General features: G+C 59.8%; 50 protein-coding genes, 1 tRNA gene and 1 pseudogene. 26 read left to right on the top strand and 26 right to left on the bottom strand.

All coding sequences use genetic code 11. The features are described 5' to 3' along the window. Positions 1-646 precede the first annotated feature (646 nt). A complete protein-coding gene (locus BVK86_RS27920; RefSeq protein WP_075949453.1) occupies positions 647-994 on the bottom strand; it encodes a DUF6124 family protein in 348 nt (115 codons plus the stop codon). A gap of 569 nt (positions 995-1,563) precedes the next feature. Here BVK86_RS27920 and BVK86_RS27915 point away from each other — a divergent pair. The 6 genes from BVK86_RS27915 to BVK86_RS29925 all read left to right on the top strand — a co-directional run bounded on the left by BVK86_RS27915 (position 1,564) and on the right by BVK86_RS29925 (position 7,463). Beyond that, positions 1,564-3,081 (top strand): CoA-acylating methylmalonate-semialdehyde dehydrogenase, encoded by a 1,518-nt coding sequence (locus tag BVK86_RS27915; RefSeq protein WP_075949452.1) that lies wholly within the window; start codon positions 1,564-1,566, stop codon positions 3,079-3,081. 109 nt (positions 3,082-3,190) lie between these two features. Then, on the top strand, positions 3,191-3,580 hold the full coding sequence (locus BVK86_RS27910) for a tautomerase family protein (protein WP_075949451.1): 390 nt from the start codon (positions 3,191-3,193) through the stop codon (positions 3,578-3,580). A gap of 36 nt (positions 3,581-3,616) precedes the next feature. Continuing rightward, entirely contained in the window at positions 3,617-4,663 is a 1,047-nt protein-coding gene (locus BVK86_RS27905) for an NAD(P)H-dependent flavin oxidoreductase (protein WP_075949450.1), read from the top strand. Between the two features lie 229 nt (positions 4,664-4,892). Next, the gene (locus BVK86_RS27900; RefSeq protein ID WP_075949449.1) at positions 4,893-6,275 is read left to right on the top strand and encodes an iron-containing redox enzyme family protein; all 1,383 of its coding nucleotides are present in this window, start codon (positions 4,893-4,895) and stop codon (positions 6,273-6,275) included. A 17-nt stretch (positions 6,276-6,292) separates the two neighbouring features. Continuing rightward, entirely contained in the window at positions 6,293-7,306 is a 1,014-nt protein-coding gene (locus tag BVK86_RS27895; protein ID WP_075949448.1) for a methyltransferase, read from the top strand. Then, positions 7,299-7,463: a hypothetical protein gene (locus BVK86_RS29925; protein ID WP_157720459.1), complete on the top strand. Its 165-nt coding sequence runs from the start codon at positions 7,299-7,301 to the stop codon at positions 7,461-7,463. Before BVK86_RS27895 ends, BVK86_RS29925 begins: the two co-directional genes overlap by 8 nt. Before the next feature lie 5 nt (positions 7,464-7,468). Here BVK86_RS29925 and BVK86_RS29920 read toward each other — a convergent pair whose 3' ends face one another. Continuing rightward, positions 7,469-7,609 carry a hypothetical protein gene (locus BVK86_RS29920; RefSeq protein WP_167371525.1) on the bottom strand — a complete coding sequence of 47 codons (141 nt, stop codon included), beginning with the start codon at positions 7,607-7,609 and terminating at the stop codon, positions 7,469-7,471. A gap of 90 nt (positions 7,610-7,699) precedes the next feature. Further along, complete coding sequence (locus BVK86_RS27890) at positions 7,700-8,917, bottom strand: MFS transporter (protein ID WP_075949447.1); 1,218 nt, start codon at positions 8,915-8,917, stop codon at positions 7,700-7,702. A gap of 150 nt (positions 8,918-9,067) precedes the next feature. Here BVK86_RS27890 and BVK86_RS27885 point away from each other — a divergent pair, with 150 nt between their 5' ends. Together BVK86_RS27885 and dapF are read left to right on the top strand one after the other, a co-directional pair. Beyond that, entirely contained in the window at positions 9,068-9,841 is a 774-nt protein-coding gene (locus BVK86_RS27885; protein ID WP_083659365.1) for an AraC family transcriptional regulator, read from the top strand. Positions 9,842-9,905: 64 nt separating this feature from the next. Next, positions 9,906-10,715, top strand: coding sequence for a diaminopimelate epimerase (gene dapF / locus BVK86_RS27880; protein WP_075949457.1), 810 nt, complete (start codon positions 9,906-9,908; stop codon positions 10,713-10,715). A 59-nt stretch (positions 10,716-10,774) separates the two neighbouring features. Here the strand turns inward: dapF and BVK86_RS27875 are convergent, their stop codons facing one another. The 17 genes from BVK86_RS27875 to BVK86_RS27795 form a co-directional block, all read right to left on the bottom strand. Then, positions 10,775-12,343, bottom strand: a complete 1,569-nt coding sequence (locus tag BVK86_RS27875; RefSeq protein ID WP_075949445.1) for an amino acid permease — start codon at positions 12,341-12,343, stop codon at positions 10,775-10,777. Between the two features lie 146 nt (positions 12,344-12,489). Beyond that, on the bottom strand, positions 12,490-13,650 hold the full coding sequence (locus BVK86_RS27870; RefSeq protein ID WP_075949444.1) for an iron-containing alcohol dehydrogenase: 1,161 nt from the start codon (positions 13,648-13,650) through the stop codon (positions 12,490-12,492). 3 nt (positions 13,651-13,653) lie between these two features. Then, positions 13,654-15,045 carry an aldehyde dehydrogenase family protein gene (locus BVK86_RS27865; protein WP_075949443.1) on the bottom strand — a complete coding sequence of 464 codons (1,392 nt, stop codon included), beginning with the start codon at positions 15,043-15,045 and terminating at the stop codon, positions 13,654-13,656. Between the two features lie 7 nt (positions 15,046-15,052). Next, entirely contained in the window at positions 15,053-16,426 is a 1,374-nt protein-coding gene (locus tag BVK86_RS27860) for a glutamine synthetase family protein (protein ID WP_075949442.1), read from the bottom strand. A 195-nt stretch (positions 16,427-16,621) separates the two neighbouring features. Then, the gene (locus BVK86_RS27855) at positions 16,622-17,794 is read right to left on the bottom strand and encodes a GGDEF domain-containing protein (RefSeq protein WP_173668856.1); all 1,173 of its coding nucleotides are present in this window, start codon (positions 17,792-17,794) and stop codon (positions 16,622-16,624) included. 74 nt (positions 17,795-17,868) lie between these two features. Continuing rightward, the gene (locus BVK86_RS27850; RefSeq protein WP_075949441.1) at positions 17,869-19,905 is read right to left on the bottom strand and encodes an LTA synthase family protein; all 2,037 of its coding nucleotides are present in this window, start codon (positions 19,903-19,905) and stop codon (positions 17,869-17,871) included. Between the two features lie 33 nt (positions 19,906-19,938). Continuing rightward, positions 19,939-20,556, bottom strand: a complete 618-nt coding sequence (locus BVK86_RS27845) for a hypothetical protein (RefSeq protein WP_075949440.1) — start codon at positions 20,554-20,556, stop codon at positions 19,939-19,941. Continuing rightward, entirely contained in the window at positions 20,553-21,851 is a 1,299-nt protein-coding gene (locus BVK86_RS27840) for a sialidase family protein (protein WP_075949439.1), read from the bottom strand. The genes BVK86_RS27845 and BVK86_RS27840 overlap by 4 nt, the downstream gene beginning before the upstream one ends. Before the next feature lie 130 nt (positions 21,852-21,981). After that, on the bottom strand, positions 21,982-22,422 hold the full coding sequence (gene tspO, locus BVK86_RS27835; protein ID WP_075949438.1) for a tryptophan-rich sensory protein TspO: 441 nt from the start codon (positions 22,420-22,422) through the stop codon (positions 21,982-21,984). 43 nt (positions 22,423-22,465) lie between these two features. After that, a complete protein-coding gene (locus tag BVK86_RS27830) occupies positions 22,466-23,353 on the bottom strand; it encodes a DUF2950 domain-containing protein (RefSeq protein ID WP_075949437.1) in 888 nt (295 codons plus the stop codon). A 26-nt stretch (positions 23,354-23,379) separates the two neighbouring features. After that, positions 23,380-24,849 (bottom strand): DUF3300 domain-containing protein, encoded by a 1,470-nt coding sequence (locus tag BVK86_RS27825; RefSeq protein WP_075949436.1) that lies wholly within the window; start codon positions 24,847-24,849, stop codon positions 23,380-23,382. Between the two features lie 354 nt (positions 24,850-25,203). After that, positions 25,204-26,943: a dipeptidase gene (locus tag BVK86_RS27820; RefSeq protein WP_075949435.1), complete on the bottom strand. Its 1,740-nt coding sequence runs from the start codon at positions 26,941-26,943 to the stop codon at positions 25,204-25,206. A gap of 159 nt (positions 26,944-27,102) precedes the next feature. Then, positions 27,103-27,402: a hypothetical protein gene (locus BVK86_RS27815; RefSeq protein WP_075949434.1), complete on the bottom strand. Its 300-nt coding sequence runs from the start codon at positions 27,400-27,402 to the stop codon at positions 27,103-27,105. A 132-nt stretch (positions 27,403-27,534) separates the two neighbouring features. After that, the gene (locus BVK86_RS27810; RefSeq protein WP_075949433.1) at positions 27,535-28,506 is read right to left on the bottom strand and encodes an MBL fold metallo-hydrolase; all 972 of its coding nucleotides are present in this window, start codon (positions 28,504-28,506) and stop codon (positions 27,535-27,537) included. 228 nt (positions 28,507-28,734) lie between these two features. Next, entirely contained in the window at positions 28,735-29,859 is a 1,125-nt protein-coding gene (locus BVK86_RS27805; protein WP_231977874.1) for a sensor histidine kinase, read from the bottom strand. 37 nt (positions 29,860-29,896) lie between these two features. Next, complete coding sequence (locus tag BVK86_RS27800; protein WP_092267338.1) at positions 29,897-30,715, bottom strand: alpha/beta fold hydrolase; 819 nt, start codon at positions 30,713-30,715, stop codon at positions 29,897-29,899. A gap of 378 nt (positions 30,716-31,093) precedes the next feature. Next, positions 31,094-32,500 (bottom strand): aldehyde dehydrogenase family protein, encoded by a 1,407-nt coding sequence (locus BVK86_RS27795; protein WP_075949431.1) that lies wholly within the window; start codon positions 32,498-32,500, stop codon positions 31,094-31,096. A gap of 403 nt (positions 32,501-32,903) precedes the next feature. Here BVK86_RS27795 and BVK86_RS27790 point away from each other — a divergent pair. Then, positions 32,904-32,978, top strand: a tRNA-Gln gene (locus tag BVK86_RS27790). 162 nt (positions 32,979-33,140) lie between these two features. Further along, the gene (locus BVK86_RS27785) at positions 33,141-33,539 is read left to right on the top strand and encodes a GFA family protein (protein ID WP_075949430.1); all 399 of its coding nucleotides are present in this window, start codon (positions 33,141-33,143) and stop codon (positions 33,537-33,539) included. A gap of 42 nt (positions 33,540-33,581) precedes the next feature. Here the strand turns inward: BVK86_RS27785 and BVK86_RS27780 are convergent, their stop codons facing one another. Then, positions 33,582-34,649 (bottom strand): alpha/beta fold hydrolase, encoded by a 1,068-nt coding sequence (locus tag BVK86_RS27780; protein WP_075949429.1) that lies wholly within the window; start codon positions 34,647-34,649, stop codon positions 33,582-33,584. 324 nt (positions 34,650-34,973) lie between these two features. Here BVK86_RS27780 and BVK86_RS27775 point away from each other — a divergent pair, with 324 nt between their 5' ends. The 4 genes from BVK86_RS27775 to BVK86_RS27765 all read left to right on the top strand — a co-directional run bounded on the left by BVK86_RS27775 (position 34,974) and on the right by BVK86_RS27765 (position 36,975). Beyond that, a complete protein-coding gene (locus tag BVK86_RS27775) occupies positions 34,974-35,900 on the top strand; it encodes a Gfo/Idh/MocA family protein (protein ID WP_075949428.1) in 927 nt (308 codons plus the stop codon). Positions 35,901-35,926: 26 nt separating this feature from the next. Further along, positions 35,927-36,103, top strand: coding sequence for a hypothetical protein (locus BVK86_RS29915; RefSeq protein WP_162279037.1), 177 nt, complete (start codon positions 35,927-35,929; stop codon positions 36,101-36,103). Then, the gene (locus BVK86_RS27770) at positions 36,021-36,194 is read left to right on the top strand and encodes a DUF2986 domain-containing protein (RefSeq protein ID WP_075949427.1); all 174 of its coding nucleotides are present in this window, start codon (positions 36,021-36,023) and stop codon (positions 36,192-36,194) included. Before BVK86_RS29915 ends, BVK86_RS27770 begins: the two co-directional genes overlap by 83 nt. 85 nt (positions 36,195-36,279) lie before the next feature. Next, a complete protein-coding gene (locus tag BVK86_RS27765) occupies positions 36,280-36,975 on the top strand; it encodes a tRNA (adenine(22)-N(1))-methyltransferase (RefSeq protein ID WP_075949426.1) in 696 nt (231 codons plus the stop codon). 130 nt (positions 36,976-37,105) lie between these two features. On the opposite strand, the gene BVK86_RS27760 is transcribed toward BVK86_RS27765, so the two are convergent. Both BVK86_RS27760 and BVK86_RS27755 read right to left on the bottom strand, forming a co-directional pair. Continuing rightward, positions 37,106-37,285: a DUF1289 domain-containing protein gene (locus BVK86_RS27760; RefSeq protein WP_075949425.1), complete on the bottom strand. Its 180-nt coding sequence runs from the start codon at positions 37,283-37,285 to the stop codon at positions 37,106-37,108. A 6-nt stretch (positions 37,286-37,291) separates the two neighbouring features. Then, complete coding sequence (locus BVK86_RS27755) at positions 37,292-37,642, bottom strand: hypothetical protein (RefSeq protein WP_075949424.1); 351 nt, start codon at positions 37,640-37,642, stop codon at positions 37,292-37,294. A 341-nt stretch (positions 37,643-37,983) separates the two neighbouring features. Between BVK86_RS27755 and BVK86_RS27750 the strand changes: the two genes are divergently transcribed. From BVK86_RS27750 to BVK86_RS27730, 5 genes are all read left to right on the top strand, one after another. Further along, positions 37,984-39,024: a helix-turn-helix domain-containing protein gene (locus tag BVK86_RS27750; protein WP_075949423.1), complete on the top strand. Its 1,041-nt coding sequence runs from the start codon at positions 37,984-37,986 to the stop codon at positions 39,022-39,024. Positions 39,025-39,100: 76 nt separating this feature from the next. Further along, complete coding sequence (gene ucpA, locus BVK86_RS27745) at positions 39,101-39,895, top strand: SDR family oxidoreductase UcpA (protein ID WP_075949422.1); 795 nt, start codon at positions 39,101-39,103, stop codon at positions 39,893-39,895. An 82-nt stretch (positions 39,896-39,977) separates the two neighbouring features. Further along, the gene (locus tag BVK86_RS27740) at positions 39,978-41,378 is read left to right on the top strand and encodes an APC family permease (RefSeq protein WP_075949421.1); all 1,401 of its coding nucleotides are present in this window, start codon (positions 39,978-39,980) and stop codon (positions 41,376-41,378) included. A 51-nt stretch (positions 41,379-41,429) separates the two neighbouring features. Then, on the top strand, positions 41,430-43,454 hold the full coding sequence (locus BVK86_RS27735) for a primary-amine oxidase (RefSeq protein WP_341865039.1): 2,025 nt from the start codon (positions 41,430-41,432) through the stop codon (positions 43,452-43,454). Positions 43,455-43,512: 58 nt separating this feature from the next. Beyond that, positions 43,513-44,253: a cytochrome c oxidase assembly protein gene (locus tag BVK86_RS27730; RefSeq protein ID WP_075949419.1), complete on the top strand. Its 741-nt coding sequence runs from the start codon at positions 43,513-43,515 to the stop codon at positions 44,251-44,253. A 26-nt stretch (positions 44,254-44,279) separates the two neighbouring features. Here BVK86_RS27730 and BVK86_RS27725 read toward each other — a convergent pair whose 3' ends face one another. After that, entirely contained in the window at positions 44,280-44,882 is a 603-nt protein-coding gene (locus BVK86_RS27725; RefSeq protein WP_075949418.1) for a TetR/AcrR family transcriptional regulator, read from the bottom strand. 161 nt (positions 44,883-45,043) lie between these two features. On the opposite strand from BVK86_RS27725, the gene BVK86_RS27720 reads away from it, so the two are divergent. From BVK86_RS27720 to BVK86_RS27705, 4 genes are all read left to right on the top strand, one after another. Beyond that, a complete protein-coding gene (locus BVK86_RS27720) occupies positions 45,044-46,210 on the top strand; it encodes an ATP-NAD kinase family protein (RefSeq protein ID WP_075949417.1) in 1,167 nt (388 codons plus the stop codon). Between the two features lie 35 nt (positions 46,211-46,245). Next, positions 46,246-47,649, top strand: coding sequence for an aminomethyl-transferring glycine dehydrogenase subunit GcvPA (gene gcvPA, locus BVK86_RS27715; protein WP_075949416.1), 1,404 nt, complete (start codon positions 46,246-46,248; stop codon positions 47,647-47,649). After that, positions 47,646-49,202 (top strand): aminomethyl-transferring glycine dehydrogenase subunit GcvPB, encoded by a 1,557-nt coding sequence (gene gcvPB / locus BVK86_RS27710; protein WP_075949415.1) that lies wholly within the window; start codon positions 47,646-47,648, stop codon positions 49,200-49,202. Before gcvPA ends, gcvPB begins: the two co-directional genes overlap by 4 nt. Before the next feature lie 133 nt (positions 49,203-49,335). Then, a complete protein-coding gene (locus BVK86_RS27705; protein WP_075949414.1) occupies positions 49,336-50,958 on the top strand; it encodes an acyl-CoA synthetase in 1,623 nt (540 codons plus the stop codon). A 70-nt stretch (positions 50,959-51,028) separates the two neighbouring features. Here BVK86_RS27705 and BVK86_RS27700 read toward each other — a convergent pair whose 3' ends face one another. After that, on the bottom strand, positions 51,029-51,466 hold the full coding sequence (locus tag BVK86_RS27700; RefSeq protein WP_075949413.1) for a nuclear transport factor 2 family protein: 438 nt from the start codon (positions 51,464-51,466) through the stop codon (positions 51,029-51,031). Positions 51,467-51,743: 277 nt separating this feature from the next. Between BVK86_RS27700 and BVK86_RS27695 the strand changes: the two genes are divergently transcribed. The 3 genes from BVK86_RS27695 to BVK86_RS27685 all read left to right on the top strand — a co-directional run bounded on the left by BVK86_RS27695 (position 51,744) and on the right by BVK86_RS27685 (position 55,804). Next, positions 51,744-52,265 carry a sigma-70 family RNA polymerase sigma factor gene (locus BVK86_RS27695; protein WP_075949412.1) on the top strand — a complete coding sequence of 174 codons (522 nt, stop codon included), beginning with the start codon at positions 51,744-51,746 and terminating at the stop codon, positions 52,263-52,265. Continuing rightward, positions 52,262-53,227, top strand: coding sequence for a FecR domain-containing protein (locus BVK86_RS27690; RefSeq protein WP_075949411.1), 966 nt, complete (start codon positions 52,262-52,264; stop codon positions 53,225-53,227). Before BVK86_RS27695 ends, BVK86_RS27690 begins: the two co-directional genes overlap by 4 nt. Before the next feature lie 96 nt (positions 53,228-53,323). Beyond that, a complete protein-coding gene (locus tag BVK86_RS27685; RefSeq protein WP_075949410.1) occupies positions 53,324-55,804 on the top strand; it encodes a TonB-dependent siderophore receptor in 2,481 nt (826 codons plus the stop codon). Positions 55,805-55,923: 119 nt separating this feature from the next. Here BVK86_RS27685 and BVK86_RS27680 read toward each other — a convergent pair. Then, positions 55,924-56,046, bottom strand: a pseudogene (locus BVK86_RS27680) (hydroxyisourate hydrolase); the annotation flags it as partial. Positions 56,047-56,178: the final 132 nt, after the last annotated feature.

Below are 56,178 nucleotides of genomic sequence, written 5' to 3'. Positions count from 1 at the left end.
TGGCCTGCCAGCGATGGCGGCCTGACTGTCAGCCTTGCATTTGCTGGTGTACATATCCGTTGCTGCGGTAACGGCTGCTTAGGGTTCCGCTCTTACAGCGGGTCACTTTGGAAAAGCCCCAAAGTAACCAAAGGGCTCTTGCCCCTTTCGTTCGGTGCCTCGCTGTGGCTCGGCATGCCCGCGCTCCGGTCCTGCTCCGTGGGCCCGCCGCCATCGGCCATCCATGGCCGGGGGCGGCTAACCCGGCATCCATGCCGGGTTGCCCACTGCGCAGAACCTGCGCTCGGCCTCTCGATGGGGCACGAAAATCAAAAGCCAAATCAAAAGCGAGGCGGCCTGACAGGCGACCTTGATGTTGCGGTCGTACCCGATTCCTGTGGGAGCTGGCCTGCCAGCGATGACGGCCTGACAGCCGACCTGGCTGTTGTGGCCACACCCGATTTCTGTAGGAGCTGGCCTGCCAGCGATGACGGCCTGACAGCCGACCTGGCTGTTGTGGCCACACCCGATTTCTGTAGGAGCTGGCTTGCCAGCGATGGCGGCCTGACAGCCGACCTCGATGTTGCGGTCGTACCCGATTTCTGTAGGAGCTGGCTTGCCAGCGATGGCGGCCTGCTGGCCGGCCTGAAGGGCTTGGGGGCTTGCGTTACTCCGGCGGATCAATCTGATCCAGCACCCGGTTCGCGGTGATCTCTGCCAGCATCACGCTGTTGGAAATACCCAGCAGGGCATTGCGATCTCCACCCTCCAGCTGATGGACCATGACATCAACCGAGGCCAGTGTTTCCACTAAGTACACCATCAGTGTTTCGGTCGTGACTGCGGGGTCGACGGTGAACAGTGTGCTGACGGTACGCGGCGTGGCTTTGATGTCGGCAGTCGACGGGAAGTGGTAATCGAGCGCGCGTTCGGCGGCTTCGTTGAGTTTGTTTGAATCGGGTTCGTAGGGGGAGGCTGGATCGGTGCCTGGCGGGTTCGGCGTAGGTTTAATCATTTTCGGACTCCAATTGTGGAGCCGTCACCGTCTTGCGACTAAACAAGGGTGGCAGCTGTACGCAGGTTAGTCGACCGGGGAGTCACGAATCCGGCGCGCCCGAAGGCGCCCTGCGCACAGCTACCATGAAGTGCAGGCATGAATTGACCTGACTATCTGGAAGCAGATACGCCTCGTGAAACCATCGGGCGACTAAACCCGATCACTGATGAGCAGTGACACGAATCAAGTTACCGATGGCCCCCAAGGCGCACAAGCCGGCGGATTCTGGCGTACCCATAGGCAATGACGCAAGGCTTTGTAGCCCTCATCCAGTAACCGCATACGCCTTTAAACAGGCGCTTTCATTGAATGTTTAACGAGCAGGTGTGAGCCTTTCTCACGAGTTTTTCCACCCAAGCCCCGACGAATTACCTTTCACCATTTCTGATCCAAAGAATCATTAATCATCATTTTACATGATTATGTGCCTGGCCTACCTTGGCTCTGTCAGCCGCGCCAACGTCGCGCCTGGCGTTCCAGAACAACAAAAAGAGATGGCTCTTATCCACCAGCAGGGGACACCCGCCATGAGCAACCAGCCAGTAGACATCGCACATTACATTCACGGCCGCGCCGTGCCGGGCACTTCCGGGCGCGCGCAGAACGTTACCAACCCGGCCACCGGTTCGGTGGTCGGCCACGTGGCCCTGGCCAATGTTTCTGAAGTCGACGCAGCGGTTCAATCGGCCGCGGCCGCGTTTCCCGCCTGGTCGGCGACGCCGCCGCTGCGTCGTGCGCGCATCATGTTCAAGTTTCTGGCGTTGCTCAACGAGCACCGTGACACCCTGGCGCGGATGATTACCTCGGAGCACGGCAAGGTGTTCACCGATGCCCAGGGCGAAGTGACCCGCGGTATCGAAGTGGTCGAGTTCGCCTGTGGTATTCCGCAACTGCTCAAGGGCGACTACACCGAACAGGTCTCCACCAATATCGACAACTGGACCGTGCGCCAGGCGCTGGGTGTGGTGGCCGGTGTCACGCCGTTCAACTTCCCGGTGATGGTGCCGATGTGGATGTTCCCGGTGGCCATCGCCTGCGGCAACACCTTCGTGCTCAAGCCGAGCCCGATCGATCCTTCGCCCTCGCTGCTGATTGCCGAACTGTTCAAGGAAGCCGGGTTGCCCGACGGCGTGTTCAACGTGGTGCAGGGCGATAAAGAAGCCGTGGATGCGTTGCTCGATCACCCGCAAGTCCAAGCCGTGAGCTTCGTCGGCTCGACGCCAATCGCCAACTACATCTACGAAACCGGCGCTCGCCACGGCAAGCGCGTCCAGGCGCTGGGCGGGGCGAAGAACCACATGGTGGTGATGCCCGACGCCGATATCGATCAAGTCGTCGATGCCCTGATCGGCGCGGCCTTCGGCTCGGCCGGCGAGCGCTGCATGGCGATTTCGGTGGCGGTGTTTGTTGGCGATGTGGCCGACAAGGTCATGCCGAAACTGGTCGAACGCACGCGCACATTGAAGATTCTGGAAGGCATGAACCTGGCTGCGGAAATGGGCCCGATCGTCTCGTCTGCCGCCTTGCAACGCATCACCGGTTACATCGAGCAGGGCATCGCTGAAGGCGCCGAAATGCTGGTCGACGGCCGTGGCTTTGATGGCGCGCAGGCCGGTGCTGATTGTGCCGAAGGCTTCTGGCTGGGCGGGACGATCTTCGACCACGTCACCCCCGAGATGAAAATCTACAAAGAGGAAATCTTCGGCCCGGTGCTGGCGTGCATGCGCGTCAAGGATTTCGCCGAGGCGGTCGACCTGGTCAATGCCCATGAATTCGGCAACGGCACGGCCTGCTATACCCGCGACGGCCACATCGCCCGTGAATTCGCCACCCGCATTCAGGTGGGCATGGTCGGCATCAACGTGCCAATTCCGGTGCCGATGGCATGGCACGGTTTTGGTGGCTGGAAGCGTTCGCTGTTCGGTGACATGCATGCGTATGGCGAAGAGGGCGTGCGCTTCTACACCAAGCAGAAGTCGGTGATGCAGCGCTGGCCGAACAGCATTGCCAAGGGCGCCGAGTTTGCCATGCCAACCTCCAAATAGACTTTGACGCTTTCGGGTTTGGAAGGCGTGCTGGCGCGGGCTTGTACGCCATTCTTTTGTCCCGGGGGGCGAGCTCCTTCGTCCCCGATTTTTCCCAGGGTGAATCGCGATGCCATTGCTCAAGTTCGACATTATCCGCGGGCGCACCGATGAACAGTTGCGCACGTTGCTGGATTCGGCACACCAGGCCATGGTCACGGCGTTCGAGGTGCCCTTCAGTGATCGCTATCAAAGCGTCACGCAACACGCTGCGGGGGAACTGATCCTGCACGACACCGGATTGGGTTATCCCCGCTCGGCCAACGTGGTCCTGTTGACGGTGATTTCCCGACCGCGTTCACAGGCGCAGAAGATCGCGTTTTACCGTTTGCTGGCTGAACACCTGCAAGTCGATTGCGGCCTCTCAGCGGACGATCTCATCGTGTCGCTGGTGGAAAACAGCGATGCGGACTGGTCGTTCGGAGGCGGCCGCGCGCAATTTTTGACCGGGGAGCTCTAGCGCTCCACGTTCACTCATCCCATTCAAGGTGCTGCCATGTCCAACCCTCTGCTGTCCCTTTTGAACATTGAACTGCCGATCATTCAGTCGCCGATGGTGGGCGTCTCCACGCCCAGACTCGCCGCAGCGGTATCGAATGCCGGTGGGCTCGGGTCCATCGGTATCGGGGCAAGCAACGTCGAACAAGCGCGGGCCATGTTGCGCGAGACGGCTGCGCTGACCAACAAGCCCTTTAATGTGAATCTGTTCTGCCACGCGCCGGCCATTCATGACGCTGCGCGTGAGGCGCAGTGGCTGGCGTTTCTCGCCCCGTTCTTTGCGGAGTTCGAGGCCGCTGCGCCAACGGCACTGCGCGAGATCTACACCTCGTTTGTCGAAGACGCCGGCATGCTGCAGATGCTTCTGGAGGAAAAACCGGCGGTGGTCAGTTTCCACTTCGGCTTGCCAGCGCAACCGGCCATCGATGCCCTCAAGGACGCCGGTATTGTGCTGCTGTGTTCCGTGACCAGTCTGGCCGAAGCGCAATCGGCGGAACGCGCCGGCGTGCATGCGCTGGTGGCGCAAGGGTACGAAGCCGGCGGGCATCGCGGGGTGTTCGATCCACAGCAGGACAGTGAGATGGGCACATTTGCCCTGGTGCGTGTGCTGACCGAAACCTGCCGGCTGCCGGTGATTGCTGCCGGCGGCATCATGGACGGCGCGGGCATTCGGGCCGTCATGCAGCTGGGTGCCAGTGCCGCGCAATTGGGTACGGCTTTCATCCTGTGCCCCGAGTCCTCGGCCAATGCGGCTTACCGCGAAGCCCTGAAAGGACCGCGCGCGCACCTGACGCGCGTCACCAGCGTCATCTCCGGTCGACCAGCTCGGGGCATGGTCAATCGCAACTTCACCAGCCTTGAGGCCAATGCCCCGGCCTTGCCGGACTACCCGATTGCCTACGACGCGAACAAGGCGCTCAATGCGGCGGCAGCGGCCAAGGCCAATAGTGAATTCGCCGTACAGTGGGCCGGGCAGGGCGCGCCGCTGGTTCGGGAAATGCCGGCAGCGGCGTTGGTTAACTTGCTGGCGGCGGAAATGTACTAGCGCAACACGGCAATAATGGCGTCGGCCTCGGCTGAGTCCGACGCATGGGGAGCCGTGGCTGTTTGAGCGCCGCATTTTGGCAAACCCATGCCACCGGTCCCGCTCTCCTGCAAACCGATTGAATTTTCCGCGCAGGGCTAAATCTTCTGTTCAACGAGCAAGCGTTTTGTGTTGTCGGCACCTGATTCCAGGGGCGCAGCCAAATGCACCGCCCAGGAGAGAAACGTCCATGACTTCGTTCGAGCCCCTGTCCGGCACACCTTCAGCGCTGTCAGGCCCCCTTGCCGCTGAGCGCTATCGAGAACTGTACGATGTGCTCTACAGCAACGGCGCTGAGGCCGGGCCGCAGGCGGAGGCTTTCCTGCGCGAGCAAATGGCCCGCGCCGCTGAACTGCCGTGTGATTTGCCCGAGGCGCCGGAGCAGTTGTCGGCATGGGCGCAAGCCCGTTGCGCGGCAGTGGCTCAGGATTACGCCGGTTACCTTGAGGACCGCAAGCAAGGCGGGGCGCGCCGATATTTTTCGAACAAGGCTCATGCCCTGTATTTCCTGCAACGCGTCGCACCGACCAAAGAGGTCGACGGCGCCTGGCTGGCGGGCGTGCTGGAATACTGGCAGGACGTGCGCTACGACGGACTCCTGAACACTTATCTGGAAGAACTGGGCAGGGGCGATCCTCGGCAGAATCACGTGGTGATCTACCGTAATCTGCTGGCCGCCCACGACTGTGGCGACAAACAGGGACTGGCCGATGAGCACTTTGTGCAAGGCGCGATTCAACTCGCGTTGGGCCGATGCAGCGACGCATTCATGCCGGAAGTCATCGGTTATAACCTCGGTTATGAGCAATTGCCGCTGCACCTGCTGATCAGCGCTTATGAACTGCGTGAGCTGGGCATCGATCCGTATTACTTCACCCTGCACGTCACGATCGACAATGCCAGTAGCGGCCATGGGCACAAGGCGGTTGAGTCGGTGCTGGAGCTGCTGCCCATGGAACTGGGGCGGAACGAGTTTTTCCGGCGTGTCGCTGTGGGCTATCGCCTGAACGATCTGGGAATGGGCACGACGGCGGTGATTGCCGGTTTTGAGTTGCAACGGGAGGTGATTGCGATGCTCGAGCGCAAACGCTATTTCGGCCAGCACATGCATTCCGACTATTGTCAGATCGAAGGCAAAACCGTCAATCAATGGCTGGCGTCGCCGGGGCAGATTGCCGGCTTTCTCGGTGCGCTGGAGCAAAAGGGCTGGATCAAGCGAAACCGGTCGCCGCAGGACAGCCGCTTCTGGCGCTTGATCGAGGGCAACACCGCAGCCATGTTCGGCGTATTCAGTGGCTACGAAAAGCAACTGCTGCACGACTGGATTGCCGGTGACTGGCAGGACCCGCAACGGCCAAAGCCGATAGCCCGGGATCACAGCGACAGTGACGCCCTCGACGCGAGCCAGACCCACGACTCCGAACTCATCGCGTTGCGAAAGACCTTGAGTGATCAGGCGCCGCAGCAACAGCTTCAAACTTTGATCCCGTGGCTCTCGCCCCAGCGGCATTGCCGTCCGGCGGGGCTCTACGCTACCCGGCGTTTTATTGAAACGGTAGCCCGCTTGCGCTGAGCTCAGGAGTGACTTGCATGTCGAAACAACCTATCGCCGATCAGGCCATGCTGGCGCTGGGCAGGCACCTGTTCAGCAAAGACTATTGCTTCATCACCCCGACCCCGGCAACTCACGACCGCGTGTACCAACGTTTTACACCACCGTTGGCCAGGAACCTGCGCGACGTTTTCGGCTGGTCGATGCCGTTTGATCACACGCTGTTTACGCGAGAAATGCTGGCTGGCCTGGAACAGGCCGAGGTCGTCGAGCGAGACGGCCCGCTGTGGCGCAGTACTGTGCGTTGGTCGAGCCTTGACGGGATGTTGTTTGCCCATTCGGCGTACCCGACCTCACAGGCTGACGCGGTGTTTTTCGGGCCGGACAGCTACCGTTTTGCGCAAATGATCGACGCGCATTTGCAACAGCGTTTCGAGCCTGTGCGCCGGGCCGTGGACATCGGCTGCGGGGCCGGCGTCGGCGCGCTGGTGGTCGCTCGGGCACACCCGTCTGCCGACGTGCTGGCGGTGGACATCAACCCGCGAGCACTGCGCCTGTCGGCGGTCAATGCCGAACTGGCGGGTGTCGACAACATCAGCGTGTACCAGAGCGACATCCTCGGCAGCGTCGAAGGTGAGTTCGACCTGATCGTCGCCAACCCGCCCTACATGAACGACAGCCAGCAGCGCGCCTATCGCCATGGCGGCGGCGCCCTGGGTGAAGCCCTGTCGCTGCGCATCGTTCGTGAGTCGTTACCGCGTCTGCACAAGAACGGCAGCCTGGTGCTGTACACCGGCGTGGCGATGGTCGAGGGGCGTGATCCGTTTCTTGAAGCCATCCAGTCCATGCTGGCTGATCATGCGGTCGGCTGGACGTATCGAGAGCTGGATCCGGACGTGTTCGGCGAGGAATTACTCAAACCCGGTTACGAACGGGTAGAGCGCATCGCCGTCGTGGCATTGACCGTGACCCGACGGCACCAAGCTCAGTGCCGGTCAATGGTTGCACCGGGCACAGTTGCTGTTTGCGGAATCGGCGGAGCAAATGGGTGAGCCGCAGATTTTCGATCAAGCCAAAGCCCTGTTACTGCACGGCAACAGCGCGACGCGTCAGCTGGCGTGCCACGCCGAGGCCAGCGCCCGAGACCCGGACCCCAAGCGCCATCTGCAAGCGGTGGTCGACCACTTGCTCAGGGAAAGCGCGGGCTGACGCAATCAGTGACCGTCCGCCACTGTGCGTTCTATCTCGGCGATTTTGCGGCGCAATGCCTCTTCTTCCTGTTCCGGCGTCTGAGGTGCTGCAGGTGGGGTAATGTCATCTTCGTTTTCTGCGGTTTCACGGTCTTCGTCGTTCATGGTGCGCGCCTCCAGTGATTAATCATTGGAAGCGGCGCATGCCGGCGAGTTCGAGAAACCTGGCAGCGTTCCGATGAACGTCGCTGGCCCTTAAACGCCTTTAGTCGACGGCAACACAATGGTCAGGATCCCCAGCAGCGGCAGGAACGAACACAGCGTGTACACGTATTCGATGCCGTGGATGTCCGCCAGGTGCCCGAGCAGCGCGGCGCCGATACCGCCGAAGCCGAACATCAGGCCGAAGAACACCCCGGCGATCATGCCGACGTTACCGGGCACCAGTTCCTGGGCGAAGACCACGATCGCAGAGAACGCCGACGCGAGGATGAAGCCGATGATCATGCTCAGTACGCTGGTCCAGAACAGGTCGACGTAGGGCAGGGCCAGGGTGAAAGGTGCCGCACCGAGAATCGAAAACCAGATCACTTGCTTGCGCCCGATGCGGTCGCCAATCGGCCCACCGAAAAACGTACCGGCCGCGACGGCGCCGAGAAACAGGAACAGGTACAGCTGCGAGCTGGCCACCGACAGGTCGAATTTCTCGATCAGGTAGAAGGTGAAGTAGCTGGTGAAACTGGACATGTAGAAATACTTGGAGAACACCAGCAGCGCCAGCACCACCAGGGCGAAGGTTACCCGTCTTTTCGACAAGCCGTGGGTGGCCTTGCTGCCTTGCTTGAGCTTGAACAGGTTCAGGTGATTGCGGTACCAGCGGCTCAGGCCGTATTGCACGAGGATGGCGAACACCGCGAACAGGCCGAACCAGGCGACGTTCCCCTGGCCATACGGAATGACAATGGCCGCCGCCAGCAATGGACCGAACGCGCTGCCGGCGTTGCCACCGACCTGGAACGTCGACTGCGCCAGGCCGTAGCGGCCGCCCGAAGCCAGGCGCGCGACGCGGGAGGTTTCCGGGTGAAAGGTCGACGAACCGATACCCACCATCGCCGAGGCCAGCAGAATCGCCGGGAAGCTGCCGACCATCGACAACATCAGAATACCGATCAAGGTGCAGACCATCCCGGCTGGCAATAGCCACGGTTTTGGGTGGCGGTCAGTGTAATAGCCTACCCAGGGTTGCAGCAGCGAAGCGGTCAGCTGGAAGGTCAGGGTGATCAGCCCGACTTGCGTGAAACTCAGGCCGTATGTGGCTTTCAGCATCGGGTAGATCGACGGCAGCACGGCCTGGATCAGGTCATTGATCAGGTGCGCCAGGGCACAGGCGCCGATGACGCGCATCACCAGGGGGCTGGCTTGACTGACCACCGAAGCGGCGGCCGCGGGCGAGGCGGTGGTACTGATGGACATGGCAGGTCTTCCAGACAAAAAACGCACGGCGGTGGCGCCAGGTGCGGGGCACAAAAGCACTACCCATTTCGGGGTTCGGCGCTATCCTAGGTTTTCACTGGTTTGCCTGTCTCACGCAATCCGGGAGCCGACTATCGCAAAAAGGGCATCATCATCAAACCGCTGGAAGAATTTCTCAGAGAGATCGACCAACGCCCCTGCAAGATAAGCAGCAGCGCAACGGACTACCCGGAAAACTGGCTGATCGAACCGCACTCCCATGAGGCCCATCAGCTGATCTACGCCATCGAGGGGGTGATGGTCGTGCATTCGGGATTAAGCCAATGGACCGTCCCACCCAGTCGTGGCATCTGGATGCCGAGCGGGCACGTTCACTCGATCCGCTGCGTGGGGCCGTTGAAAATGCGCAGCGTATTCGTGCGGCCCGATCCGCTGACCGAGCTGCCGAGCGAGCCTCGGGCGGTGAGCATTTCTGCGCTGCTGAGCGAGCTGATCAAGGTCTCGGTCGATATCAAGCCGCCCTACGAACCGGCGTCGCGCGAGGGGCGGGTCATGCGCCTGATCCTCGATGAACTGACGATTTTGCCGACCTTGCCGCTGCATCTGCCGCAACCGACCGACCCACGCATCAAGGTGGTGTGTTCGGCGTTGCAGCGCGACCCCGGCGATGGCTCGACCCTGGCGCACTGGAGCGTGAGGCTCAATCTCGATGAGAAAACCATCCAGCGGCTGTTTCACAAGGAAACCGGCATGACGTTCGGGCAATGGCGGCAGCAAGCGCGACTGCTGCTGGCGCTGGAGCGGATCGCGGTGGGTGAGAAGATCATCGATATCGCCGGTGAGCTGGGTTACGACAGCCCCAGCGCCTTCACGACCATGTTCAAGAAACAGTTCGGCAAGACGCCCAGTCATTTTTTCAAATGATGTTGGCCGCACCGCGGCGGTTTTTTCTATGGATTTTTCCATCAATCGTTATCAGAGGCCTTTCATGTCGCTGAGTTTTCACAAGATGCATGCCAATGGCGATGATTTTGTAATCGTCGACTCACGTAATGCGGGCAACTCGATGACCGCGGACATCGCGCGGCGAATGGGGGATCGCAATCGCGGTGTCGGCTTCAATCAGCTCGCAGTGGTGCTCGATTGTGATGACGCCGATGCAAACGTGATGTTCTGGAATGCGGACGGCTCCACGCTGGACGTTTGTGGCAGTGCAACGCGCGGTGTCGCGGATATGTTGATGCGCGAATCAGGCATGGCTTCGATAATACTGCGCACCAACCGCGGGTTACTGACGTGTGAACGAACCGTGACCGGAACAATCTCCGTGAGCATGGGCGAGCCACTACTCGGCTGGGCGGATGTTCCCCTGACTGAGGAGATGGACACGGCAGTTTTACCGCTTGGCGGTGCTCCCGCCGCGTGCAGCATGGGCAATCCACACTGCACTTTTTTTGTCGAAGACCTGGCCACCATTGACATCGCGACGCTTGGTCCGGCGCTGGAAACCCACCCTCTGTTTCCCTTGAGGACGAACGTGCATTTTGTTCAGATCATCGACCGACAGCACATTCGGTTGCGTATTTGGGAGCGGTGGGGAGGGATTCCGCTCGGTTCCGGCTCGTGCTGTTGTGGCGCGGTTGTAAACGGCATTCGTCGCGGCTTGCTGGACAACACCGTTGCGGTTGAATGTGATGGCGGAACGGTAACGGTGCAATGGGATGGCGTAGGCTCAGTCATTCTCACCGGCCCCGTGTTGCGAGTATTTTCAGGAACATTCGCTGCCACCCGGTCTTAAGCGGTATTCAATTGAGCTGGCTATTCATCTCGCGGCTCGTCTTTGTTCCCTGCGTGGCATCAACTCCCTGATTTTTTATTCAACGCCGCTTCCGCCGCGGCGATTTCCGCCTGGCGTCTGGCGATCACGTCGCCCACCGGCGGCCCCTGAAAGCGCCGGGCCTCAAAGCCGAACCAGACGATGGCCGTCAGCACCAGGAAGCCGATGGTGATGTACAGCGCCCAGTCGTTCGGCGGCTGAATGCCGATGATGAAAATGATCACCATCGACAGCACCGACAGCAACGCGAACACCGTGTACCAGAAACGGCCCATGTTCCAGGGACCCATGGTCGGCCACTTCGAGGTTCCGTAGGCAAACAGGCCGAGCACGATGGGAATGATGAAAGAGAAAAACAGGAAGATCACCGTGCAGGAGACCACGATGGTGTAGACCGGTGTCTCGCCGATCGAGATCACCGACGATCCCCAAACGAACAACACTGCCAGCGTCGCCCCTGTCCAGGTGGCCGCTACCGGGCTGCGGAAGGTTGGCGAGACCGAGGCCAGGGCTTTGGAGAAGGGCAGGCCGCCGTCGCGGGAAAAGGCGAAGATCATTCGCGAAACCGAGGTCACCGTCGCCAATCCGCAAAGTACCTGCGAGATAAAAATCGCCACGTACAACGCGAGCTTCAAGGTCGGGTTGACCTGGGTGTCCATGGCCCAGAAAAACACGCTCCAGCCTTTGCTGGCCGCTTCGTCCATGTTTGGCAGCATCAGCACGAACGAGCTGAGCATCACCCAGCCGAACAGCAGCGACCAGACCACCGACATGACCATGCCCTTGGGCACGGAGATGGCGGCATTGCGGGTCTCTTCGGAGGTGTGCGCGGACGCGTCATAGCCGGTGATGGTGTAGATCGGCAACAGCAGGCCGAGCATGAACACCCAGCTGTTGGACACCTGTGGCCAGACGCTGCCGCCGGCCTCGCCGGAGTAGTTGCCGAAGGTCACCAGGCGGGCGAACTCGTAACTGGGGGCCGAGATCAGGCAGACGATGGTCAGGGCCAGTGCGGTGGCGAAAATCAGGTAGCCCGAAAAGTCGGTGAGCCTGGCGGTCAGGCCGATGCCCAAGTGGTTACACAAGGCCTGGAGCCCGGTGAGAATGGCGAGGAAAATCACCCGGGTTGTGGTGGTATCCTCCATGCCCAGTGCCGGGCCGAAGGCGCCGAAGAAAAAGTAGTAAGTGCCGACATTGATGGCCCCCAGCACCGTGACCAGCCCCAGCAGGTTGAACCACGCGGTGAGCCAGCCGGTGAAACGGTTGCCGAGGATCGAGCCCCAGTGATACAGGCCGCCAGCGGTGGGGTAGGCCGACGAAATCTGCGCCATGGCCAGGGCGAACACCCCGGAAATCAGGCAGCCGATCGGCCAGCCGATGCCGATCGAGGCACCGCCCGCGCCCGAGGTGCCCTGGGCAAGTGAGTTGATGCCGCCGGAGAGGATGCAGATGATTGAAAAGGAAATCGCAAAATTGGAGAAAACGCCCATCCGTCGCGATAGCTGTTGGGCATAGCCCATGCTGTGCAGCACCTTGACGTCGTCGTCATCTTGCGGCGTGTCGGTGCCGGGCTGGCTTGCTGGGTTCATTGTCGGTGCCCCTTCAGGTTTTAATACGCGTCCATCCGGGTTTGCGGATGGGCTGGCCTTCAACCCCTTGTCGTACTGCTCCTGTTGCAACGATGAAACGTGTCCATGCCACGTGCTGCCGTTTCGACCATGGACCGTCGATTGCGCTACAGGCGTCCGTGGTACGCCGCCTGGAAAATATCCGTCACCCCGGCCTTGGTCAGCGGCAACGGATTACCACCGGCGGAAGGGTCGAGCACCGCCATGTCTGCAATCAGCTCGGCCTGCTGGTCATCCACGCCCAGCTCAAACAGCGTGTGCGGGACGGCGATGTCCTTGCGCAGTTTGAGGACCAAGGCCATGAAACTGTCGAAGCTCGGGGAGGGCAGGTGGAGGTACGCCGCCAGGCGCGTAATGCGTTCTTCGATGGCCGGGCGATTGAATTTCAGCACGTACGGCATCAGCGTCGCATTGGTCATGCCGTGGTGCGTGTCGTACAGCGCGCCGATCGGATGGGCGAGGGCGTGCATCCCGCCAAGACCTTTCTGGAATGCGGTCGCGCCCATGGCTGCCGCGGCCAGCATTTGCCCCCGGGCATCGAGATCGGAAGGCATATGCACGGCGCGCACCAAGGCATTCGCCACCAGACGCATGCCTTCCACGGCGATACCATCGGCCATCGGGTGAAAGCCGGGCGCGCAGTAGGCTTCCAGGCAGTGCGCCAATGCGTCCATGCCTGTGCCGGCGGTGACGTTGGCCGGCATGCCGACGGTCAGGGCCGGGTCGCTGATGACCACGCGCGGCATCATTTTCGGGTGAAAGATGATGCGTTTGGTGTGCGTGCGGTCGTCGATGATCACCGCCGCACGGCCGACTTCCGAGCCGGTGCCGGCGGTGGTCGGCACTGCAATGATCGGGGCGATGCGGCTTTCATCGGCGCGGGTCCAGTAGTCGCCGATGTCCTCGAAATCCCAGACTGGCCGCGTCTGGCCGCTCATGAACGCAATCAGCTTGCCCATGTCCAGGCCACTGCCGCCGCCGAAGGCGACCACGCCATCGTGATGGCCCGCGCGCCAGGCAGCGAGACCGCCAGCCAGATTGGCTTCGACCGGGTTGGGCTTGAGGTCGCAAAACAGCGCAGCGCCCAGCCCCGCGTCACGAAGTGAATCCAGGGCGGCGGTGGTGATCGGCGCCCGGCCCAGGCCACTGTCGGTGACCAGCAACGGTCGCTGGATACCCTGGCTGCGACAGACCTCGGCCAGTTCGCTGATGCGGCCGGCACCGAAGCGAATGCTGGTGGGGTAGTTCCAGTTTCCAGTCAGGCTCATGGCTCAGATCTCGTGGCGCAGATGGAAGGATTTGGCGCGGGTCAGGTGTTCATAACCCAGGCGCGACAGGGTGACGCCGCGCCCACTGTTTTTTACTCCGGTCCAGGCCAGGGCCGGGTCCAGGTAGTCGCAGCGGTTCATGAACACGGTGCCGGTGTCGATCGCGTTGCCCAGGTGTTGCGCAGCATCAAGGTCCCGGGTCCAGATCGAGGCGCTGAGCCCGAACTCACTGTCGTTCATCAAGGCAATGGCTTCGTCATCGCTGGATACCGGCATGATGCCCACCACCGGCCCGAAGCTTTCATCGCGCATGACCGACATTTGATGACTGACGTCGATTAACACCTGCGGCGCAAGGTAGGCGCTGCCCGGTATATCGGCGGCGAACGTCTGCGGATCGATCAGCGCCTTCGCGCCCTGGGCCACCGCTTCGGCGATCTGGCCACGGACGAAAGAAGCCGCGCCGGGTGTCACCAGCGGACCGAGGGTGGTGGCTTCGTCCAACGGGTTGCCCAACACGTATTGGCGGGTCAACTCGACGAAGCGCTCGACGAACGCCGGGTAGAGGGTTTGATCCACGTAGATTCGCTCGATGGCGCAGCAGCTCTGTCCGGCGTTGAAAAAACTGCCGTCCACCAGGTTTTCCACGGCGTGCTCCAGATTGGCGTCTGCCCGGACATAGGCGGGGTCTTTGCCACCGAGTTCCAGGCCCATGCCAAGGAATCTTCCGCTGGCGGCGTTTTCCATGGCCTTGCCTGCGGCCACCGACCCCGTGAAGTTCACCTGTTGCACCCGTGCAGAGGCAATGAGCGCGGCAGTTTGACCATGATCGAGCAGCAAGTTCTGGAGCAGGCCTGGCGGCAGGTTGGCGCGACGAAAGGCCTCGGCGAACCGTTCACCGACCAGCAGGGTTTGCGAGGCATGTTTGAGAATGACGGCGTTGCCCGCCATCAGTGCCGGGATAATCGTGTTCACCGCTGTGAGGTACGGGTAATTCCAGGGCGCGACCACCAGCACTGTCCCCAGTGGTTCACGGTTGATGTACCGCCGAAAGCCAGCGATGGGCTCGGGTTCAATCGCTGCCAGGGCTTCGGGGGCAATGGCGATCATGTGCCGCGCGCGTTCTTCGAAACCCCGCAGTTCGCCGACGCCATAGCGCACCGGCCGGCCCATTTGCCAGGCCAGTTCGGGGACGATTTGCTCTTTCATGGCGAGCATCGCGTCCACCGCCGCACTGCAAAAAGCCGCGCGTTCGTTCAGTGGCCGGCGCTTCCACTGTGCTTGTGCGGTTGCGGCTGCCACCAGTGCCTGCTCGAGTTGCGCCGCATCGACAAGTTGGCGTTCAGCGTAAACCCGGCCATCGACCGGTGAGATGAGTTGGATAGTCGAAGTCATGTCGATCTCAATAGCGCTCGAAGCCGCGCTGCAGTTCCCAATCGGTGACCCGCCGGTCGTACTCTTTCTGCTCCCATTCGGCGGTGTGCACGTAGTGGTCGATCACTTCATCACCGAACGCCTTGCGCAGCATGCTTGAGCCCTGGAGCGCGGCGCTGGCTTCGCGCAGGGTCTTGGACACTTCAGGCAATTGCTCGTCGAGGTAGGCATCGCCTTCAAAGGGCGGGGCGAGGTCGAGTTTTTCGTCGACGCCCGCCAGCCCCGCTGCGATCAGGGCGGCGAAGGCCAGGTAGGGGTTGAGGTCGGCGCCGCCGATGCGGCATTCGATGCGAATGGACTTGCTGCTTTCAGCGCACAACCGAAAACCGGCGGTACGGTTGTCTCGGCTCCACACCGCGCGGGTCGGAGCGAAGGTGCCGGCCTGAAAACGCTTGTAGGAGTTGATGTAGGGCGCGAGGAAGCAGGTGATGTCATTGGCGTATTTGAGCTGTCCGGCCACCCATGAGCGCATCAGCCTGGACATGCCGAACTCGGCCTTGGCGTCATAAAAAAGCGGCTTCCTGGCGTTCTTGTCCCAGAGCGAGTTGTGGATGTGACTGCTGGAACCGGCGGCGTCGTAGCGCCACTTGGCCATGAAGGTGATCGCCTTGCCTTGTAGCTGCGCGATCTCTTTGCAGGCGTGCTTGATAATGACGTGGTGGTCGGCCATGGTCATGGCGTCGGCGTAGCGGATGTTGATCTCTTCCTGGCCCGGGCCCCATTCACCCTTGGAATTTTCCACGGGAATGCCGCTGGCCTGAAGGTGCTTGCGAATCGCCCGCAGCACCGGCTCCTCGCGGGTGGTCTGCAGGATGTTGTAATCCTCGATGTAATGCCCGGCGGTTTTTGGCTTGAGGTAGTTGCGCTTGTGGATGGCCTCGTAACTTTCGTCGAACAGGTAGAACTCGAGCTCCGAGGCAAACATGCCGGTGTAGCCGCGTTCGCGCAGGCGCTCGACCTGTTTTTTCAGGATCGCCCGTGGGCTGTGGGGCAAGTCTTGGCGGTGGTGATGGTCGAGCACATCGCACAGCACCAGCGCCGTGCATTCCAGCCAGGGCACTTTGCGCAGGGTGCGCATGTCGGGTTTGAGGACAAAGTCGCCGTAGCCTTTGCTCCAACTGGCAGCGGCGTAGCCCGGCACCGGCTCCATGTCGATGTCGTCGGCCAGCAGGTAGTTGCAGCAGTGGGTTTCTTCATGACCGCTGTCGATGAAAAACTCGACCTGGAATCGCTTGCCCACCAGCCGCCCCTGCATGTCGACCATGCACACCAGCACGGTATCGATCTCGCCAGAGAGGGCCGCACGCTTGAGTTCGTCAAAACTGAGGAATGGCTCGGTCATCACGGCAATCCTGCGCAAATTGTGTGGAACTGTCTGAGATAGCTGTTGCAGACGCTCTCCAGAAAATTCCAACAACCGCCGCCGCGAGCATCGTGGGCAATAAGCTGACGTAAGCTTAGCCTACTGTCGCTTTTCGCAAGTTTTCAACCGCGCAGATTTTTCGAGATGGCCGTCGGCACTCCCGCCTACTAGCCGTTAACGGACGGGCTGATCGCTGGCCTGGGTCCGATCAACCAGACGGATACTGTCGCGTCCGCCACGCTTGGATTCGTACAGCGCGGCGTCGCCTTGCTCAATCAACGCCGCCAGACTGCTCGGCGGCTGGTCGAACAGGCTGGCACCGATGCTCAGGGTCACCGCTTGCGGTGTGCTGAAGGTCTGCGTCGCGGCGCTGTGGAATTGCTCACGCAGTGCGTTACCCATCGCCACGATTCGTTCGTTGGAGGCGTTGTTGAGCAGGATCACGAACTCGTCACCGCCCAATCGGGCAGCCAGCGCGTCGTCGGGCAATACCGAGCGGATCATCTCGCTCAGTTCAACCAGCAGTCGGTCGCCAGCGGTATGCCCATACAGATCGTTGACCGGTTTGAAGTTGTCGATATCGATCAACAGCAGCGCGCCAGGACGAGCGCTGGAGACGTCGCGCAACAGGCGTGGTGCCCGCACTTCCAGCGCGCGGCGGTTGTACAGGGCGGTCAGTGGGTCGCGTTCGGCGAGCCGTGAGATTTGCTTTTCTCGCCGGTAACGCTCGGTGCCGGTCATCGACAGTGCGATCAGCATGATCGCCATCACCCCCTCGACCAGGGAGATCTGGATGATCTCGCCACGCAAGGCCGCGAGGTCGATCAGCGTGCCGGGAATCACCGCCGTTATCGATTTGATCAGATAGAACAGGCCATGGCCCAGCAGCACATAGCGCAGCTGACCCGCCCCGACACTCAAGGATTTGCCGTGGGGGCGCAAGAGGAAGCTGGCCCGCAGCGTCACCATGGCAACCAGCAGCGAATTGGCCAGCAACATGATCTTCGACCACGACGGCTCATCGGGCAGCAACAGCAGCGCCAGCCAGGCGACGAAGATCAAATACCAGGCTCGGGACAGGCGCGTCTGGGTAAACCGCGCCACGCCCAGCAGGAAGAACCAGTGGGCCAGCACCAACAGACCGTTGGCAAACCAGATGCCGACCAGCAGAAGGCCGATGCCACGCAGCAAGGCCAGCGTCGAGCCCACGGTGATCGTCGCAAAACCTGCGCTCCAGAACAGCAGCGAGGGTTCACGGATGCTCCGCCACTCGACCGCCAGATACAGCGCGGCGGCGGCTGCAAGGGCAATCGAGAGGGTCAACATCGTGGGTGGGTCAAGCGCCATAGCCTTGCTGCCTTTCTGTATACGGTCAAAAGGCAGGATTGTAAGCGTTTGCACCGGTTTGCGCAGGTAAGCGGTTACTCCCGCACGTTCTGGTACAGCATCAACCGCGAGGTTTCGTGCATCGCGCGGGTCAATTGCATCAGGCGTTTGAACTCTTCCGGATTCTGCTCAGCCACGTTGTCGGTGGGCGTCATCGAAGCCAGGTCGTGGAGCGTGGGCGAGCTGCCGTCGTGTTCCATTTGCACCATGTAATGTTGAGTCACGCCGGCAATCAACGGGAACGTCCCCTCACGCAGCACCAGCGGTACCACGCGCTCACCCTCGGGCGCTGGCTGCTGGATGTCACGGCCCATGCCGCCGTTGCGGAACTCGAGGCCGGCCATGCCTGCCACGGTCGGCAACAAGTCCACCAGACCCACGGCTTCCTCGACCCTGCGCGTCCCGAGCAAGCCCGGAGCGTGGATGATCATCGGCACCGCATTGCTTTCCAGACCCAGTTGCTCATAGGCCGGCGCCAGGAAAGGGATCTGGGCGATTCGGGTGTTGTGGTCGCCAAACAGCACGAAAATGGTGTTGTCGTAGTAGCCGCCTGCCTTGGCGATGTCCATCAAGCGACCGATGTTGAAGTCCAGCAGGCGCACGGCGTTGTACTGCTCGACACTGCGCGAACCGGCGGCCTGGACTTCTTCGAGGGTAGGGTGCTTGACCTCGAATCCATCATTGGTTTTGGGAATGGTGAAGGGGCGATGGTTACCGGCGGTCTGTACGTAGGCGAAGAACGGTTTGTCCTTGGGCAGCGATTGCAGGATACGGTCGGTTTCCTTGAACAGGTCCAGATCGGAAATGCCCCAGACATCCACCACCGGTGATTTCCAGTCGCGCTCTTCAAACAGGCGCACGCCGTCGATGCTCTGGCGAATCAAGGCATTCATGTTGGCCCAACCGGAGTTGCCGCCAATGGTGTAGATCTTCTCGTAACCGGTGAAGGCGTTGATCAGCGAGTGCTGTTTGGTGATCAACGGGTTACGCGTCGCCGTTTCCTGGCGCGTGACGTCAGGGACCCCGGTAATGCTGGCCCAGACGGTTTTCGCGGTCCCGGTCACCGGGACGTAGAAGTGTTCGAAGAACCAGCTCTGGGTGGCCAGGCGATCGATATTGGGCGTCGGGTTGATCGGGTTGCCGTAGGCCCCTACAGCGCTGGTGCCCAGGGATTCAAGCATGACGAACATCACGTTCGGCGGTCGCGCCCCCGGTACCTTGTAGGGTTGCGGTGCCTGGTGGCGGACGAAATTCAGGCTTTGCGGGTCCGGCTGATCGACCCCCAGGTAGTTGGCCATTACCGAATAGTGTTCACGCACCTGCGCTTCGTCATAACGCGATTGGCCGACCTTGACCGTGTCATAAAGGAAAATGACCGGGTTCAACCCCAGCGCGGCGATCTGGTTGTTGCCCGAGAAGAACGCATCGCTCCAGCGCAACGGCACCGGGTTTTCCAGGTTCATGTTCTCGACACGGCCTAAAATCCCCAGCAGTACCAACACCACCGTGACGGCACCGCCCCATGTCGCGGAAAGCGGGTGAATCGGTTGGCGAATGCGGTCCAGCGTCACGCGTTCCAGGCGCACCAGGGCCAGTATCACCAAGGCGAGCGTTGCCAGCCAGCCGAGGGTAATCCACACCACCGGGTAGGTCTGCCAGACCATGTCGCGGGAAATCTGGGCGTCTTCGAGAAAGCGCAGAACGGTGGCATTGATCCTCATGCCCAGGTACGCGTAGTGCCCGAAATCGACGATGTAGATCAGCAGCAGGGCGCCCAGTATCACCACCAGGTAGAGGCGCGCGATCCCGCGCAGCAGGCGGCTGCCGATAAGATTCCAGCGAGGAATCCAGGCCAGCAAGGCCACCGGCAGCATCACCAGGATGGCCAGGCGCAGATCGAAACGAAAGCCGATGCCCAGGGTTTCCAGGACGGTATCGTCGCCGGACAGCGCTTTAGCGTCGAAGCCGGAAAAACCGAAAAAGAACACCACCCGTAGCACGGCAAACAGCGCGAACAGCATCGCTGTCGCGCCTAGCCAATAGTGCAAACGTCTCGATTGCAGCCAACCCATCCATGTTCCCCTGTCAAAAAATGTCGTCGAATCTCAAGAAGATCGGGCTACGTCCCGTGCTGACATTCGCCACTTGTTCAGGCTGCCGAACAGCCAGCGCATGAAAATCAGTACAAGTGCGGTGCAGCAGTACAGACCCAGAAGCGGATCAACCAGATAGTCCCAGTAATTTTGCGAAGGCTTTATCCCGGCGACGAAGGCCAGGGTGGCGCTCGCCAGCATCACCACGGCCAGATGGTTACGCAGGTAAAACAGGCCGAACGTCAGCAGCGCCAGGAGCACCAGCATTGGCCGCGGGCTGTAGCCGAAACGGTACGGGTCCATGTCGCTCAGGCCGAGCGTCGCCGGGTACAGCACCAGCCCGAACACCGCGAACAGGAGCATTACGCCGGTTTTGTTGCGCTGTGCCGGCGCCAGCAAGTCCAGCCGACGCAAGCAGCCCCACGCCATGAAGACCAGTGTCGTAATCGCAAGGTCATCGATGTGGCTGCGCAAGTACACCGCCAGGGACAACCCGTCCAGCTGAATGAAACTGGCCGCCAACAAGGCGAACAGTAGCGCGACACGCCAGTACCGGTGCAAACCAAAGGCTGGCAGCAGCAGGAAGATGATCATCGCGAAGGTGATGTGGGCTTGCCAAAGGTTGATCATTTGAGACGCTCGGACAGCCACGCATCGTTGAAAGTGACGTGTTTGATGAAGGTGTTGTTCCAGGAATAAACCAGGTGATACATGCCGTCGGGACTGCGGATGAAGTAGGGATACTCATATTCGAACTCGCAGCCCAGGGAGTTACAGACCCGCGTGTCGAGATTGCTCAGGAATTGCGCCTCCAGCGGTTGGCGGAGCGCGCCACTGGAATCGCGGAATTCGTTGCCGATGATTTCCTTGTAGGCCTTGGGCGAAAACGGCGCCCCCGCTGGATCCGGCGATTTGTCCAGGTCCCGCAACGAGCGCCAGTCGTCCATCTTGGCGTCAGTGCCATACAGGCTCAGCTTGAAACGCCCTTCCTGCAGGTCATTGAGCGCTACGAGCAAGCCGTGCTCAGGCGTCGCGACGGCCGCCAGCGAAGAGTTGGGGTTCCAGGGGTCGAGCGGATACGGCTCGCTCCAGGTTTGCCCGGCGTCTTCGGTACGGGTCGCCAGAACCCGGTGATGGGTGTTGCCGGCATAGCGCAACAAGGCGATGCCGCGCTGTCCGTCGAGCGGAACGACGGTGGGTTGCAATGAGTTCATCCCGTGGCTGATGCGGTATTTGTCGATCACATCGCCGTCGGCGCTCAGATAGAGGTATTCGGCAAACTTGCCCAAAAACTCGTGGTAGACCGGCAAACCAATGGACCCGTCAGCATGAAACACCGGTGCCGAGCGGACCAGGGTGCTGATGTTCAAAAAGGGCGAAGTGATCAACTGGCGAGGGGCGGACCAATGTCCGCCAAAGTCGTCAGACACCATCACGTTGACCGCACTGCCGGCCCAGCCGCCCATGGACACGGACACATAGAACAACCACAGACGGTTATCCGGCGCGAGGGCAATCACCGGGTTGCCCAGCTTGCGAATGTAGCGTTGGGTGCCTTGCTGGGTCGAACGGCGGGTTGCCAGTACCTGCTCCGACCCCCATTCACCGGTTTTCGCGTCGAAACGGGCGGCACGCACTTCCACGTCGGCGGCACCTTCGCGCGTGCCGGCGAACCAGGCAGTCATCAAACTGCCATCAGGCAACGCGGTGACAGCCGACGAGTGCACGAAATCCACCAGCCCGGACGAAGCGAAACGGCTGGTATAGATGGGCTTGGCGACCTGATTGGCCACGGCCATCGCCGGTTTCATCAGGGCAAATGAAGAGTGCGTATTGGCAGGATTGAGCAACCATGCGGTCGCAAAGAGACAGAACAGTGCGAGATAAGCACCGAGGGCGGGGATACCGGGAAGTTTGATGCGCATATTGAGGCTAGGCATCTCATGGCCCGATAAAGCGCGTTAACCTATCAGTGTTAGTCGCTGATCAGGCTTTCCGCGAATGGCTCATTTGTAAGTACATGTGTTGGAGGCTCTGGATCGCTACTTTGAACCATCAGCGATTATTGATCAGGATGGAAAAATTCAAAGCGGCGGCTACACACAGCCACACAAGGTAAGGAAACAGGATCAGGCCAGTGATCAGGTCAAGCCGCAGCGCCATCACCACCATGGCCGCGACCACCAGCCACAGCACGGCGAGGATCACCATCCCAGCGAGAATGCGTTGCGCGCCGAAGAACACCGGCGTCCACAGCGTATTGAGCGCAATCTGCGCCGCCCATAACGCCAGCACCGGCTGGCTTGCAGGTATCAGCGTCAGGCGGTACCCGGCCCAGGCGAGCAGCAAATAGATAGTCGTCCAAGCGACCGGAAACACCCAGTTGGGTGGGGTGAAACCCGGTTTGACGAGAGACGCGTACCACGGGCCCGGCTTGAACATGAGGCCCGTGCTTGCCGCCGCACCGCAAGCCAGAAGAAAAACAAGAAAAGTCATCACCCATCCTCAGTCAGTTCAGCCGTCTGCAGCCCATTGCGCATTAGTCCTGATCTGCCGCCACTTCGTTCCAGCTGTCATCCGGATCAAAGCGCTTCATCGCTTTCGCCAGTGTGTCGCCCCCGGGCCCGAGGTCTTTCTCGAACACTTGGCCGTCATGGCTGATCATGAAGCTCATGACCCCGGTGTCATCGTATTTCGCCGGCCAGGCAATCAGGGCAAAACCGCGACTCATTTTGTCGCCAATGAGGTAACTGTAGGCACCACCCGGTGCCGAGGGGCCTTGGCCGTCAAGGATGCGGAAGTGGTAGCCGTGCCAGTCTTCGCCGGCAATGGTTTTGCCGAACAACGGCCCCAACGGGCTGATCTGGCCACTGTCGTCGTCCTCCCAATAGAGGCCGTCATGTTGGCCAGGGGTGCTGAGGATCTTTTGCGCGTATTCGAGTGCGCCATCACCGTCGCGATCGACTGACGCATAGTCCATCTGCGCGTCGTGATAGGTCAGCACCGATTGCACGGCGGCCAGTTCGTTGCGACCGATTCGGCGCGCGCGGATTTCCACGCTGCCGGCCTTGAGGTCGAAACGCCAACCCTTGGCATCTTTGATCATGGGGATCGGCAGGGTCCAGTGATCACTGCCGACGGCCAGATGAGCCTTGCGCTCGTTGGCTTTTTCGATGCGATGTTGCTCGTGGTACTGCTTGAGGAACGCATCCACATCACTGCGCTGCACGCCTTCACGGGGGATGTAAGTGCGCCAGTCTTCGCCGAGCAACTCTGTCAGGCGCGCCTGATCGGCGTGTTCCGTGCCCAAAGCCTCGACAAACGCTTCAGCGGCTTTTTCGGGTGTGGGAAATGCCTGCTGTGCCATCGCCACGCTCGACCAGACCAGGCCGGCAGTGATCACCAAGACATGCGGCAGCAAGCCCAAGAGTGCTTTTACAGGAAATAGGTTTTTCAACGACGGCCCCCCCTTTGACGCGCTGGTGCGGATGGCCGACTGATCGGGTGGCCGGCGGATCGCGCGGCACTGGGGCGCATGGCAGATGCCTGGCTGGCCCGGCCACGTGCAGCTTGTGCGTTGGTCTGCGACGGTGAGCGTGCGCCGGCGAATGCGTTGTTGCGGGCACTGCCGGCGCTGGCGGCCGGTCTTTTTTGGGAAGTCTGGCGCACTTGTGAGCGGTCCTGCGGGCGATCCTGCGTGCGTTGATTCAATTGGCCGGCCTGCTGATTCTCGCGGGTATTTCTGGCGGTGTTCTGGGCTCTGTCAGACGTTTTCGGTCTATCCGCACCGGATTGCATCCGATTGCTGACCGTGTTTTCCGACTGGGCTCTGCGGGTTTGATCGCGGGCCTCGCGGTTGCTGGTGGCGGGGCGCTCGATACCGTGTTGGTCCATGGAGTTGCGGGCGTTTTCCCGGGCCTGGGCGCGTTGGGCGTTGTCGCCTCGATAAGCGTCACGCTGGTTGGCACCGTTCAATTGGCGGCCATACTGTTCGCGGCTGCGGGTGTCACGATAAGGCACGCCATCACGGTGAACAGAGTTGTGTTGCCACTTGTTATTGGTGATCTGGCTGTTGCGATTGATGTTGTTGCAGCGATTGACGTCGATGTCGATGTCGTTGTTGTCCCAGTCGCAATCGCCCCACAACGACCCGATGATCGCCACACCGGTGCCGAACGCCAGCCCGGCCACCAAGGCCGAACCGGGGTAAAAGGCCGGTGGCGGCGGGTAATACACGGGGGGCGACGCTGGGTACGCCCAAGTGCCGTAAGTGGTTGTCGGGTTATACGTGGGTACATACACAACCTGCGGATCGGCAGGCTGAATGATGATAGTGGAAGTGCTGGCCGGTGCAGGGGCGGGCGCCGGCGTTGCGGGTGCCGGCGCTGCCTGGACCGTCACGTTCTGATATTGATTGCTCTGCAGATTGCCTGCCGCCTGGGCTTGATGCCGCAGGCGTTGCACGCCGTCCATCAAGTCATCGGGCTGCGCCAGGAACGCATCACCCAGGCGCTGGACCCAGACGGGATCCTGTCCCAGCGTGGCCAGCACCTGCGGAAAAGCGACCAGTGCCTGCACGCTCGGGTCCCAGGTCTGATTCGCCACTTGTTTGACCGCATCATCGCCCTTGGCGTCCGGGTGCGCTTTGGACCACTTCACCGCCTCGGCGATTTCCCCGGGGTAGGTGGAAGCCATCAGCAGTTGCGCCAGCAAGGGGTCCGGATAGAGCGCAATCGGCGCCAGCATTTGATCCAGTTGTTCCTGGGTAAACACCGCATCTTTGACGGGCGCCGGGGAAGACGCCGACGGGGCCTCGGCGGTGTTTTCCGGGGCCGGTGCTGGAGGCTCCGGTGATTGCGCCAGGCTGGGCGTTGCGCTCAAAAACAGAACAGCCGACATCGCGTAAAACAATGGAATACGCATGACTCCCTCCCTGGGGGCGGGCAGGCTCGAAATGAGTGGATCAACTTCAGGGAGGTCAATACCGACTGTGCAAGCCGCAGGCCTCAGTTCGTTGGCGCTCCTTAATCGTAGCAGCGAACCAGAATTTGCCAGGGTTTAACGCAATAGGAGGCTGCGATTTTTCAGGTTGTTCACGCAATCCCGGGGAATGCAGGTAACGCGAATTCCGTAGGAGCCGGCTTGCTGGCGATGGTCGTTAACGATGACGTGTAGGGCCTGGCTGGATGAAATCCGTGGGCAAAAAACTCACCCACACCTACCCATCACCAAAAAAAAGCGGGGACTTTCGTCCCCGCCAGCATCAGCGAAGGCGGATCAGAGCTTTGGCAACTGGCCGATGCGACCCATCATTTCGGTCACGATCTGCAGGTCCAGCAGGAACTGCTCGGTGGTCTTGAACTCGTTGTCGTTGTGGCCAGTGTATTTCACGTCTGGCATGGCCAGGCCGAACTGCACGCCGTTAGGCAGTTCATGCACCGAGGTGGCGCCGGCGGAGGTGCCGAACTTGTGTTCCATGCCGAGGTTTTCGCTGGCCACGGCGAGCAGGGCCTTGACCCATTCACCTTCGGGGTTGCGGTACATCGGTTCGGCGATCGAGTAGTCGAAGGTCGGCGCGATCTTGGTTGTCTTGCTCCAGGCGTCGAGCTTTGCGGCGATTTCCGCTTTCAGCGCTTGCGGTGATTTGCCCTTCGGCACGCGCAGGTTGACCGCCAGTTTGAACGCTTTGTCATCCTCCCCGACATAGGTCAGGGAGGTGGTCAGCGACCCCATGAAGTCATCGGCAAAACCAACGCCCAATTTGCCACCCAGGTAATCCAGGCCCCAATTATCGGCCGCATAGCGGGCGGCGTCGGTGATCTGGTTGTGCTTGAGCGCAACCTTGCCGTCGAGGCCATTGATGAAGTCGAGCATCCTGGCCACCGGGTTGACTCCCGATTCAGGCTCGGAGGAGTGCGCGGACACACCGGTGACGGTCAGCTTGACGTCCTTGCCGTCGACCTTGGCCGCGATTTCGAAGTTGCCACCATTGCGCTTGACGTAATCGGCCCCGGCCGTTTGCAGGCTGGCGGCCAGTTCGGCAGGTTTGTCGGTCAGCAGCGTGGCGACCGATGTCGACGGAATCTGGTTGGTGGCCAGGCCGCCTGTCATCGAAATGATCTGCGCGCCCTTGCCTTGGGCTTCACGCTTGGCGAAGCTGGCCATGACCGTGCCGTAGCCTTTCTCGGCGATGACCACCGGATAGCCGCCATCCAGCGCCAGGTTGTAGTTGGGCGTAGGGTTGCGTTCGAAGTAGTAGGGGATGGCGTCGCCAGTGGTTTCTTCGGTGGTGTCGACCAGCAGCTTGAAGTTTCTCGCCAGCGGCAGTTTCTCTTCCTTGATGATTTTCATGGCGTACATCGCCACCACGATACCGTTCTTGTCATCCTCGGTGCCGCGGCCATACATGCGGTCGCCGATCAGCGTGACCTTGAACGGATCGAGGCGGGTGCCGTCCTTCAGGACCCAGTTTTCCGGGGTGACCGGCACTACGTCGGCATGGGCGTGAATGCCCACGACTTCAGCGCCGCTGCCTTCGAGGGAGATTTCATAGACGCGGTTATCGATGTTGCGGAAGTTCAGGTTGAACGCCTGGGCGAGGCCTTTGATCTTCTCGGCGATCTTGATGAATTCAGGGTTGTCATGCTGTTCCACACCGTCGACGCGCACGGTCGGGATGGCCACCAGTTCCTTTAAGGTTTCGGTGGCGGCACTGCCGTATTTCAGACGCGCATACAGGCCTAGCAAACGATGGATTTCGTTCTGTTGCGCAGCGGTCAGCGTCTTGTTGTCGAGGAAGGCTTTGATGGCCGGGCCGAGGTCGTCGGTTTTGGCGATATCACTGTTGCCCAGGCTGCCAAGGAACTGCCTGAAGTCCTTGACCGAGGCATCGCTGAAAGTCTTGAGAATGATCGCGCTCTGTTGCGGTGTGATGTTGGCATGTGCAGCGCTGGTGAACGTCGACAGGCTGGCGAGCATCAGGGTGGTCGCGGCCAAGTGCTTGAGTGAAAAGTCCATTGCTGGGGGCATTCCTTTGCAGGCAGTTTGTGGGAAATATCTGATCGATTAATCAGAAACATTTCCAAGCTAACACCACGAGCGTGTGAAACGGGAGCCCCGAAGTGGGATGTGTCGCACAGAAATGCAAAAGCGGCGCACAAACGGAAAACCGGTTTTTCAATGCTTGCATTGCGCCAGCACCACTTGGCAGGTACTTGGCGTGCCGCCGGAACGGCCGGCATAGCGTGCGCAATTGCTCAGGGATTTCTGCCGCGCCATGGTCAGGGTGTCGCCCCAGGCCAGGCCACCTTCGCCGACAGTGGGGAGGGCTTTTGCATAACAGGCTGAACCGATGTTTGAGGACGCATAGCGAGTCGTGGGCGTTTTGCCCGAACATCCGGCGATGAGCGCCAGGCTGATGGCGAGCAGGGCAGGGAGCCGCCATGACGAGCAAAAGTGCGTGTGTTGACTCGTCATCGCGTTTCCCCTGTAGAAGAGGCAGCAGGCGTGTTGATTCTGTACTGATTAGATTAGACGGGTTCAGGGTTTTCGTCCGGCCTCTATGCCCCCCGCACGAGCGTTGCACAGGCCGGACTTACCTGAAAACGGTCAGAAATCCCAGAAAGCCGCTACCCAGCGAAACGCATTGCCATCGATGGCCACGCGGCCAACGGAAGGGAACGGCAGGTGCGTGGCGACAAACAGCTCTCCGCTGGCTGCCGCTTCTTGCATCAGCCGGACCCGAACGCGTTCCGATTCCTCGGGGTCGTGTTCAAAACCGTTGTGCCAGTCGGGGTGTTCGAAGGCCACCGGGAACAGGGCGTCGCCTGCAAAGGTCAAGCGTTCGCCGCCGGAGTTCACGTAGACCACGCAGTGCCCAGGGGTGTGGCCACCGGTGACTTTGGCGACCACGCCCGGTGCCACTTGATACTCGTCATCAAAGGTCCGCACGTTGCTGCGGTAGTCGTTGATGAATTGTTTGGCGGTTGCCCGCAGGACGTCCGGCACCGGCTCGGGCATGACGGTGTGGGTGAAATCGGGCGACTCCCAGAACGCGACCTCGGTCGCTGAAACGTGGATGCGCACGTCCGGCCGCAACTTGTTTTTCACCTCGTCGACCAGCAGCCCGCCGACATGGTCCATGTGCATGTGGGTGATCACCACATCGGTCACGGCGCCCAGATCGATACCGGCCGCCTGCAGGCGCTTGGGAAACTGTCCGGCCCTTGGGAAACCGGGGAATTGCCCGCCCAATCCGGCGTCGACGAGAATGATTTGCTCGCCGCTGCGTATCACCAGGACGTTCAGCGCCCAATCGAAGGCGTCTGGCCCCAGGAACATGTCCTTGAACCAGGCCGCTCGGGCGGCGGGGTCGGCGTTGGTAGACATGGTCGAGGTTGGCAGAGGCAGCACGCCATCGCTGATCACCAGCACGTCAATCTCGCCGACCCGCACGGCATAGCGCGAAGGAACCAACTCCTCGAACCCCGATCCACCGGCGAGTGTTGTTGCCTGCTGCTGACCGTTGCCTTTCTGATGTGCTCCAGCCTCTTGGGCGGGGTGGTCCAGATGCGTTGTCATGCTCATTCTCCGTTTTGCCTGGGTCAAAAGTCGTTGGCGAAAGCCGCTGTTTCACTGCAAGAGCGACCGAACGCCTGGAGAAAGAGTGTGCATCCCGAAGTACCGCGTTCGATACCATACGCGGGTATAGAACCCTCAGGCTTTAGCGTGATCGTTTCCCACCAAAAGGTGGCTGCGTTGCGCGTCGTAACGCTGAGTGGGCCGCGTCATGCAGGATCGATCGTGACGCTATGACGAGGGTTGGCTATTCGCGGTCGACAGCGGGAGGGAGAACGAGAAGGTCGCGCCCTGGTTGGGCTGACTGTCTGCCCGAATGGACCCGCCGTGCAACTCGATGATCGAGCGGCAGATCGATAACCCGATCCCCATGCCGTCTTCCTTGGTGGTGAAAAACGCATCGAACAGCAGCGCAAGGTGCTGTTGATCAATCCCCGGGCCGTTATCGTGCACTCGTACCACTGCACGGTCCTCCTGCCAATAAACGCCTACATGCAGCTCACCCGGCGAGTCTCGGTGGCCGCTCATGGCGTGCAGGCTGTTGATGATCAGGTTGATTACCACCTGCTGGAGCTGGATGCGATCGCCTGACACCTTGGGTGAATGGCGCGCGAACGTGCACAGCAATCGCACCTGATGACTCTGGATTTCCCGTTCGAGCAGGGCAAGTGAGTCCGCAACGACGGATTGCAGGTCCAATTCTTCGTAGTGCGGATCGCTTTTGCGGGTCAGGTCGCGAATGCGCTTTATCACCTCGGCCGCACGACGCGCGTTACTGGCTGCCCTGGCGATGGCAGCGCCGGCTTCTTTGAGGTCGGGAACCGGCCGGTCAAGCCAGCGTTGAGCGGCTTCGGCACTGGAGGTGATGGCTGCCAGTGGCTGATTGACTTCATGGGCGATGGACGCAGACAGTTCGCCCATCGTGGTATTTCGGCAGATGTGGGCAAGTTCGATTTGCGCGCGATGCAGTTGCGCTTCCACATCATGGGTATGGGCCAACAAACTGAATTGCTTTTGCAGTTCATCGCTGGTGCGCCGATTTTTCAACGCCAGCCAGGTGGCAATGCCGATGGCCGTCAGGCTGACGAGGCAGCGCGCCAGTGCGGCGCTGAACGGATGCTCGTGATGGGAAACAAAGAACCCGGCAGCCGTCAGCACCGCGCAGGTCAGTGCCACCCGGCGCAGCCCGCGAATCGAGCAGGTGTCCATGGCCATCATGATGACCAGGACGTACAGCACCGCCACTGCGACGTTGAGTTCCGTGAAGGTATCGACGAAAAAAATCGCGGATGTGGTTGCCCAAAGCGCCAGGCACTTTGCTCTGGCGCGGGGGAAGCCGGACATGACGTTCAGCATGATCCGGCTCTTGCGGTGCTGCCGCCGCCCAAGGGCATCAAGCCTTGATGAACGCCAGGAGGTCTGCGTTGATCACGTCGCCATGGGTCGTGCACATGCCGTGGGGCTGACCCGGGTAGGTTTTCAACGTGCCGTGTCGCAGCAGTTTGATCGACAGTTGCGCCGAGTCGGCGATCGGTACGATCTGGTCGTCTTCACCGTGCAGCACCAGGGTCGGCACTTCGATGTTTTTCAAGTCATCGGTGAAGTCGGTTTCCGAGAAGGCTTTGATGCAGTCGTACTGCGCCTTGATCCCGCCGTTCATGCCCTGGCGCCACCAGTTGTCGATGATTGCTTCGGAGACTTTCGCGCCGGGGCGATTGAAGCCGTAGAACGGCCCGCTTGGGAACTCGCGATAAAACTGAGTGCGGTTCTCCGCCACGGCTTTGCGCAAGCCGTCGAAGACGTCCATTGGAATGCCGCCCGGATTTTTTGCGGTACGCAGCATGATCGGCGGCACAGCACCGATCAGTACCGCTTTGGCCACGCGCCCGCGGCCATGTCGCGCGACATAACGGGCCACTTCACCGCCACCGGTGGAGTGACCGATGTGCACGGCATTTCTGATGTTCAGGTGCGCCATCAGTTCAGCAACGTCGGCGGCGTAAGTGTCCATTTCGTTGCCGACAGCGGTCTGGGAGGAGCGGCCATGGCCACGGCGATCGTGAGCGATGACGCGAAAACCCTTGCTGAGGAAGAACAGCATTTGCGCATCCCAGTCGTCACTGGACAGTGGCCAGCCGTGGTGGAATACGATCGGCTGACCGCTGCCCCAGTCCTTGTAGAAAATCTGCGTGCCGTCCTTGACGGTGAACATCCCCGAACCACTGGCATTGCCGTCGCTTTTGCCACCCGCAGCGGCGGTTGTCGATGCTGATGTCTGCTGCGCCGCCAGCGCAGGCAATGTCACCGCCAGGGCTGCCGCCATGGCGCCGGTGGTGATCAAACCACGGCGTGTGGTTCCGTTTTTCTCGTCAGTCATGTTCATCACTCATGTGAGTTCTAGAGGGAGCGCCGGCGCGGCCCGAGGATATTTCCCCGGATGCGGAAAATTTATGGGCAAAGCGGGGCACTAACCACCAGACATGGGTGTTTGAAACTAACGCTTTGGTATGTAGAGCGGCCGGTGACTCACACCGGCCGCTCGCTCACTCGGCCTCCTTGACGGACAGGTGGAAACTGCACAACACGCTGTTCAGCCGCGCACCGCTCGCGAACGCCAGACCATCATTTTTTCGACCTGCATCTCTTTCATGGTGTGAGGAATCCCGCCCACGCCATGGCCGGACAGGCGTGCACCGGCGAACGGCATCCAGTCGACGCGGAACAGGGTGTTTTCGTTGACCATCACGGCCGTGGCGTCGAGGTCCTGATAGCACTGCATGGCGGTGTCCAGGTCCCGGGTGAACACCGCGGCCTGGAAGGCATAGGGCAGGGCGTTGGCCAGTTGGATCGCTTCGGCCAGGTCGTCGTAGGCGTACACCGCCACCACCGGGCCGAACACTTCTTTTTGCATCACGTTCGAATCGATGGACGGGTTGAGCAACACGGTCGGCGCATAGCAGTTGTTGCCGAGTGCGCGGCCACCGGCGATCAAGCGGGCGCCACCGGCAACGGCGTCGTTCACCCATTGGCTCACACGATCGACTTCACGTTCGGCGATCAGCGGGCCGACGTCGGTCGCCATCTCGGTCGGGTCACCCACGACCATGGCGTCGGCCGATTGGCCCAGTCGCTCGGCGACCTGCTCGGCAATGCTGCGATGGCAGAAAATCCGCTGCACGCTGACGCACGCCTGGCCGGCGTGCCAGAAGCCACCACGGGCGATGCGCGGCAGGGCGTCGTCGAGGTCGGCATCCGCAGCGAGAATCACGGGCGCCACGCCGCCGTGCTCCAGCGCGCAGCGGGTCCCCGGGGCGAGGGTCGAGCGCAGCATCCAGCCTACCGCCGCCGAGCCGATGAAGCTGAAGAAACCCACCCGTGGGTCGGACACCAGTTTGCCGGTGACCGCGTTGTCGGTCGGCAGCACCATTTGCGCCCAACCTTCGGGCAGGCCGGCCTCGGCGAGAATATCGAGCAAGGTCTGGCAGCTCAGCGGCGTGTTGGCCGCCGGTTTGACCACCACGGGTGCACTGACCGCAATGGCCGGTACCACTTGATGCACGATCAGGTTGAACGGGTGGTTGAATGCCGAAACGGCCGCGACCACGCCAAGCGGTTCGTATTGGGTGAAGGCCACCCGGTTGGCCGAGCTGGCGTTCAATCCCATCGGGATCACGTGGCCGCCTTCGGTGCGCAGCACCTCGATGCAATTGAGGATACCGTCGATACCACGCTCGACCTCGGTGATCGAATCCTTCAACGGTTTGCCGCCTTCGCTGGCCGCCTGGGTAGCAATCGCCACCTTGCGCGCACCGATCAATTCGGCGGCGCGCAGCAGGATTTCAATCCGCCGAGGCTTGGACAACCACTGGCTGCGGTTGCGGAAGATGCCATGGGCAATACTCAGCGCGTGCTCGACATCGGCTTCGGTGGAAACCGCCACGTGACCAACGACAGCGCCATTGAAAGGGGAGTGCACAGCCAGGGATTGTTCAGACATGGGAGCTACCTCGAGTCGTACGAAAAGGGCGATTCAAACCTGGGGCTAAAGTAATGGTCGGTGATCTTCTGTAAAACTGAATAATTAAGAAGTGTTTGTTCAGTTTTTGAGAATGTCTGAGGGCTTGTCTTGGCGGAACTCTCAAGCTGTACCTGTTGGCGGTTGAACAGTGGAGAAGCCTGAATATTGGCCAGAACGCAGGCACTGCCTCGCTGCAAGGTCATTGGCGCCGCTCGAGGCATCACTAACTGGCTGTTTTAATTCAAATAAATATCTGTGTGGGGCTTCCCAGACGAAACGAAAGTTGTTAAATTTCGCGCACTTTCGCAGGGGCCCTCCCAGGGCTTGCAAGCTGCGAAGTCAGAAATGAGTGCCAGGCACTCACAGCAACAGCAACAGCTACAGGGGCGTCGCCAAGCGGTAAGGCAGCAGGTTTTGATCCTGCCATGCGTTGGTTCGAATCCAGCCGCCCCTGCCATTTTCTTATCTTCATCCAGATTTCAATCACTCGGCAGGTTACCTGCGGGTCCTGGATGATTGTCTTTAAACATATTCATTCCTTACTCTGTGTGATGTCTTGTATTGCGGCGAAGGCCGGGACTCAGGGTTGTGCGAGACTCTATTTCAGAGGAGACGCAACATGGAACGATTCACGGGTGGTTGCCTTTGCGGCCATGTACGGATTGTGGCGTCGGGGCGCCCGCACCGGGTGGGCATCTGTCATTGCCTTGACTGCCGCAAGCACAGCGGTGCGCTGTTTCAGGCGTCAGCGATTTTTCCCGAGGATGCGGTGACTATCGAAGGAGAGACCCGCGATTATGCCGGGCGGCATTTCTGTCCGCGTTGTGGCTCGTCCGTGTTCGGACGCAGCGCCGATGAGATCGAAGTCAGCCTCGGTGCCCTCGATGCTCCCGATCAGCTGACGCCCACCTACGAGCTCTGGAGCCTTCGGCGCGAGTCCTGGTTGCCGGCGTTCCCGTCTATGCGGCGATATGAGCGTGATCGTGACAGCACGGGGCGCACTGAAGATCAACCGTGAAAACGCGCAGAGGTCAGGACCTCTGCGCGTTCCGGATCGACCTTAGAGGTGATCCGCGTCAATCACCGCCTTGGCGAACGCCTTTGGATCTTCCTGCGGCAGGTTGTGGCCGATGCCGCCGGTGATCAGGCGGAACTCGTACTTGCCGGTAAAGCGCTTGGCGTAATCCTCAGGGTTAGGGTGTGGCGCGCCATTGGCATCGCCTTCAAGGGTGATGGTCGGGACGCTGATGGAGGGCGCGGTGGCGAGTTTCTGCTCCAGCGCGTCGTATCGGCTTTCACCTTGTTCCAGGCCCAGACGCCAGCGGTAGTTGTACACGGTGATGTCAACATGGTCGGGGTTTTCCAGCGCCTTGGCGCTGCGGTCGAAGGTCGCGTCGTCGAACGCCCATTTCGGCGAAGCCAGTTGCCAGATCAACTTGGCGAAATCGTGGGTGTTTTTCTCGTAACCCGCGCGGCCACGGTCGGTGGCGAAGTAAAACTGATACCACCACTGCAGTTCAGCCTTGGGCGGTAATGGATTTTTGCCGGCCGCCTGATTACCGATCAGATAGCCGCTGACCGAAACCAGCGCCTTGACCCGCTCCGGCCACAGCGCCGAGACGATATCGGCCGAACGTGCGCCCCAATCGTAGCCGCCGAGCACGGCTTGCTTGATGTGCAGCGCATCCATAAAGTCGATGACATCACTGGCGAGGGCGGCGGGCTGGCCATTGCGCAAGGTTTTATCAGACAGGAAATGCGTCTCGCCGTAACCACGGGCATACGGCATCAGCACGCGATAGCCCTTGGCTGCGAGCAGTGGTGCGACGTCGTTATAGCTTTGAATGTCGTAGGGCCAGCCGTGCAGAAGAATGACCACGGGCCCGTCGGCCGGACCGGTTTCGGCGTACGCCACGCTCAGAAGGCCGGCGTTGACATGCTTGAGCGGGCCGAACGGAGAGGGGGCCGAATAACGGGTGCCGGCGGTGGCCGCGGCGGGTTGCCCGGCGGTGGCCGTTTGCGCCTGGGCCACGCCGAACGCGCCTAGCAGGGTGAATGCGAGGATCGAGGAACCCACCAGTTGGCGGCGGGTTTTGCCTTTGGTGTTGTTCTGCATTGCCATCTTCATGGTGATGTCTCCGTTGCAAGCCATTGGCCAGGGGTCTGGCTGAGCCCCTTCTAACCTTGCTTGCATTTGAATGCGGTGACGTATCTGGCCTGTGTCGAATCGCTGGCCAGGTGCAAGCCCGTGTATCGGGACGGGATTGAGATACACAGTGATACAGAGTGACCCGGTTCGCCACCCTGGTTTCAGTCGTTGAGCGGCTTGCAACAGGCCTTGGAGCACAGGCCACTTTCATCCGCAAGCACGCCATCAATGACTTCCTCGCGATTCAAACGTAATCTCGCCAGTTCGCTGATCAAAACAAAACGAACAAATCAGGAGTCATTGATGCAACCGATTCGTCTCGGTCTGGTGGGCTACGGCAAGATTGCTCAGGATCAACACGTTCCCGCTGTCCTCGCCAACCCGGCGTTCCAGTTAGTGTCTGTCGCCACGCAAGGGCAGCCCTGTGCTGGCGTAGAGAATTTCCGCTCCCTTGGCGAGCTGCTGGAAAGCGGCCCGCCGGTTGATGCGATTGCGTTTTGCACACCGCCGCAAGGGCGATTTGCACTGGTGCAGCAAGCACTGGCCGCAGGCAAACATGTGCTGGTGGAAAAGCCGCCGTGTGCCACGCTGGGCGAAGCCATGGCGCTGGTTAATCAGACCGCCGAGCAAGGCGTCAGCGGTTTGTTCGCCTGGCATTCACGCTACGCGCCAGGCATCGAAGCCGCCCGTGACTGGCTGGCCAGCCGCACCTTGCAAAGTGTGCAGATCGACTGGAAGGAAGACGTGCGCAAGTGGCACCCCGGCCAGGCCTGGATCTGGCAACCCGGCGGCCTGGGCGTTTTCGATCCGGGTATCAACGCCTTGTCGATTGTCACCCATTTGCTGGCACTGCCGCTGTTTGTCGAATCCGCGCAACTGCGCGTCCCTGACAACTGCCAGTCGCCGATTGCCGCTTCGATCAAAATGTCTGACGCACGCCACCTCGATGTCCGCGCGGAATTCGATTTCGATCACGGTCATGACGAACTCTGGAGCATCGAGGTTCGCTGCACCGAAGGCGTCCTGCGACTGGACAACGGCGGCGCGCTGCTGAGCATTGACGGGGTGCGCCAGACCGTATCGGAGGAGGGCGAGTACGCGGCGGTTTACCGACACTTCCAAGAGCTGATCGGCGATAAAGCCAGTGACCTGGACCTCCAGCCACTGCGCCTGGTTGCCGACAGCTTTTTTGTCGGCAGCCGCACCCTGGTTGAACCGTTCTACGATTAACCGCCGCTTGGGCAGGGCACAGGCACGTGAGCCTGAAAATGGCTCACTTGGTTACCCTGCCGTCCAGCGCGTTTGCTAAAGTGGCGCTCAAGTTGCCCAAGGATCGCCGAGTAGAAAAATATGAATCGCCAAAAGAAGTTACAGCAGCTGTTCAAGGAAAAGGCCAAAAAGGCCAGCGCCAAACTGGCGCCGAAAAAGCCTAAATACATCAGCAAGGCCGACCGGTTGAAACTGGCGGAAGAAAGCGTTCAAGAATCGACGGTGCCGAGCACAGCCGGGGTTCCGGTCGCATAAATTTGAAATGTGCGACATAGCTCGACAGAATCGCCTCCCGATCCGGACTCAGGTGCCGGACGTTTGAAGCGAACAGGGGCTGCTTTTGAACGAACAGACATTGTCCATGCGCCTGGAGCGCGTGGCGGCGCAGGTGCCAGCAGGTTCGCGACTGGCCGATATCGGCTCGGATCACGGCTACCTGCCGGTCGCGCTGCTGCGCCGTGGCGTCATCGCGCAGGCGGTGGCGGGCGAGGTGGCCTTGACGCCGTTCCACGCGGCCAGGCGCACTGTGCGTGAGAGCGCTCTGGACGCTCAGATCACTGTGCGTCTGGCGGATGGCCTGGCGGCAATCGAGCCGGAAGACGACATCAACGCGATCAGCATCTGCGGCATGGGCGGCGAGACGATCCGCGACATTCTCGACGCCGGCAAGGCACGCCTGAGCGGGCAGGAGCGACTGATTCTGCAGCCAAACGGCGGCGAGCAGCCATTGCGCCAATGGCTGATGAACAACGGCTACCGCATCATGTTCGAGGAAGTGCTGCGCGAAAACCGCTTCGACTACGAAATCATCGTCGCCGAAAGCGCCGGTCCGGTGCGGTATACGGCTGAGGAACTGTACTTCGGTCCGTTGCAAATGCAGGCGCGCAGCCCGGCGTTCCTGAGCAAGTGGCAGCGCCTGCTGCGACAAAAGCACAAGACACTCAGCCACTTTGCCAAGGCGCGGCAGGCTGTACCTGAGGACAAGGTCCAGAACGTCGCCCGACAGGCCCGATGGATTGCCGAATTACTGGCTTAGCTACCACTGCGCAATGGCAGTGTTCCGCGGCAGTTGGTTGGGGCGCTAACGTTCCCGTTTGCGCGACGATGATGCCCTCCGGCCCGCGAATGTAGGCGAACCGGTACGCGTTTTCGTCCTTCGCTGACGATCACTGCGTTTTCTTCAGGCCTTTCAAACGCATATTCGCCCTTTGCACAGCGGCCATTTTTTCCGGCCGCTTCATGCGTTTCCACTTCCTGATGTCTTCCTTGCTTCTGCCGCAACTCACACACAGATCGCCGCTCAGCTGGCAAACCGAGATGCAGGGGTTTTCGATTTCTTTTGCCATCGTCAATCACCTTGCCAGACGCTTGTGCCAGTCGCCACGTTGAGTGCGTTGGCACTCCTCCTCAGAGTCGAATCGGACCGTGAGGTCTGATGGCGTCAGGTCGATGTTTGCCTCGTTCAACGCCATGGCCGTCAGCTCAAAAATGCGCGCCTTTGCGTTGGCCTGAGCCAGTTTTTTATCCGCCTGGGTTTCGAATACCCAAGTGATCTTCAGCGTTTCAGTCAGTGCGTCCAAATCGGCGGTATGGGTAAGCCAGGTGAAGCCATTGATTTCACCTTTTGCTGTTTCGCACGCTTCGGTGAGGGAGCTAATCAAACGGCGCTCGATTCGCGCCATTTCACGTTTGCCAGGGGGCATTGGGGGTTTCCTTGGGACGGGGCTGTCCTTTGCGGCTTGGCGTCACGCCCGGCATTCGACTGTCGGGTGACGTTGGCGGACCGTAATCTTTACAAAAATAAGGCGTGCCGAAAATGAGTTATTAGATGGGAAGGTCTGTTTTTGCGACGATTCATGAAGGGGTAGGCGCCGGGCTATCAAAAAAATGCGCAATCTCGGGCATTGCAGCCCCGGGTCCTGAAGCATCGTGTAAATTTGAAACTGTAGCCATTGAGCATAGGACGCGAGGCACAGGCTCGATTGGCGCTGTCAAGCGCCATTTCGAATAATAAAAGATCACTGATGCGCCCAGGAGATATGCCATGCGATCGCAACCGGTCCAGCAAAAATCTCACGAAGCAGGACCCATTCATTGGAATGCTCCGCTTGCGGCTGCAAAAGCAGGTCTGCAGTGCGTTTCTGTCTGCGATGCAAGCGTATTGGCGAACTCCTTATCGGAATGGCAGCAGGAATACTTGCAGATCAGTCCTGGGCAGTTCGCCGGTTCGGTCACTGAAATTTCCGTGGGTACAGTGCAGATCTTCCGTGAAGTGATGAACCAGGCCGTTGATCAACATGGCCAGACGCTTCCCGGAAAATTCGCCTTGGGCATTCCGATTGCGTTGCGGGGCAATGGTTATTGGTGTGGCAGAGAGCTTGATTGCATTGATTCGGTATTCTTTCTTCGTCCGGATTCCGAGCTCAAATTCAAGACGCCGGGCTTTTCTGATATCTACGGTGCTTCTGTCGATGTCGAGGCTTTCAGAAAGTATTCTCTGGATGACGAGTTTGATGAAAGAAGTGTCATTAGTCGTACCAAAGAGGTCAGCTCGCTATCGCCGCAAAAGTGCGCGTCCTTCAGACAAGGCTTTGATAACTTTTTCCGTGCAGTTGAGGCAAACCCTCTAATTCTTAAGTCGGAGCCCGCCAGAAAGCAGATGACGTTCGACATCATGCAGCTTCTTCTTGGCATGACCGCCGACTTGGACGTGTCGAAGAAGTCCCACTCAGAACAATTCGTCCATCGCCATGTGGTCGACAGTGCGCGCAGTTACATTCTTTCAAGAAAAGGTGAGGCGTTAACGGTCAACGATTTGTGCGAGGGATTGCGAACCAGCCATCGTTCGTTGCACTACGCCTTCAACAAGGTCTTGGGCCTGAGTCCTGTGACTTATCTGCGTTACATTCGATTGAATGGCGTCAGGGCGGAGCTCATCGGCGGCGATAAGTCGACCTTGGTCAGTGAAGTCGCCGCCAAGTGGGGCTTCTGGCACATGGGCATGTTCAGTACCTACTACAAAACCCTGTTTGGCGAGCGCCCCTCCGAAACACTGAAGTTCTATCGAACAACGAAGAACACTTAGCAAATAAGTTCTGAATAACGTACGTGGGCGCTGCCCAGGTATGGCGTTATCACTTTGTCCGAAATTGGAGAAAATCATGAGTAAGCTAAATGGAAAAGTGGCGTTTATAACCGGCGCCTCGAAAGGTATGGGTAAGTCTCACGCCACTATTTACGCGAAATACGGCGCCAACTTGATACTGGTCGATCTCGATGAATCAATCCATGAAGTTGCCGCAGACATTCAAAATACCTATGGCGTGGAAGTCCTTGCGCAAGTAGCTGACGTCACCGATCCCCAGGCCATGCGGCTGATTGCTGAAAAAGGCATGAAGCGGTTCGGCAAGTTGAATGCACTGGTTTGCAATGCTGGCGTTTGCCGTCTCGCCAAGTTTCTTGATTCCGGCGATGCGGAGCTGGATGTACATATCAACGTCAACATCAAGGGTGCGTGGCATACCGCGCGTGCGGTGCTGCCGCACATGATCGATTCCGGCGGTGGGTCGGTTGTCGTGATGTCGTCCGTCACCGGTGACATGACGGCGGATCCGGGTGAAGTGGCTTATGCGCTGTCCAAGTCCGCCCTGATTGGCTTCACCAAAGCCCTGGCGGTGGAAATGGCGCCACACAACATCCGGGTCAATGCCATTTGCCCAGGCTTCATATGGACGCCAATGGCCGAACAGGTTGCCAGGCAAGTCAATCCGGATGACCCGAAGTCGGTTCTGGATGAACTGGCCACGGCGATTCCAATGAAACGTCTGGGCAGACCCGATGAAGTCGGTGAGTTGTCGGCATTTCTCGCGTCCGAGGAGTCCAGTTACATCAACGGTGCGCAAATTGTGATCGATGGCGCCAGCACGATCCCCGAGACAGTCAGTGTTGGCATGTAACTAAAACCGAATTAACGGCAAGGACGCTACTGCATCGATCCGTTTCCGTGATCCATAAAAATAATAGAGTGGAGCATTTGTGATGACAGAGCTAACCGAATCCCTGCATGAAGAAGCGCCTCTGGTCGGGGAAAAGCTGAAGGGCAATCTGGGTACTTATCAGATCGCATTATTGGTGATTGCAGCGGCTGCACCTTTAGGCGCCGTTCTCACGGCCGCCCCCATCGGTTTTCAACTCGGCAACGGTGCCGGACTTGCCGGAACCTTCCTGATTGCGGGGTTTTTAATGGTCTGTTTCTCGGTGGGCTATGGCGAACTGATTCGCGCAATCCCGGGGGCAGGCGCGTTTTACAAGTATTTGTCGGTGGTCTTTGGCCCAAGAGTCGGCGCCGGTGCGGCTTGGGTAGCGTTAGCCTCTTATCTGGCAATTACCATCGCCTTGGCGATCGTGTCGGGTTACTACACAAACCTGACCCTGCAAACATTTGGCGTGGACATTGGCTGGATGTCCTGGACTGTATTGTTCATGGCGCTGACCTCGTATCTGGGCCGCGCCAATATTGATTTTGCCGCCAAAGTCCTCGTTCCATTGGTGCTTGCCGAGTTCTTCATGCTGTTTCTGCTGGGCCTGTCCATCTTCATGGATCAAGGCTTTGCCGCTTTTCCCGTTCAGGCTGTCTCGATGGATGCCATAACGTCGCCGGGATTGGGGGTCGGACTGATGGTTGCGCTCGCCGCTTTCCTCGGCGTCGAATCCGCAGCGCTCTATGCAATGGAAGCCAAGCGGCCGGAAAAATCCATTCCCGGAGCGACACGTCTGGCCGTGGCTCTGGTGGCAGTCGCGTACTTTGTCATTATCTGGCTGATCGTCGGCGGTATCGGGGTTGAGGCAATCAAGGGTGAAGCGGCGACGGCTCAAGGTGAACTGGTGATCAACCTGTTCTCGACGCGCCTTGGCGGAACCGCCGCGACCATTGTATCGATCATGTTGTGCACCAGTAACTTTGCGTGTTTGTTGTCCCTTCATAATGCAGCCACTCGATATGTGCATGTCCTTGCCAAGGATAAACACTTGCCGAGTGTGCTATCGAATATACATCCACAACGTAACTCTCCAGCCAATGCCAGTCTTTTGGTGACGATATTGGTGGCGATATGTATCGCAGTGCCAACATCGCTGGGCCACGACGCTTTTGTTTTTCTCTTCCCGGTCACGCTGGCGTTGGCGACTCTTGGGCTGATTGGATTGCAGGCATTTATTTCGCTGGCCGTGATTGCCCATTTCAAAAAAATCAGCGATCGCCGGTATTTGAAGATTCTGGTCAGCCCACTGTTAGCGCTGGCCGGACTTAGCGTGGCTGTTTACCTGATTTATTTGAACTACGGGCTACTGACCGGAAGCGAGTCAGCCTGGGTCAATGGAACGCCATTATTGTTTGTCGTGCTGTTTGTCTACGGCGTGATCAAAGGCCGTAAAAAATAATTATTGATTTAACAGCCCACTAGATGCTGTAGCACTGCGTTTGTTCTTGCGATGACTGCCTTACATCCTAAAGTCCGTTTAACTGGAAGCTTACGAAGCATGAACGTGAATCTTAAAACTACGACCGCGTCCCATCCGCTCGACCCACTTTCGCTACAGGAACTTGCCTTGGCGAGTAGCATCCTCAAGCGGGAAAAAAATCTTCACGATAAGTGCCGCTTCCCTTATCTGCACCTCGCCGAGCCGGACAAACAGGAGGTGTTGGCCCATGTTCCCGGCCAATCGTTTTCGCGACGAGCATTTGCGTTGGTGCTGGATAAATTGACCGGCAATACTTTCGAAGCGCTGGTCGATTTGAATAGCCAAACCCTTGTTCATTGGCAACCGCTCGACATCGACACCCAAGGGCACGCACCGATCATGATCGAGGAGTTCGACTTGTGCGTGGAAGCCGTGCAAAACGATCCCGCATGGCGTGCGGCCGTCAAGCGCCGCGGCCTGACTGACGCCGATATCGAAAACGTGCAGATTGATCCCTGGTCCTTCGGGTATTTCGGCGATGAAGACCGTTACCGAGGCAAACGGCTGATGCGCGGTGTCGCGTTTTATCGCGACAAGCTGACCGACAATGGCTACGCACACCCGATCGAAGGGCTGGTGGCAATCATAGATCTGAACAAAGGCGAGGTGATCGAGCTGTTGGATGACGGCCGTCTGACACCGATTCCCAAGGCAACGATCAACTACGATTCAGCTTCCCTGGGGCAGCCGCGTGATGGGCTCAAGCCGTTGCACATCACCCAGCCTGAAGGCGTGAGTTTCAGCGTCGATGACTGGAAAGTCAGTTGGCAGAACTGGGAGTTCCGTGTCGGCTTCACCCCCCGTGAAGGTTTGGTCCTGCATCAGCTGGGTTACCGGGACAGCGGTGTGGTTCGGCCGATCCTGTACCGAGCCAGTGTCACCGACATGGGGGTGCCCTATTCGGACAACGCGCTGAATCATTACTGGAAATGTGCTTTCGACGGTGGCGAATACGGGCTCGGTCGCCTGGCCAACCAACTGGAGTTGGGCTGTGACTGCCTGGGTGCGATTCGCTATTTCGATGTGCCCTCGGTCAATGATCAGGGCGAACCCTTCGTCATGAAGAACGCCATCTGCATGCACGAGGAGGACTACGGCACGCTATGGAAACACTATGAGTTTCGCACCGGCGTGTTTGAAATGCGTCGTTCCCGGCGCCTGGTGATCAGCTTCTTTTGCACCGTGGCCAACTACGACTATGGCTTCTTCTGGTACCTGTATCAGGACGGCACCATTGAACTCGAGGCCAAGCTGACCGGGATCATCCAGACCGCCGCATTGGCGCCCGGCCAACGCCCTGCCAGTGGCGGCGGCATGGTCACCCCCGAATTCTATGGCCCGACCCATCAGCATTTTTTCAGTGCGCGTTTGCACATGATGGTCGATGGCGAGCACAACTCGGTGACCGAGACCAATTTCCAGTCGCGCCCGCAAGGCGAGGGCAATACCTGGGGCAACGTCTTCGACAGCGTGACCACTACCTTTACCCATGAACTGGAGGCGGCCCGGGAGGCCAACGGTCAGACGGGGCGCTTCTGGAAGATCATCAATCCGAACATCAAGAATGCGGTCGGCAATCATCCCGGCTACAAGCTGATGGCCGAGCACAATCCCGTGATGCTCGCCCAACCCGACAGTTCATTTGGCCGACGCGCCGGCTTTGCCAGCAAGCATCTTTGGGTGACGCCTTACGCACCGAACGAGCGTTACGGTTCTGGCGACTACCCCAACCAGCATCGGGGTGATGGTCTCCCGGTGTACACGCAGAACAATCGCGAAATCCTCAATCAGGACCTGGTGGTCTGGCATACCTTCGGCCACACCCACATCTGCAAGCCGGAGGATTTTCCGGTGATGCCAGTGGAGTACGTCGGCTTCAAGCTCAAGCCGAATAACTTCTTCAACGGCAACCCGGCCATGGACTTGCCGGCCAGCAGGGACCACGCCAGTGTCCAGGACGGCCAGCCGGCCAGTTGCTGCAAACACAACGCCTGATCAGGCCTCAATCAACTGGGTACCCAAGCGCCTCGGCGCTTGGGTCGAGGGTGTCGTCATGCCTGGATTTTCGAGTTGGATCTGGCTGGAGTTGCTGGTGGTTGGCGTGTTTGTTTGCTGGACGAGCGGGGGACCCAAAGGCTGGAAGCGTCAACCGCTGCTGCTGGGCGGTGCGGCGCTGGTGTTTTTGGTTGGCCTGCAGCCAGCGCTGGATGCCGCTGCACGCCACAGTGTTTGGCTGCACTGTCTGCAAAGCGCTTTGATTCACCACCTGGCGCCCGTCCTGCTGCTGTTTGCCGCCGTCCGCGAGTCGCCGGTTGAAGCAAGCTTCAAGAAAGAAGGGAAGGGGGTGCGCATTTGGGTGGCCATCGTCTTCGGTGCAATGAGCGGCGTATGGATGCTGCCGCAACTGCATCAAAGACTGATGGACGATGCCGCGTTGTATGCGTTGATGAAGTGGGCCATGGCGCTTAGCGGCCTTTGGTTGTGCCGGGTCATGGGCCGTTACTGCCAGCGTGCGGACGTTTCTCTGCGCCAGCAGTGGTGCTTCAGTCTGGCGGTAGCATTACCGCAGGTGCTGGTGGGTGTGATGCTGTTGTTCAGCCCTGTGTTGTATTCCATGCACGGTCACGGGGCCATGAGCGCGCAACTGGACCAGGGTCTGGGTGGTGTGCTGATTTGCTTGTCGGCATTAGTTCTACTGTGGGCCGATCGCGTTTTGCATCGTAAACCCCAACCGACGGGTAGCGCGGGTGGGGCTGGGTTGCCTGTGCGTGCGGCGGCACCCTCATGCGGATAAGCGGTGCCGCGCGAGTCGACTGTCGGTTACTTCGCCGACTCGCCGGACTTCAGCAACCCGGACGCCAATGCGATGAAACTCTCGCCCGCTTTCTCGGAGGCGGTTTGCGGGTCGTCTGCATGCGCAATCCACAGGGAGGCACCGAGCAGAGCACCCATGATCAGACGCGCTGTTGCCTCGGTGTCGACCTCCCGGATGGTCCCTTCATCCATCAGCTTTTGAATGCTGCGTTGTGTGCTGCGGATGCACCCGCTCTGGCTCGGCCACTGCGATGGGTCGCCCAGCACCGCCGGCCCATCGAGGAACACGATGCGCTGGATTTCCGGCTCCAGGGACATCTTGATGTAAGCGATGGACTCATCGATAAACCCGTCCCAGGTCGTGCTCGCCGCTTCGATAATGACCGACAGGCGCTCCATCATCTCCCCGTCGATCTGGGCGATGACCGCCTGCAGCAAGCCCTTCTTGTCACCGAAGTGATGGTACAGCGCGCCACGGGTCAGACCCGCTTGGGCGGTAAAGTCATCCATCGAACTTTCCGCGTATCCCTTCGCGGCGAATGCTTCTCGCGCAGCCTTGATCAGTTTGCCGCGAGTCTCCGCAATCATGTCCGCACGCTTCTGCGCCATCGCTCGTGTTCCTCTATAAAAAATTTAACATTCGTTGCGTATGTGAGTTGACATACTTCGCGTATGTCGTATTGTGTCCGACATACGCGGCGTATGCAATGAGCCTGGCAGATGTGTTCACAGGCTCTGAAGTACCGCCCTTCAGCACAGGATACCGACCAATGCGTGAACAGCGCGATTCAGATATTTCAATGCGTAATCAAGGCCCGGGGAAAACCCTCGGATTGATCGTCAATCCTGTCGCCGGTATGGGCGGGCCAGTGGGACTCAAAGGCACCGATGGCCCCGAGATTTTGCAGGAAGCAAGGCGTCGTGGTGCGCGGCCGGTCTCGAGCGAGCGGACTTTGCTCGCGCTAAAGCGCCTGGCTGCTTCGACAACGCCGTTTCGTCTGGTTACCGGTTCCGGGGACCTGGGCGAAGATGTGGCACGCGCCGCCGGCCTCGAGCCGATTGTCGTGTACGCGTCATCACCCGGATCAAGCCGGCCGGATGACACCCGCAATGCCGCGCTCGTCATGGCGTACGCCTCTGTCGATCTGCTGCTTTTCGCCGGGGGCGATGGTACGGCGCGGGATGTGCTGGCGATGGTCGCCGATCGCGTTCCCATCCTGGGTATCCCGACGGGCGTGAAAATGTATTCCGCCGTCTTCGGCACCAACCCGGAAAACGCCGGAAATCTTGCCGCACGGTTTGTGGCCGCAGAATCCTCCGTGCGGTTTCGCGAGGCTGAGGTCATGGACATCGATGAAGCCGCCATGCGCAACGACCAGGTCTCGGCGCGCCTGTATGGCTACGCACGCAGCCCGCACGAGCGCCACCTGACGCAAAACGCCAAGGCCGGTTCCGTGGCCAACGAAAACATGTCGCTTGACGCAGTTTCCCGACAAGTCGTCAGGGAGATGAAACCTGGCTGCCTGTACCTGCTGGGGCCAGGCACGACGACACGGCGCGTCATGACCGAACTCGGCCTGCCTTCGACGCTGCTTGGTGTAGACGCGGTCATGGACGGTGCGCTGGTGGGCTCTGATCTCAATGAGCACGAGTTGATCCGCCTGATGGCGGGGCGCGAGACCCGCATCATCGTCGGCGTCCTGGGCGGTCACGGCAGCCTGTTCGGCCGTGGCAATCAGCAGATCAGTGCCGAGGTCATCCGCCAGGTGGGGCGCGAGCAGATCCTCGTGATCACCTCGATGGACAAGCTCCTCTCCCTCGACGCCGGGTGCCTGCGCGTCGACACCGGTGACGCACACGTCGACGCCATGCTCAGCGGCCACATACGCGTGCATACAGGGCCAGACCGGTCCGTCTTTTTCAGGGTTCGATCCTGATCATTTGTTTCATCCGAAAAAACGAGGATAACCCCATGAGTAATCATGTCGCCCACCCCTATATGGCGAACTCCGTTCCTGCCATCAAACAGGAAATGCTCGACTCAATCGGTGTCGACAGCATCGAGGAATTGTTCCAGCAGATCCCCGAGGCACATCGGCTGCAACGTCCGATTGATCTGCCGCCAGCATTGACTGAGAACGAGCTGCGGCGGCACCTGGTCAGTACGCTGTCGAAGAACAAGACCTGCGAGCAGAACCTCAACTTCCTGGGCGCCGGTTGCTGGCAGCATCACGTTCCGGCGGCGTGTGACGAGGTTGTGCGTCGCAATGAGTGGCTGACGTCGGTGTTCGGCGAGCCGAGCTCCGACCACGGTCGCAATCAGGCCTGGTTCGAATTCTGCAGCCAGCTCGGCGAGCTGCTGAACATGGATCTGGTCGGCCTGCCGGTGCGCAGTTGGGGTTGCGCCGCCGGCCACGCCATTCGCATGGCCACGCGCATTACCGGGCGCAACGAAGTGGCGGTGGTACGTGCCATCGACCCGGAGCGGTTGTCGATCATCCGCAATTACTGCGAGCCGATCGATATGCCGGGCCACATCGTTGTGCGTCTTGTCGACTTTGACCCGGCGACCGGATTGCTTGATCTCGATCATCTTCGTGCATCGATCGGCTCGCAAACCGCTGCCGTCTATTTTGAAACCCCGTCCTATTTCGGTGTGATCGAACAGCAAGGCGCCGAGATCGCCGCCATTGCCCATGCCGTTGGCGCCGAGGTGATCGTCGGTGTCGATCCCATCTCGCTGGGTGTACTGGCAGCACCGATCGACTTCGGCGCGGACATCGTGGTCGGCACCACGCAACCGCTCGGCGTGCACATGAACTGCGGGGGCGGTGTCAGCGGCTTCATCGCGACTCGCGACGAAGAACTCTACGCGCATCAATACCCGACGTTGTTCATCAGCATCGCCGAAACCACCCAGCCCGGTGAATATGGTTTTGGCCTGAGTCTGTTCGAGCAATCGTCTTACGGTTTGCGTGACAAGGGTAACGATTGGACGGGGCACTCGGTGTACATGTGGGCCATCGCCAATGCCGTGTACATGGCCATGATGGGGCCGAAAGGGTTTGAGGACGTGGGCCGGATCATCCTGCAACGGGCGCACTACGCCGCGAAGCTGCTGGGTGAAATTCCAGGCGTGCGCGTGACATTCCCGTCCGGGTTCTTCAAGGAGTTCGTGGTGAATTTCGACGAAGCCGGCGTCAGCGTGAAAGACATCAACAAGCGCTTGCTCGCGCTCGGGATCTTCGGCGGCAAAGACCTGACACAGGATTTTCCAGCGCTTGGGGCCAGCGCCCTTTACTGCGTCACCGAGATTCACACCCAGGCCGATCTTCAGCGTCTGGCCGATGCACTCAAAAAGGTAATCGCACAATGAGCACAACACTCAAGGAATACCACGCTCCCGTCTGGAGCGAACCCGTCGTTCTGGAGATGGGCTATCCCGGCCGTCGCGGTGTGATTTTTTCAGACGTCGAGTCCGGTGTGCAGGCGGCTGTCGGCAGCGCCGATGGACTCATTCCGGCGAGCATGCGGCGTACGAGCAAACCGGCTTTGCCGGAGATGTCCGAGCCCGAGGTGTTGTATCACTACCTGCGCCTGTCGCAACAGACCCTGGGCATGATGAACATCAGCCTGTTCGGCACCTGCACCATGAAGTACAACGCCCAGATCAACGAGGCGATGGCCTGGCGTCCGGAAATCACCCACGTTCACCCGTATCAGGACGAAGACACCCTGCAAGGCGCGCTCGAAGTGGTGCACGGCATGGACACGATTCTGCGCGAGCTGTCCGGAATGGATCAGTTCATCTTCCAGGCGGGCGGCGGTGCCGACGCGGCTTACACCAGTTGCGCCGTGACCCGCGCCTACCATGCTTCCCGTGGTGAACTGGCGCAGCGAGACGAGATCATCACCACGATCCAGACTCACCCCAGCAGTGCCGCAACCGCCGCTGCCGCCGGGTTCAAGGTCATCACCCTGATGATTGAGGAGAACGGTTACCCGTCGCTTGAATCCCTCAAGGCCGCCGTGTCCAATCGCACAGCCGCGTTGATGGTCAACAATCCCGACGACATGGGCGTGTACAACCCGCAGATCCGCGAGTGGGTGCGGGTGGTGCATGAAGCGGGTGGTTTGTGCTTCTACGACCACGCCAACTTCAATGGCGCGATGACCAAGATTCGTGCCCGCGAGCTCGGCTTCGATGCGTGCATGTTCATGCTGCACAAAACCTTCGGCGCGCCAAAAAGTGGAGTAGGGGGCCCGGCTGTGGGCGCCTATGGTTGCTCGGCGGAACTGGCGCCGTTCCTGCCGGCACCGGTGGTGGCTTTCGATGGTGAGCGCTACAGCCTGGATTACGACCGTCCGCAGAGCGCCGGCAAGATCCGTGAGTTCTGGGGCAACGTTCCGGTGATCCTCAAGGCCTATGCCTGGTCTCGGGCCATGGGGGCTGCGGGGATGGCTGAAGCGTCCGACATTTCGGTGCTGGCCAATAACTACATGGAAAAAGGCCTGCTGGCGATTCGTGGCGTGACCCGTTCACATCCGGATGCCACCAGCCCACGGATGGAGATGACACGCTACAGTCTTGAGCAGCTCAAGGAAGACACCGGCGTCGACGTCCACGATGTGCAGAACCGCATGAGCGACTTCGGCATCGATCCCATGTGGAGCAGTCATCACCCGTGGCTGGTGCCTGAGCCCTTCACCCCGGAACCGGGCGAAATGTACGGCAAAGAGGCGCTGGACACCTGGATTGCAGTGCTCGCGCACATCTCGGACGAGGCATACGCCAACCCGGAGATCGTCAAGACTTCGCCGCATAACCAGGCGATCCACCGGCTCAAGAGCGCACCGCTGGAAGACCCTGAACATTGGGCCATGACCTGGCGGTCGTTCTTGCGCAAAAACAAGAAGCAAACCGCCTGATTCGATTTTACCGTTGCAGCGCCCTCGCCAATCGGGCGGGGGCGTTATCGAAACCTGATCAGAGCTAACAATCAGCCATCGGAGGTTTCCAGCACCGCAAAACAGGCTGGTGATCTCCCAACAGGAAAACCTCATGTCGATTTTCGAAACGGGCCTGGCGCCCTCGGCAGTCAACCACATCGCCCTTTCCCCGTTGAGCTTTATCGAGCGTACTGCCGCTGTCTATGGTGATTATCCCGCCGTGATCCACGGCGCCATCCGGCGCAATTGGCAACAAACCTATGATCGCTGCCGGCGGCTTGCCAGTGCGCTCGGCGGACGGGGTGTCGGCAAGGGCGACACCGTGGCGGTCATGCTGCCGAACATTCCCGCGATGCTTGAAGTTCACTTCGGCGTGCCGATGATTGGCGCAGTCCTCAATACTTTGAACGTACGCCTGGATGCCCAGGCCATTGCCTTCATGCTTGAGCACGGCGAAGCCAAGGTGTTGATCACCGACCGTGAGTTCCACGTGGTCATTCGTGAGGCCTTGAGCCTGCTCTCGCATCCGCCCATGGTGATCGATGTGGACGATCCGGAATACGGCGAAGGCAGCCCCGTCAGCTCGCTGGATTACGAAGCGTTCCTCGCTGAAGGTGACCCGCAGTTTTCCTGGCAATGGCCGGAAGACGAATGGCAAGCCATCTCGCTCAACTACACCTCCGGCACCACGGGTAACCCGAAGGGCGTCATCTATCACCATCGCGGAGCCTATCTCAACTCACTGGGCAATCAGATGACCTGGGCCATGGGGCATCATCCGGTGTACCTGTGGACATTGCCGATGTTCCACTGCAATGGCTGGTGTTATCCGTGGACGGTCACCGCGCTGGCCGGGACGCACGTATTCCTGCGCCGCGTCGACCCGCAAAAAATTCTCACGCTGATCCGGCAACATCGGGTCAGCCATTTGTGTGGGGCGCCGATTGTGCTTAATGGGCTGGTCAACTTGCCTGACTCGGCCAAGGCCACCATCGATCATCCGGTCGATGCCATGCTGGCGGGGGCCGCTCCACCGGCCAAAGTCATTGGCGCGGTCGAGGAGATGGGCATCAAGGTCACCCACGTTTATGGCCTGACCGAGGTGTACGGCCCGGTGACCGTGTGCGCCTGGCATGCGCAGTGGGATGAACAACCGCTGGACGCGCGGGCAAAGATCAAGTCGCGCCAGGGCGTGCGCTATCCGACCCTGGAAGGGCTGATGGTGGCCGATCCGCAAACCCTTGAGCCGGTCCCCTGCGACGGCATCACGGTTGGCGAAATCTTCATGCGCGGTAACACGGTGATGAAGGGTTACCTGAAGAACCCCCAAGCGACAGCCGAAGCTTTCGAGGGTGGCTGGTTCCATACTGGCGACCTGGCGGTTCGTCACCCCGACGGCTATGTCGAAATCAAGGATCGCCTCAAGGACATCATCATCTCCGGCGGGGAGAATATTTCCACCATCGAGGTTGAAGACGTTCTCTATCGTCACCCGGCCGTGTTGGAGGCCGCCGTGGTAGCCCGCCCGGACGAAAAGTGGGGCGAAACGCCTTGTGCCTACATCACGCTCAAGGCCGGTTATCAGGACACCCGGGAGGCCGAGATCATCCTCTTCTGCCGTGAGCATCTGGCGGGGTTCAAGTTGCCCAAAACCGTGGTGTTCAGCGAGTTGCCGAAAACCTCCACCGGCAAGATCCAGAAGTATTTGCTGCGCGATTGGGCCAAAGCCCTATAAACAGAGCCCCTGGATCAGGGGCTCTTTTCTTTTACTTGTCTCGCCTGTCGACCTTGCTGAAAAGGTCGTGTTACAGCCGGGCTACTTTCTGCGGTTCGCCGCCGCCCCAGTACAGCCAGGTCCAACTGTCGCCTTTGCGCTGGAAGACCCCGGTTGCGACGTACTGGACGACCGTCGGCTCGCCATTTTCAATCGTGTGGCCATCAATGCGGATCTGCGCCCAGGCAATGTCTGCGCGCATCCAGGACACCACCAGTTTTGGCTCCCAGCGAATGTTCAAGGTGCTCACCCAGGTCACGCCATTTTGAACGGCCTCGGTCCCCATGAAGTACTCGTCAAGGCCTGAGCCGGCGATCGCCACGTCAGGGTCGGCGAAATGCTTGGCGACATCTGAGCCTGGGGTGGAAAAGCCATCAAGCACCTTGGCGATAAACGCATTGAGCGATTCCCGGGTGGCTGCATCGGTAATCAGGGACGGTGACTGGTATCCAGCGAGGCTGTCGATCATAAATGCTCCAGATTTACTGCGGGTTTCGAGGATGTCGTTCCTTGAAGTGGGTAGAGCATACGTCCCGTATGAATTCATGCTATTTTGCATTCGCTGCGTATGTCAATAAATATACATGGCGTAGGTTTTGCGTGAACCACTTATCGAAAGGATCAACGATGTGACTTCGAAAGCAGCGGGCGGCGAGTTTCCCTGGCAACGGCATATGGCTATTGCAAATCAATCGCAGTGCGCATGACAATAAGAGTCATTATCAGTAACGAATGACTCCCTCGTCATGTCCGCCAACGAATTATCCCTGCGTAGCGCCGTTCACGATCTCTATTGCGACCATCACAGTTGGCTCAAGGGCTGGCTACGCAAGCGCCTGGGCAATGCGTTCGATGCGGCGGACCTGGCGCAGGACACCTTCGTTCGGGTGATCAAGGCTCGTAACGCGCTGGAGATCCGCGAGCCGCGACCGTACCTGTCGATGATCGCCAAAGGCTTGTTGATCGACCTGCTTCGTCGACGATCGCTGGAACAGTCTTATCTGGAAGCCTTGGCCGCCATTCCCGAATGGCAGCAGCCGTCGCTGGAGGAGCAGGCGATCCTGTTGCAGGCCCTGGTGGAAATCGATCGGCTGCTGCAAGGCTTGGGGCCGAAGGTCAAGCAGGCGTTCATCCTGTCCCAGTTCGACGGCCTGACATACCCGCAGATCGCCGAGCGTTTGAACATCAGTTCCCGCACGGTCAATAACTACATGGCCAAGGCCATGGAACATTGCTGCCTGATGCAGATCCGGTTGGAGTTGGCATGAGCCTGTCGCCTGCCGAGTTGAAAGTGATTGGCGTCGCCGCGCAGTGGTACGCCCGGCTTCGCTCGGGTGTCGCGACTGATACCGATCGGGCCGCCTGGAATGACTGGCTGATGTCGGATCCTTCTCATCACCAGGCCTGGCAGCGCATGGTCGACGTCGGCGAGCAGATGGCGAGCGTGCCGGGCTCCCTGGCTGCACCCGCGTTACGCGGCGCTGATCAATCCCGGCGTCAGGTGTTGCGCAGTGTGCTGGTCCTCGCATCAGCCGGCTCACTGGGTTGGTTGGGCTGGCGCAGTGAAGCCTCCCGGGCGCTGTTTGCCGATTTTCACACCGCAGTGGGTGAGCGCCGTGAGTATCGCCTGGCGGATGGCAGTTCCTTGCTGCTGAACACCGATACCTCGGTCAACCTGCGCTTTGATGGTCGTCAACGTACGCTCGAACTGTTGCGCGGCGAAATCCTGGTGACAACCGCCGTCGATCCTTCGCAACGGCCCTTTAAAGTCCTGACTCGTCATGGAGAGGTGCTGGCACTGGGGACGCGATTTATCGTCCGCTGCGCCGAGCAGAGTGGTGGGGTGGCCGTGATCGAGAAGGCCGTGGAGGTCCGTTCGGCGGGTAGTGGCTCGGCGTTGCGCCTGGAGGCCGGCCAGTCCCTGGCTTTCGATGAACACTCGGTGGGCGCTGTCCGGCGCAACGATGCTTCAGTCGGTGCCTGGCACCAAGGCAGCATCATTGCGATCAATCGTCCCTTGGGCGAGTTGCTGGCCGATCTTTCTCGCTATCGCACCGGCGTGCTGCGCTGTGATCCGCGCATTGCACAGCTCAAGGTGTCCGGCGCATTTCCCATTGATGACACGGACCTGGCACTGGCGGCGCTGGAGAGCGGGTTCTCCCTGCACATCGCGCGGTACAGCCGTTTTTGGGTCACCGTGTCGCCACCTGCCAATGCGATTTTCCAGTGAATTAAAAAAGTATGTGTGGGTTTGCACTTTTCATGCGCACCGTTCGGCTCATCCCTCAATGAGTTTTTACAGATCGTCTTTTGGGGGAGGGTAAGCATGTTTCGGGTGTACAAACCGGGTCGGTTGACGACAGCAGTAAAGCTCGGGCTATTGGCGGCAACGACCGCGGGCGTATGGTCAAACGTCACGATGGCGGCTCAGTTACCGGCGCAACAGCAAAACTCGGTCAAGTCCTTTGACATCGCGGGCGGCAGCCTGACCGAAGTCCTCAGTCATTTCGCCAGCGCGGCGGGTGCGGCGCTTTCGTTTGATGCGCGTCAAACCGATGGCTTGAAATCCTCCGGGCTCCAGGGTACGTACGGTATCAGCGAAGGGTTTGCGCGGATTCTGGCCGGCAGCGGCCTGCAAGCCGAACCCCAGGGCAATGGCACTTATGTGCTGCGTCCGGCACCGGCGACCGGCTCGGCGCTGGAACTGGGCGCCACCAACATCAATGGGCAAATGCTCGGTGCGACCACGGAAAACAGCGGCTCCTACACCACGGGTGCGGTGACCATCGGCAAGGGCGAGCACTCGCTCAGGGAGACGCCGCAATCGGTCACAGTGATGACCCGCAAGATGCTCGACGACCAGAACCTGAACACCATCGACCAGGTCATGGAAAAGAGCCCGGGCATTACTGTCTACGACTCGACCATGGGCGGTAAATACTTTTATTCGCGCGGGTTCCGGATGTCCGGCCAGTATCAGTACGACGGCGTTCCGCTGGACATGGGCAACCTCTACGTGCAGGCCGACAGTTTCAGCGGTGACATGGCCTATTACGATCGCGTTGAAATCCTTCGTGGTGCGGCGGGCATGATGAAAGGCTCGGGTGGCACCGCTGGCGGGGTGAATTTCGTGCGCAAACGCGCGCAGACGACCCCGCACACCGAAATCACGCTGTCCGGCGGCAGCTGGGACAACTACCGTGGCCAGGTCGACACCGGTGGCCCGCTGAACGAAACCGGCACCTTGCGCGGGCGGGCGGTGGTGGCCGAGCAGAGTCGGCATTACTTTGTCGATGACGCCAGTCGCAAGGATCAGGTGTATTACGGCGCGCTTGACGCGGACCTGAGCCCCGACACAACCCTCGGGTTGGGCGTTGCCTATGAAGACGTCGACGCCAACCCTTGCTGGGGCGGCTTGCCGCGTTACCGGGATCGCAGTGACTTGAAACTCAGCCGCTCGACCTGTCTCGATCCTTCGTGGAATACATGGCGCAGCAAGCGCACCACGGTGTTCAGTGATCTGAAGCATCAGATCAACGACGACTGGAGCCTCAAGGTCGCCAGCGTCTATACAAAAAACACCCAGGACATCAAATACGCATTCGCTTCCGGCGCGGTGACTCCCGGCACGAACACCACCGGCATGCTCGGCAGTATGTACGATTACGATCAGGTCGATTACGGCCTCGATGCGTACGTCGATGGCAAGTTCGACGCGTTCGGTCAGAAACATGAGTTGGTCGTGGGCTTCAACGCCAGCCGTTCGAAAAAGGACGACTTCTACTCGGTGGCGTTTCTGCCGCAACGGCAAAACGTGTTCAACCCCGACAAACATATCCCGGAGCCGGCTGACAGCTACTTCATCGATAACTCGTCTCGCGGCGGGCCGGTCAATTCAGTGACCAAACAGAAGGGCGTTTACTCGACACTGCGGTTGAAACTGGCCGATCCGTTGACCTTTGTGGTCGGCACCCGGGTGAGCTGGTACAACTCCGATACCGACTCCGACTTCATCAACACGGGGACTTCGGAACACGCCAGTACCACCGAGACCGGGCAAGTCACGCCATTTGCCGGCGTGCTGCTGGACCTCAACGAGAACCTGACGGCCTACGCCAGCTACTCGGACATCTTTACCCCGCAAGGCAACTACCGCTCCGAGGATGGTTCGGCGCTCAAACCGCTGGTTGGCCAGAGCTATGAACTGGGGATCAAGGGCGCCTGGTACGACGGTCGCCTGAACAGCTCCTTCAACCTGTTCCGCACGATCCAGAAAGATCAGGCACAGACGGACTTCAACTCGTCCTGCCCATCCTCCGACGGTTACTGCTACGTCAATGCCGGCAAGGTTCGCGCCCAGGGTTTTGAGGCCGAGATCAGCGGTGAAGTCATCGAACGCCTGCAATTGCTCGCGGGCTACACCTACACCCAGACCAAAACCCTGGATGACATCGACAGCAGCCTGAACGGCGCCGCGTTCAACAGTTACGTGCCTCGGCATATGCTGCGGATGTGGGGTGACTACGCCTTGGGCGGATCGTTGGAACGCTTCACCATCGGTGCCGGTGTGAACGCGCAAAGCGACAACTTCCGGGTGTCTGCGTCCAGTGGCGAGAAAATCAGCCAGTCAGGTTATGCGATCTGGAACGGCCGCATCGGCTACCGCATCGACGACACTTGGTCGGTGGCGCTCAACGGCAATAACCTGTTCGACAAACGCTACTACGCCACCATCGGGACCGAGGCTTTCGGTAACTACTATGGGGATCCGCGTAACTTCATGGTTTCGGTAAAAGCGAGTTTCTGATTCGAAAGGAAAACCAGTCCGAACGTCTGTTCTTTGGCCGGATTTCGAACTCAAGTGATGCTGGCACATAAAAAGAGCCCGGTTCTGCATTCGGGCTCTTATCTATTCTCGCCTATTCCTTAATTTCCACGGTAAGTGGAAAAGCCATAAGGGCTGAGCAGCAACGGAATGTGGTAGTGGGGAACAGTACCGTCCACTTCGAAAATAACCGGTACTTCCGGAAAGAAGCTGGCCATCTTGTGTGCAGTGTCCCGTCCTGAATAAGGTTTACACCTTCTGACTTCTTTTCAGGAAGGTGCAATGGATACGGGCACGAAGCGCAGTCAGCGTGATTACACACTGACTTTTAAATTATCGGTTGTCGACCAGGTCGA

It is taken from the genome of Pseudomonas reinekei, assembly GCF_001945365.1.
In the GTDB taxonomy this organism is placed as follows: Bacteria; Pseudomonadota; Gammaproteobacteria; order Pseudomonadales; family Pseudomonadaceae; genus Aquipseudomonas; species Aquipseudomonas reinekei.
This window is presented reverse-complemented; position numbering and strand designations above follow the sequence as displayed.

Bases quoted from the DNA above. Each gene is read 5' to 3' on its own strand.
- BVK86_RS27920 (WP_075949453.1), bottom strand. From the start codon at position 994: ATGATTAAACCTACGCCGAACCCGCCAGGCACCGATCCAGCCTCCCCC.
- BVK86_RS27915 (WP_075949452.1), top strand. From the start codon at position 1,564: ATGAGCAACCAGCCAGTAGACATCGCACATTACATTCACGGCCGCGCC.
- BVK86_RS27910 (WP_075949451.1), top strand. From the start codon at position 3,191: ATGCCATTGCTCAAGTTCGACATTATCCGCGGGCGCACCGATGAACAG.
- BVK86_RS27905 (WP_075949450.1), top strand. From the start codon at position 3,617: ATGTCCAACCCTCTGCTGTCCCTTTTGAACATTGAACTGCCGATCATT.
- BVK86_RS27900 (WP_075949449.1), top strand. From the start codon at position 4,893: ATGACTTCGTTCGAGCCCCTGTCCGGCACACCTTCAGCGCTGTCAGGC.
- BVK86_RS27895 (WP_075949448.1), top strand. From the start codon at position 6,293: ATGTCGAAACAACCTATCGCCGATCAGGCCATGCTGGCGCTGGGCAGG.
- BVK86_RS29925 (WP_157720459.1), top strand. From the start codon at position 7,299: ATGGGTGAGCCGCAGATTTTCGATCAAGCCAAAGCCCTGTTACTGCAC.
- BVK86_RS29920 (WP_167371525.1), bottom strand. From the start codon at position 7,609: ATGAACGACGAAGACCGTGAAACCGCAGAAAACGAAGATGACATTACC.
- BVK86_RS27890 (WP_075949447.1), bottom strand. From the start codon at position 8,917: ATGTCCATCAGTACCACCGCCTCGCCCGCGGCCGCCGCTTCGGTGGTC.
- dapF (WP_075949457.1), top strand. From the start codon at position 9,906: ATGTCGCTGAGTTTTCACAAGATGCATGCCAATGGCGATGATTTTGTA.
- BVK86_RS27875 (WP_075949445.1), bottom strand. From the start codon at position 12,343: ATGAACCCAGCAAGCCAGCCCGGCACCGACACGCCGCAAGATGACGAC.
- BVK86_RS27870 (WP_075949444.1), bottom strand. From the start codon at position 13,650: ATGAGCCTGACTGGAAACTGGAACTACCCCACCAGCATTCGCTTCGGT.
- BVK86_RS27865 (WP_075949443.1), bottom strand. From the start codon at position 15,045: ATGACTTCGACTATCCAACTCATCTCACCGGTCGATGGCCGGGTTTAC.
- BVK86_RS27860 (WP_075949442.1), bottom strand. From the start codon at position 16,426: ATGACCGAGCCATTCCTCAGTTTTGACGAACTCAAGCGTGCGGCCCTC.
- BVK86_RS27855 (WP_173668856.1), bottom strand. From the start codon at position 17,794: ATGGCGCTTGACCCACCCACGATGTTGACCCTCTCGATTGCCCTTGCA.
- BVK86_RS27850 (WP_075949441.1), bottom strand. From the start codon at position 19,905: ATGGGTTGGCTGCAATCGAGACGTTTGCACTATTGGCTAGGCGCGACA.
- BVK86_RS27845 (WP_075949440.1), bottom strand. From the start codon at position 20,556: ATGATCAACCTTTGGCAAGCCCACATCACCTTCGCGATGATCATCTTC.
- BVK86_RS27840 (WP_075949439.1), bottom strand. From the start codon at position 21,851: ATGCGCATCAAACTTCCCGGTATCCCCGCCCTCGGTGCTTATCTCGCA.
- tspO (WP_075949438.1), bottom strand. From the start codon at position 22,422: ATGACTTTTCTTGTTTTTCTTCTGGCTTGCGGTGCGGCGGCAAGCACG.
- BVK86_RS27825 (WP_075949436.1), bottom strand. From the start codon at position 24,849: ATGCGTATTCCATTGTTTTACGCGATGTCGGCTGTTCTGTTTTTGAGC.
- BVK86_RS27820 (WP_075949435.1), bottom strand. From the start codon at position 26,943: ATGGACTTTTCACTCAAGCACTTGGCCGCGACCACCCTGATGCTCGCC.
- BVK86_RS27815 (WP_075949434.1), bottom strand. From the start codon at position 27,402: ATGACGAGTCAACACACGCACTTTTGCTCGTCATGGCGGCTCCCTGCC.
- BVK86_RS27810 (WP_075949433.1), bottom strand. From the start codon at position 28,506: ATGACAACGCATCTGGACCACCCCGCCCAAGAGGCTGGAGCACATCAG.
- BVK86_RS27805 (WP_231977874.1), bottom strand. From the start codon at position 29,859: ATGCTGAACGTCATGTCCGGCTTCCCCCGCGCCAGAGCAAAGTGCCTG.
- BVK86_RS27800 (WP_092267338.1), bottom strand. From the start codon at position 30,715: ATGTTCACCGTCAAGGACGGCACGCAGATTTTCTACAAGGACTGGGGC.
- BVK86_RS27795 (WP_075949431.1), bottom strand. From the start codon at position 32,500: ATGTCTGAACAATCCCTGGCTGTGCACTCCCCTTTCAATGGCGCTGTC.
- BVK86_RS27785 (WP_075949430.1), top strand. From the start codon at position 33,141: ATGGAACGATTCACGGGTGGTTGCCTTTGCGGCCATGTACGGATTGTG.
- BVK86_RS27780 (WP_075949429.1), bottom strand. From the start codon at position 34,649: ATGAAGATGGCAATGCAGAACAACACCAAAGGCAAAACCCGCCGCCAA.
- BVK86_RS27775 (WP_075949428.1), top strand. From the start codon at position 34,974: ATGCAACCGATTCGTCTCGGTCTGGTGGGCTACGGCAAGATTGCTCAG.
- BVK86_RS27770 (WP_075949427.1), top strand. From the start codon at position 36,021: ATGAATCGCCAAAAGAAGTTACAGCAGCTGTTCAAGGAAAAGGCCAAA.
- BVK86_RS27760 (WP_075949425.1), bottom strand. From the start codon at position 37,285: ATGGCAAAAGAAATCGAAAACCCCTGCATCTCGGTTTGCCAGCTGAGC.
- BVK86_RS27755 (WP_075949424.1), bottom strand. From the start codon at position 37,642: ATGCCCCCTGGCAAACGTGAAATGGCGCGAATCGAGCGCCGTTTGATT.
- BVK86_RS27750 (WP_075949423.1), top strand. From the start codon at position 37,984: ATGCGATCGCAACCGGTCCAGCAAAAATCTCACGAAGCAGGACCCATT.
- ucpA (WP_075949422.1), top strand. From the start codon at position 39,101: ATGAGTAAGCTAAATGGAAAAGTGGCGTTTATAACCGGCGCCTCGAAA.
- BVK86_RS27740 (WP_075949421.1), top strand. From the start codon at position 39,978: ATGACAGAGCTAACCGAATCCCTGCATGAAGAAGCGCCTCTGGTCGGG.
- BVK86_RS27735 (WP_341865039.1), top strand. From the start codon at position 41,430: ATGACTGCCTTACATCCTAAAGTCCGTTTAACTGGAAGCTTACGAAGC.
- BVK86_RS27730 (WP_075949419.1), top strand. From the start codon at position 43,513: ATGCCTGGATTTTCGAGTTGGATCTGGCTGGAGTTGCTGGTGGTTGGC.
- BVK86_RS27725 (WP_075949418.1), bottom strand. From the start codon at position 44,882: ATGGCGCAGAAGCGTGCGGACATGATTGCGGAGACTCGCGGCAAACTG.
- BVK86_RS27720 (WP_075949417.1), top strand. From the start codon at position 45,044: ATGCGTGAACAGCGCGATTCAGATATTTCAATGCGTAATCAAGGCCCG.
- gcvPA (WP_075949416.1), top strand. From the start codon at position 46,246: ATGAGTAATCATGTCGCCCACCCCTATATGGCGAACTCCGTTCCTGCC.
- gcvPB (WP_075949415.1), top strand. From the start codon at position 47,646: ATGAGCACAACACTCAAGGAATACCACGCTCCCGTCTGGAGCGAACCC.
- BVK86_RS27705 (WP_075949414.1), top strand. From the start codon at position 49,336: ATGTCGATTTTCGAAACGGGCCTGGCGCCCTCGGCAGTCAACCACATC.
- BVK86_RS27700 (WP_075949413.1), bottom strand. From the start codon at position 51,466: ATGATCGACAGCCTCGCTGGATACCAGTCACCGTCCCTGATTACCGAT.
- BVK86_RS27695 (WP_075949412.1), top strand. From the start codon at position 51,744: ATGTCCGCCAACGAATTATCCCTGCGTAGCGCCGTTCACGATCTCTAT.
- BVK86_RS27690 (WP_075949411.1), top strand. From the start codon at position 52,262: ATGAGCCTGTCGCCTGCCGAGTTGAAAGTGATTGGCGTCGCCGCGCAG.
- BVK86_RS27685 (WP_075949410.1), top strand. From the start codon at position 53,324: ATGTTTCGGGTGTACAAACCGGGTCGGTTGACGACAGCAGTAAAGCTC.